We start from the raw sequence: 57,533 nt of genomic DNA on the forward strand, positions 1-57,533 counted from the left end.
TAAACGAACTTCGCAAATTCAGTTTAATGAATGCCGGTGTCCCCCGTTAATGATGAAGAGCCATCTTTCAGCATCACCAAACGTCACAAAACACCTTGAAAGCTCCGTACTCCGGGGCTTTTTTATTTTTGGGGCGTCGGGGCTCTACTGGCTATACCCACACACGGGTGGCGGGCATTCATCCGTATCCGATTGAAAATGCCAGCGAAACGCCGCATCGCCCACCCTCAGGTGGTCCGCACCCTCAACGGATAATTATTAAGGGTCATTTCTAGCAGTTCGCTGTAGACCGGCCGCGCACTTTCTGTTCAGTCCTAATTAACACCCCAATTGACCGTACAAGCTGTATGGCCAGTTGTTTGGTGGTCACGGCTTTGATTCCTGGTACCGCGACACTCACTGACTTCGTTCCTTGGGGGGTTATCGCGACTATGAACAGACTTTTCAGGCATAGAATGCCGACCATATGTTTCTTGATACTTGGCCTTTGCGCAGCGCAGGTAGCCAATGCCACTGCGGGTAGCAAGAAGATTCGCTACATCTACGAGGGCAATAATTTTGGCGGGGCAGACGGTGAGCTCAAAACCAGCGACCGGCTCAGCGGCAGATTCGCAGTAGATTGTCGCGTGGCTCACAGCGCGGGTGCTTGCGAAAATCTTGCCTATGACGACTACCTTGCCTCGGGCGCAGTCGACCCCCAATCGTCCAGCTTCTCGGCGGGGTCAATCAGCTGGCCACCATCAAATCCCGGAACCAGCGGCTATATCGGCTTCGGGACCGACTATCTTCACTATCCCGGTATCTGGAGTAAACGTGTTGTCCCCGAGTTAAATGCAGGAGGGGCAGGCTTGAGTTTTGGCCTTCTACTTGCCCTGGCCGCATTAATACGCGAGGGTCGATGCACAAAATGAAGCCTTACTCACGCAATCCTTGGTAGGGCCGCCCTGGTTCAATAGTGTTTCGCCCCGAAGGCGTGGCGTTGTTGACAGCGGTCTCGGGGAAATCTGTCACACTTTAACCTGGTGGGCGTTTCCGCGGAAACGTTACAGGTGTAAACGGACATGAACGTCTTCGTCTACTATGCGGCATTTCGACTATAGAACGCTGAGTGTCAACACCTCATCCCCGAGCGGGCGGTTGCTGCGACGTAGCTACTATCGGCCTGCAAAGCAACTCGTGATATCGACCCGGTGAGTTTGTCTGGTTGAACCTGATCTGGCGCGAAATCTCACCAAGGGCATGGTAGATGATTCGGAACTGGCGGCTACATCTTGCGTGATTGAGGTTAGTCCCGAAGGCCAATTCATAACCTATGGGATTGATGTCTCCCTCATGGCCATGCGGGATCCGCGCAAAGCACGGGGGCCTGCACCGGTTGTTCAATGAGCCCGCTTCGAGAGCGGAAGCGAACAGGACTGCTTTCGCCTTTTCCAGGACTATTGCGATATGATATGCAGAGCTTTCTTACGCGGTTTATACAAAACGGTGTACGCGTTAGAAGCGGGTGGCTTGTCGCTGAACGCTTATCTGGCGAGAAGTTCAATGACGAGGGAGCGTGACGCGTCAGCAGTAACAGCGAATTTTCCTCTTGCTCATTGCTCATTGCGCAATCACAGATGATTGGTCGCCTTCCATGACCTTCTTTCTTACAGCACCAACGATTCAGATGGATGATAAGTGTGAATATTCTTGCCGCAATTGATTTCTCAGACGCAACCAATAGATTGGTTCCAGCTATCACGCAGTTCTCAAAAGCACATGATGCAAAGGTATGGCTTATTCATGTAGCCGAGGAGGAACCACCGGGTGGATTTGAAGTGCATTCGACAACACTGAGAGATGCGGTGGCGGAGACATACCGTGATGAACATAAACGATTGCAAGAACTTGCCAAAGAACTACGTGATCAAAAAATTGATGCCACCGCTTTGCTCATACGGGGCCCTGCAGCAGAAACGATACTTCAGGAGGCGGAGCGACTTGATACAGGGGCAATAATTATTGGTTCACATGGACATGGCGCTTTACATGACGTCCTCATGGGCAGCACGGGTTCAAGTGTGTTGCGACAAAGCCATTGTCCGGTGGTCGTTGTTCCTATTCGAGGGTAGTTCCTTGTCCTCAACACTCTCATCTCGTGAAATGAACGGAACACGTACGCAGCGTTCTGCATGAGGCAGCCACTGACGCCCAGGACTACACTACAGAGAGTGGCGGACTCGCTTGTAGAAGTTCCTCTAAAGGCAGATCTTGCAACCTGCTACGCGCAATAGTCCAAACGCCTGAGCATTTGAGGCATGCTGTATCCATCCAGCAGCATGGCACCAAATCTGACGCGTCTGCCCAGAGCATTGCAGTCTTCCCAGAGCATCTGGAGTACTCATCCAAATGCGGTGACCTGCAAGCTCTGTGTCCGGTATAACCTGAGGTCCACGTGTCTGGTTGTTCAGTCCAGCGCGAGCGCAAGCTCAAGCAACTGCTTAATGATTACTGGAATAGAAGTGTTGGATGATTGCCCCTGAACCCGGCGGCGATATTGACGAAACAGTGATCGTACACGCGCCATTAACTGTTGGGTATTCGAATTCAACCTGATTGTCGTCACCGGAGAGAACGATGCGCAACCCTGATTCAGTTTCAATTGGCCGGTCGGCAAGAGGAGACGATTTATGCTTACAGGCCTGCACTATGTTTCCCCCCAGCGACGTTTGGGACCAACCGATACTGGTCGTGAACTGCTCCCAGGCAGCGTTCGACGAGACGATGATACCTTTTCCGTTAACCATTGCGGCGGCTGTTGGCAACTGATACAGGGCGCCTCGAAGCATTACTTCTGCATCCTGGTAGAGGTGGTAATATTTGGCCTCACTTTCCCGCACTAACTCTTCCGTAGTGTCTCGATCAATCGCAACCATTTGCAATCGATGGCGTTCATCCAGTATTGCCGACACTGTCTTGCTGAGTGCCTCCAGGGCCTCAATTTGATGTGCCAACAACTGCCTGGGTTTTTGATCAATCACGCATAACGTTCCAAGAGGATAACCATCCTCGGTGACGATAGGTTTACCGGCATAAAATCGAATCCTGGGATCTTCCAGAACCAATGGATTACCCCGAAATCGCTCGTCCGAGGCTGCGTCTTCGACAACCATCAGCGTGTCCGGTTGCTGTATCGCATGGGCGCAGAAGGCAATGTCCCGTGGGGTTTGCGTTGCGCGCAAACCGAAGGCAGATTTAAACCACTGTCGATCAGTATCTACCAGGCTGACAAGTGCGATTGGAACTTCGCATATGTTGGCTATGGCAACGGTGATTCCATCGAAGATTGCTTCTGGCGGAGAATCCAACAGCCCATATCTTCGCAGCGCGATGAGGCGCTTTTCTTCCAGTTCATCCATTTCCATGCGTTCCACACCATGCTCGATCAGTTGGCCGAGTATAGGTTAGTTATACGAGCAACGCTATGAACAGTAGCAATTGCTAACCTTTTTTTCGCGGAATTTGTAGCAGCGAACCAGGAGTCCGCTTCTCAATGTGTGGGTCCGGGTTTTCGCCAGGTACATGGTCCCGGTATTCTCCACCAGGAGAGACAGTACAGGTTTTGAGTCGGTGCCGTTCTGATCACCTGATAGTCAGTTCCCGCAGCAATCGGGTTTGCTTGTTACTGCCGCGACTGAGGCTCGAAATTCAGGGAAGAAACTCAGCCCTCACGCACCCTCAGCAGAGAGTTTATCCACTCGTCGACAATCTCCTCCAGAATGGCAATTGCCACTGAGCCATTCCCCACCACCACATCATGGAAACTGCGCAGGTCAAAGTCGCTGCCCAGTGCCTGCTCGGCGCGGGCGCGCATAGCCTTGATGCGCAGTTCGCCAATCTTGTATGCGGTTGCCTGCCCCGGCCAGGTGATATAGCGATCAACTTCCGCGGTGACTTCCGCTTCGGTGAGCGCAGTATTCTGCATGAGGTAGTCAATGGCGCGCTGCCGTGACCAGCCGAAGGCATGCAGTCCCGTGTCCACGACCAATCGGTTGGCGCGCCACATTTCATAGGTCAGTCGACCAAAGTCACTGTAGGGGTCTGTGTAAAAGCCTGCTTCCTTGCCCAGACTCTCAGCGTACAGCCCCCAGCCCTCACCATAGGCGGCATGGTAAAGCGTGCGGCGAAACGCTGGCAGGTCCAGTTCAAGCGCGAGCGTGGCCTGGTGATGGTGGCCGGGCACTGCCTCGTGGAGGGTGAGAGCTTCCAGGTTGTAGAGTGGCTGTTTCCCGGGGTCGCTGGTGTTGATGAAGTAAATGCCTGCGGAGGAGCCGTCGGCCGGGCCACTGACGTAGTAGGCGCCGCGGCCCTCTGCAGGTCTGATTTCATAGGTGTTTCTCGGCAGCGTACGGAAGAACCTGGGCATCTGGCCATCCATTCGCTTGGCAATCAAGGCGGTCTTTTCCAAAAGGTCTTCGGCGTCGCTGGCATAGAATTGTTGATCTGTTCTCAGATAATCAAGGAATTGCCGGAAGCCTCCACCAAAGCCGGTCTGCTCAATGATGGCCTGCATTTCGGCACGGATGCGGTGGGTTTCCTGCAGGCCCAGTTGGTGAGTCTCCTGCGGCGTCATATCTGTGGTGGTGAAATAGCGTAACAGGTAGGTGTAGTACTCAGCCCCTCCGGGTAGGCTGCCGATACCGGGTTGTTTACGACAGGCGGGTAGGTAGCTCTCCCTGAACAGTTGGTTGAGTTCCTGGTAGGCCGGCAATACCGCGTCGGCAATTAACTCATGGGCGCGGGCGCGCAGGTGCTTGGCGTCAGCGGCGGGGACTGTCTGGTGAATGTTCTCGAAGGGTGCATAGAGACTACTTTGCCGCGCATCCTGCACGATGAGTTCGGTAATCGTCTGCCCATAGTCGCTGATAGACTCACAGTAGTGGGTATAGCCTTTTTCTATCGCTTCTCGCAGCGACTGCATATATTCGGCGTTGTAGCGCGGGAAATCCGCGAGACTTATCAGCAAGCGCTCATAATCCTCGAGGGTAGAGAACGCCATGTTAGCGGGCGCTGCTGCGAAGTAGGTGTGATAACCAAAGAGGCTGGTGAAAGGAAATAGATGGTCCTGGCTGTCATAGCTTGCGCGCTCCGTTTCTCGTTCGTAGCGAAACAGTTGGTAGCTGATCCTGTCCTGTCCGGTCAGCGTTGACGCATCTATTGCAGCAAGTCTCCCGAGCATCTCCTCGTTGAACTGTCGCCGTCGCTCCCGGCCCCTGGCGCTGACTTCAGCCAGCGCTCCGTGGGGGCGGTAGGTGTCGGGGTCGGTGCGGAAAAATACCTGTTCCTGGTTTGCCCTGGCCCAGTGCTCATCCAGGAGTTGGTGAAGTTTCAGGGCGGCATCGGCCCTGGTGCCGCTGGAAAACAGGCACAGGGAGATCAGTATCAGTAGGGCTGGTGATTTCATCGTGCTGCATCGGGTCCGTTGAATGCTTGAGTGTACCGACATGTTTGGTAGTTTCCACAGTATTGTCTCCTGTGCGCAGCGAACCTCACGCCGAGTTCGATTGCAGCGAGGCCTCAACTCCCCTAAGCTCCCCTGACTCACGACAATAAGGAAAAAATAATGCCTGAAGTGATTTTGCACCATTACGAGCTTTCCCCATTCGGTACGGCTATGCGCCTGGCACTGGGTCTCAAGGGTATCTCATGGAAGTCGGTGGACGCGCCGCTGGTATCACCCAAGCCCGACCTCAGTGCGCTGACGGGCGGCTATGAGAGAATCCCCGTCCTGCAAGTGGGTGCCGATGTTTACTGCGATACCGATTGCATTACCACTGCCCTGGAGTTGCATACGCCGGAGCCCAGTCTCTACCCCCAGCCACTGGGGAGGGCAGGCAAGCTGATTGCGCAGTGGGCCGGCAACTCCTGGTTTATGCCTGCAGCCGGGACAGCACTGGGTGCCAATCCGGACAGCCTGCCGGACGCGTTCTGGGAGGACCGCAAAAAACGTTTCGGCATGGATCGTAAAACGTTTCTTCCCGCCATACCGCATCTGCAATCCCAGTTTGCCGCCGGCGCCAGTTACCTTGCAGGCGCACTGGATGACGGGCGCGCCTTCATCGCCGGGGACGCCCCGGGGCATGCTGACCTGACGCTGTATATGATCATGCGGTTTGTGCAATTGGCGGCTATTGCGCCTGCGGACTACGGCAACAAGGTTGCGGCCTGGTACGAGCGCGTGGAGGCTATAGGTAACGGCGACTTTGAACAGTGGACGCCTGAGCAGGCCATTCATCATGCGCGGGATAACACGCCGACAGCCCCCTGTGAGGTGTCTGCAGGGCAGGGCTGGAGCGCTGGTCAGCAGGTTTCTATCCGCACCGAGTCTCCTGACCCGGCGACGGTGGAAGGCACCCTGATAGGCCTCAATGATGAGCGTATCAGTATTGCTCGCGAGGATCCGCAGGCGGGTGCAGTGCATGTGCACTTCCCCAGAATGGGACAGATCCTGTCGCCAGTATAGGCAAACTCGCCACTTGCGTTTTCCGGCGAGATTGGCGTAACGCAATCCACAGTGGTTGCATTCAACAGTGGAGAGAATCGTGAGCAATAAGATCCCACGTGACAATGGCAATGACTACAGCGAAGAAATCATTGCGCAGCGTCAGCGCTTTCTGGAAGAAAAGTCCGGCGCCAGGCTGAATCACACCGCGAACTATTCGTTTGACCCGGCAAGCATGGACGGTAACTGTGAGCACCTCTTTGGTGTGGCGCAAGTGCCAATCGGTGTGGCCGGGCCGTTGCTGGTGAACGGTGAGCATGCCCAGGGCGAGTTCTATGTACCGATGGCGACCATCGAGGGCACGCTCATTGCCAGCTACAACCGCGGCATGCGTGTGATTCGTGAGAGCGGCGGAGTTACCACTACGGTATGTGGCGAAGCGATGCAACGAGCCCCGTGTTTTGTGTTCCGCAACAGCCGCGAGGCACGTGACTTCTCTCTGTGGTTGGCCGAGCACTTTGAGCAAATCAAGGCCCAGGCAGAATCCACAACCTCGGTGGGCAGATTGCTGGAGATAGAGCAGTACGTGTTCCACAATTTTGTGAATGCACGCTTTAATTACTCCACCGGCGACGCTGCAGGGCAGAACATGACTGGCAGGGCGACGTATGTCGCCTGTGAATGGATTAGCGCACAGTATCCGGCGCTGCGCCATTACCTGTTGTCCAGTAACTTTGACACCGAGAAAAAGACCTCGTATGTGAACTCTCTGGGAACGAGGGGCCGGCGAGTAACCGCCGAACTCACCATTCCACGTGAGGTGCTCACCGATCTGTTGCGGATTACGCCTGAGCAGATGGCTTACGGTTATGGCATCAGCATGCTCAGTTCCTATATCGCCGGCTCTTCCAGCAATGCGGCGCACCCGGTGAACGGGCTTGCTGCGTTGTATATCGCCACGGGCCAGGATGCCGCCTGTATCGGCGAAGCAGCGCAGAGTACGGTATACCAGTATGTTACGCGCAAGGGAGACCTGCACTTTTCCATCACCTTGCCCGGACTGGTGATGGCGACCTACGGCGGCGGCACTGGCCTGGCGACACAGCGGGAGTGTCTGGAACTGATGGACTGTTACGGGCAGGGCAAGGCGTACAAATTACTGGAAATTGCCGCTGGTATGGTGGTGGCGGGGGAGTTGTCGCTGAGTGCCGCTACCCGGCGTGACAAGGAGTCCGGCCGCAATGAATGGGTAGATGCCCACGAGAATCTCGGCCGGAATCGCTGATCCGGCCTGCCTTGAGGCCCGCTCCAGGGCGGTTAGAACGCCGCTGAGCTACCGCACTCAATCAGCAACTGGCCTTCCAGGCCGGCGGCGCGATGCTGTTGTGCCGCCTGGTAGGTCTCATCCCTGAGCATATCCAGCATCACCTGGGTAGAAGGGTACTGGATCAGTGCCACTTCGTCCCATAGGTCGTCACCCGCCCCGATCAGCAGGCCTCTCACGTCGCCGCCATAGATAATGGAGACCCCCCTGGGTTCCATGATTTCGCGGAACGCCTGTGCATAGAGCTTGTAGGCGTCCCTGCCGCTGAGATCGGTAATCCTGCCGTCTTCATACTGCGCCCTGTCCTTGAACTTGAGGAGGTTCAGCATGGCAATAGGCTGACCCGTTGCACGGTCTCTTAATGCGCGAACCTGATCGCCGGTAGGTTGCAGTACGTTCATCATATGCCTGGTTCTCCCTGATTGTTGATTGTCTGGCTTAGGCGGACAGTTGCCCTGGAAGCTGAGTCAGGGAGCTATCTTGTCAGGGCCCGGGCCTGCGCGCAATTGTAGCCGTAGCCTTGAGGGGAGATCGCCCGCGTAAGCCGCCCATGCGCTTTTCGCCACGCGAATTTCCAGTATGTCGTCAGGAAGTGCAGGAAAAATAAAGCAGTAAAAACAGCAGCTTAGGGTTGTTTGTCAGCAAGCGGGAATCTTTTTCATATTTTTTTACGATTTAGGGGAATAAACCTTCGCCCCAATCCGTTAATTAATCAAAGTGGAGTGAAACACCACAAGAGGTAACGGGTGGCAAGCCACTTGGGTATGCATCATAGAGCCATAAGGCCATCGATGCCTGGCCCCGCCGCAGACCTCACCTTTTCAGCCACGAGATACGGACGTTGAAGACGTCCGTGTCTTGTGGCGACGCCTCCCAGAGCGGGGACCGCTAGCCCTCCGCACTGAACCTCAGGGCCTGTCGTCTACATGGGGCGACAGGCCCTGCTTCTCCTCTCTTCACTCTTTATTCCCTTCACTATCTCTGAAAACCCTTGAAACACAGTGTCAGGCATTGCCATGACTTTTGCGCGCCTGTTATTCGGGTGAGCGCGCAAGCGTTACAGGCAAAAAAAACCCGGACACCTTGCAGTGGCCGGGCCAGGGGACCTTTCTTTTCCTGGGACGCTAGTGCTGCCAGTCAGCCGCAATGACGGCCTTCTCTTCCGCAGCACTCAAGGCGATATCATCAGCCTGGTCCGCCAGGAAGTCCGCAACGAGGTCGGTATCGCCTGCACCGGCTGGCCTGAACTCGGATGCGCCGCCGGGAATCTGTGCTGACGCGGTAACTTGTACTTGCCACTGACCACCCTGGCGGCAGGCTACGCCGCGCTCTCCAGTGTCCTCCATGGCGACCAGGTATTCGCGACACCAGTCACCATCGACTGAACGGAAACTCAATACCGGTCGAATCTGGCGGCCGTCAGCAGCGTGCGTCCAGTCAGATGCGGAAGACGGGGTGGACTCCAGTATTGCCGCAAGGGTGGGAGCGCCGGCTGTGGGGTCCTGCCATTGAGGTGCCAGTAATAGTCCTGCTGCTGCGATCAGTGAGGCGGCGACGGCATAATGCCAGGCAGGGCGTGAGCGGCGCTGCGTAAAGGGGACTACATTGCCGGTCATCGGTTGCACCATGGCTTTAACCCGCTCTGGAACGGTGTCTGCGTCACTGAATGACTGCTGTAGCCTGTGGTTAAGTGCCTTGAGCTGGTTGAGGGTTTCGCGCAATTCGGGCTCCTCAGCCAGTCTCTTCTCCAGGCGTTGCGCTGACCGTTCATCCAGCTCGCCATCGGCATAGCTCGAAAGTAGTTGGTAGTCCTGTTCATTCATGTTTCTGGTCCCATCAGCCCTCTGCGGTTCCGGGGCTGTAATGCTGCAATAAGTTCTTTCTGGCCCTGGCGATGCGGCTCATAATCGTGCCGACCGGTACCTCCAGTATTTCCGCTGCCTCGGCGTATGTCTTGCCCTCTATGGCGACTAAACTGAGCGCCAGGCGCTGCTCCGCCGGTAATTGCTCCAGAGCTGCCGATACGGCGGCGAGTTCCCGCTCTCCTTCGGCGACCGCTTCAGTGCTGTGAGCAACGTCCTCGTCAACAACGGTAGCGGGGTAGCGCTGTCTCACCTCGCGGGACCTCAATTCGTCAATCCAGACGTTCTTGCAGACCCGGTAGCTCCATTTCGCGGCATGTGCATCCTCTGGCATGCCCTTTCGCAGCAACTTTTCCACCGTTGCTTGCAGCAGGTCGTCCGCATCAGCGGCGTTGCCGGTCAGCGAGTAACAAAAGCGACGTAATCCACCGAGTTCGGCCATAAGGGCCTCACGCTGCGAATCGCTGAGCGCAGACATACAAATCCTGTTAAAATTAGTGACGTTTCAATGCGTGATTTTATTCCCTTGGTCGGAATTATTGTTCACGCGAAACGTCATCTATATAGAGAATGACGGGTAATTTTCACGGTAAATACTATCATGCTTTTCCGCAACTCATTGAAAGAATTGAAGATATTTGATCCGAGTGGCTGTGCATCCACCGCGGCGGGCGCTGCTTTGCTCCTTTTGGTGTGCCTGCCATTGTCAGATAAGGCCGTTGGCCAGGTGCCGGGTAGCCTCGACGGTTCAAACATCATTGAAGACCAGGTTGAAGAGGAAGTCGAGGATTCGGTTGAAGACGCGGTTGATGACACGATTACCGACGCGGCCGAGGAGGGAGTGGAAGAAGCCGTTGAGGATCAGCTTGATGAGCTGTTACTTGGCCCGGGAGACCGCTTTGTCGAGGACAAGGTTGAGGAGCAGGTTGAAGACGCCGTTCAGGAAGAAATAGAGGACGTCGTCGAAGAGGTCGCAGAAGAAGAGGTTCAGGATACGCTGGAAGACGCTGTTGAAGAGCAGATTACCGATACCGTGACCGAAGAGGTTGAGGACGATGTTGAGCAGGAAGTGGAGGAAGAGGTCGAGCAGACTGTAGCCGATAACGTCGAGGATACCGTGGAAGACCAGATAGAAGAGTCGGTACAGCAGGAGGTCGCCCAGAACGTAGAAGAGAACCTCGAAAGCGGTGTTGAAGAGAGTGTAGAACAGACTGTAGAACAAAGCGTTGAAACGGAAGTGGAAACCACAGTGGAGAGCGCTGTTGAGGTGGCAGTCGAAGAAAACGTGGAGCAAGTCGTAGAGGCTTCAGCCGAGATTCAGGTCGCAGACGCCGTTGAAGAACGGCTGGAAAACGAGATCGACGACATACTCGATGACCTGGAGAGTGACCTGGAAGTGGACGAAGAACGCATCCACCGGGAACAATGGTTGGTTATGGCTGAACCAGAGGTGTTTGAGGAGCTGGCCGAGAAAGGCTATTTGTTCGACACGGTTACAGACCTCCCCGGATTGGGTATGCGATTGGCTGAGGTCGCAGGACCGTCCAGTTTCGATATCACAGAGGTTCGCCGTGGCGTGCTTGATGTGGTGGGCAAAGACCGGGCCGAGGTCGACCTGAACCATATTTATACGGCTGGTTCTGAAGTTGCCGTACTCGAGGAGGGCATTGCACCGCGGGCCGCTATCGGCATGACGTCTGAGGTTTCGGATGTTGCGCCTCGCATTGGCATGATCGACAGTAGAGTGGATACCACACACCCAGCGCTGGCCAGCGCCAGCATTGAGAGTCGTTCTTTCGTATCGCCTGGCGCGCAGTTGCCCGACTTTCACGGTACCGCAATCGCTTCGATCATTGCTGCCAACGATGGCCAGTACCAGGGCCTGATGCCCGCTGCGCAAGTTTATGCGGCGGCGGTGTTTGAACAGGATGAGGAGCGCGGCGAAATAGCCTCAACCGTAAGCTTGCTGCGCGCACTGGACTGGCTGATTTCAACGCATGTCGATGTGGTGAATATCAGTCTGGCGGGGCCGCCAAATCGCCTGCTTGAAACTGCGTTGCAACGGGCCGCGCAGCAGAATGTCCTGGTGATGGCGGCGGCGGGCAACGGAGGGCCTGTCGCTAAACCGATGTATCCCGCTGCTTACGATACAGTCGTGGCGGTTACCGCCGTCGACGGCGGTCACAAGGTGTTCCGGCTTGCCAACCGTGGTGAGTACCTGGACATTGCGGCACCCGGGGTAGGATTGTTGCATGCTCGCGCGGGCGGAGGTTATGCGGCCTCCTCGGGGACTTCCTTCGCCGTACCGTTCGCGGCTGCGGCAGCGGCCAATTTGCGCAAACTGCATCCCGGTGCCGATGTCATGGCACTGCTCTATCAGTCTGCCGAAGACCTGGGCCCACCCGGTCGCGACGAAATTTACGGATACGGTTTACTGCGCTTCGGTGAGTCCTGAGCGCAGCGGTTCAACAATGGGCCAGGCTTTGCCGCTTCAGTGCGGCGGGCGTAACTACCGTAACTACCACCGGTATGACAGGCGAGTGCCGATCACGTACTGGTCATAGTCTGAGCGTGGGAAATTTGAGTCGTAGTCAGCATAGCCCGTGTATACCTGAATCGCGCCCCTGTCGAGCACAGGGTATTCAAGATCGAGTTTCCACCGATGGCGTTTGTCTTCCCGTTCCTCGTCGATGCTTGGCGTGACAGAACTATAGTCGCGATGCTCATAGCGCCACGAAACTTCAGTTTTTAAAACCTCCCCGAACACTTCAAAACGGTGTATGTAGCGCAGTTTTATATTATTTGCGCTGTAATCAAACCGGTCCTCAACCGCATTCTCGTCCTTGTACTTGTAACCGAGGTTGAAGTAACTGCGCAGACCGCGTCGGAAGAAGTACAGGTCACCCTCCGCGGCGTGGCTATCTGCGTCCCTCCCGGGGTTCTGTTCAATGCTCTTGTCCGAGAAGACGTAGGCCCCACGTGCAAACCACTTTTTGGAAAGAAAACCAGAGACATAAGGGGATGCCCTGTAGTATTCCAGAAAAGCGTCGCCGTCCAGCCTGGCGTGAATATAGTAGAGCGAGAGTCCCGAATTGACTGCGCCCAGGTCCGCGCCGAAGTCCACGCCCAGCAAGTGTGTTTGCCGGTCCAGGTCACTGAACTGGTCATAGTTACTCTGGCTGAAATCGTAGGTCACCGCCATGTCGAGCGCGTCGTTGAATTGGTGGTCGACCTGCAACTCCGCATCGACGATCATGGCGTAGTCGCTCTCGCTGCTTGATGCATCGAGTTCATCCACAGAGACATTGCTGTCATATTCACCGCCTATGCCAACCTCCGCGGAGAACTCGGTGGAGGAATCACCGGTCGCGGAACTGGCGGGCACTGGCAGACACGCCAGGGCGAGGGCGCAAGACAAGCTAACCGTGTATGCCGGCCATTTCATCTGATCGTATCCGGGAGTCTTCTGATTGTGGTGTTCAAATGCTGAACTGCGAAACAGCGCCATCATAGCAAATGCTCTGCATTGGCACACCGTTCAGTTGCCCTCGCCGGGCGTAAACAACGGGGCGGTCATCGACACTAATGTGACTTTTTCGCCGTCGCCGGGGCAGGGCAGTTGTTTCACTCGGCAGGGCCTACTCGAAGATGCTAGAATTTCGCGTTTTTATCTGTCCCGATTGTGAGGAGCATAGCAATGTCCAAGTCTGACGCTGAATTACACCACGAGTGCGTAAATCGCTTTATCGAACTCTCTAATGCGATGAAAGAGGAGGGGGTAGGCACCCATGTCGTGTCCGCCGCACTGATGTCGGCATCGGCCGTGTACGCTACGTATGTTGCCGTGGGTAATGCGGGTGGACTTACCCCGTCGGGCATGGACAAGATCGTCGATGCCTACCGCCACCAGATGGAGCAGGTGCAGGCGTCGAGGCAGGCGCAAACTGATAGCGGCGACACTGCCTGACATAGTGTCTACTCCTGTAAACAAGGCTGAGGGGCTGAACGACCCCTCGCTGTTGGAGCCAGCCGATTGGGAAGAGTTTCGCGCAGAGGCTCATCGCGCCTTGGATGTTGCCCTGAACTTCGTACGTGACCGTCCGCAGGAGGCCGCCTGGGAGGAAACGCCCCCTGGGCTCAAGGTCACCGACAAGGAACTGCCGGTCCATGGCCAGCCCCTGGGTGAGGTGGTGAATGCAGTGCAGCGTGATGTATTGCCTTACACGCTCGGCAACACGCACCCGCGCTTCTGGGGTTGGGTAAATGGCTCCGGCACGCCCAGTGGAGTGATCTCCCAGGCATTTGTCGGCGCGATCAACGCCAACATGGGCGGACGCGACCATTCACCAATGTATATCGAGCGTCAGTTGCTTGCCTGGATGCGGCAACTGTTCAGCTACCCGGAGGACGCCAGTGGGCTGATTTGTACCGGCACCTCCTACGCCACACTATTGGCCCTGGCTGTTGCCCGGCAGCATGCGCTGGGCGAGTCGGTCAGGGAACAGGGTAACGGGGGCGCAGCACTGGTTGCCTATTGTTCAGAGCAGGCCCACGTTTCTGTATCCAAGGCCATGGAGATATTGGGGCTGGGCTCGCGCGCATTGCGCAGTGTTCCCGTGCGCCCGGACTTTACCCTCGATCACGCGGCGTTGGATGCAATGATACGAAGTGATGTGGCGCTGGGAATGAAGCCTTTTGCTGTTATCTCATGTGTGGGCGCAGTGAATACTGGCGCCATCGACGAGCTTGAAATTATAGGACAAATCTGCAGGGAAAACGGTCTGTGGCATCACGTAGATGGCGCTTTTGGTGCGTTGATCGTGCTCTCGCCTGAGCTCCGGCACAGACTCGCTGGTATCGAGCACGCAGATTCGATTGCTTTTGATTTCCACAAGTGGATGCATGTCACTTACGCGGCAGCATGTGTGCTGATCAGGGATGGCGAACTGCACCGGCGCAGCTTTGCGACTTCACATGCCTATCTACAGGGGGAGAGTCGCGGCGTCGCAGCGGGTGCGCCCTGGCCCTGCGATTACGGTATTGATCTCTCTCGCGGTTTCGCCGCTCTCGGGATCTGGATGTTGCTGAATGAAATGGGCACCAAGCGTCTGGGAGAGGCGATTTATCGCAATTGCCGGCAGGCCGCGTGGCTGGGGCAGCAGGTCGATAGTATGAAGCAACTGCAACGGCTTGCCCCCGTTTCGCTGAATATAGTGTGTTTTCGTTTCGCGCCCGCCGGGCTGAGCCGGCAGCAGCTGAACAGGATCAACCGACACATTGTAGTGACACTGCACTGCGACGGAATAGCTGTTCCATCTTTCACCGAGTTGGCGGGCGAAACCGCGATCCGGGTTTGTATCGCCAATCACCGTACCCGCCTGGACGACTTGCAAGCGCTGCTTGACGCGGTCATAGAGATTGGGGCCCGGCTGATGACGGCGGGGCTGGAGGGCGAGGAGTTTGATGTTTCAACTCATTAGCGGCACAAGGGGTTGGTTGTTCGCCGCAGATGGCGTGGTCTCCAGCGTCGATTACGGTAGTTTACTTTGCAGGATAAAAACCTATGTTTGAAACGGTAGCGATAGTAGGGCTGGGCTATGTGGGATTGCCGCTGGCCATCGCCTTCGGCCGCCAGCAGCGCACTATTGGCTTCGACCTGGATGAGAAACGGCTGGCGCGATACCGTAAGGGTGATGACCCCAATGCCGGTATCAGCACAGCTGAGTTCGGCGAGGCGAAGCAACTGACGTTCTCCTCTGACCCGACCTCCCTGGCCGATGCAGACGTAATACTGGTTGCGGTGCCGACCCCCATAGACGACGCCCATCGCCCGGACCTGAGTCCGCTGCAGCACGCGTGCCGCACCGTGGGCGCGCATCTCCGGCCGGGTGCCACGGTAATCTTTGAGTCCACCGTTTATCCTGGTTGTACTGAGGAGGTTTGCGTGCCCCTGCTGGAAGAAGCATCGGGAATGCCCTGGCTGGGCGCCACGGATCAGGGTGCAGGCGACGGGTTTTATGTTGGCTACTCGCCTGAGCGTATCAACCCCGGTGATAAAAAGAACACGCTGGAAACAGTGGTAAAAGTGGTTGCCGGCGATACGCCTGAGACACTGGAAAAAATAGCGACGTTTTACGAGTCTGTGGTTACCGCCGGCGTGCATCGTTCGGCCAGTATCAAGGTGGGCGAAGCAGCAAAAGTGATCGAGAATACGCAACGCGACCTCAACATCGCCCTGATGAACGAGCTCGCGTTGATATTCAACCGCCTGGGTATAGACACCCTGGATGTGCTGGAGGCCGCTGGTACCAAGTGGAACTTCCTGCCTTTCCGTCCAGGGCTGGTGGGCGGGCACTGTATTGGCGTCGACCCCTATTACCTGACCTATAAGGCCGAGGCTGAGGGGCATCATCCGCAGGTAATTCTTGCCGGTCGCCAGACGAACGACAGTATGGGCAAGTTCGTTGCTGAACAAACAGTGAAGAAGCTATTGCAATCGGGCAGGCCAGTGGACTCTGCGCGAGTGGTCATACTTGGGCTGGCCTTCAAGGAGGACTGCCCGGATATCCGCAACTCCAAGGTTGCGGACATTATCTCTGAGCTCGAAGAGTATCGTTGCGATGTGCTCGTCCACGACCCGCTTGCTGATCCGGACGAAGCCCAGGCTGAGTATGGTGTGAGCCTCAGCAACTGGGGCGAACTGGCCCCGGCAGACGCGCTGGTGCTGGCGGTGCCGCATGCCCACTATCTGGACATGACGTTGCCAGCCCTCACTGGCATGCTCGCACCCAAGGGCATTGTTATCGACGTCAAGTCCCGCTTGTCACGTGAGGCGCTGGAAGAGGCGGGCGTGCCGTACTGGCGGCTGTAGAGGCTAGTCCCGCGGGGGAAGTCCGTGAACCATGGTGATGAACTTCAGTTCGGTGCCGGCGCGGCGGAATTCGGACAGGGCCTGGTAATCAGGGTCGTTGTACCAGTTTTTTGCCGCGTCCTCGCTGGGAAACTTGAAGATTACCATTCTCCCTTTACGTGGGTCGGCACCTTCGAAAGTCAGAGGGTTGTCATCATAGGTAAAAAACTCGCCGTCGTGGCGCTTGAGAATAGGGAAGAAACCTTTCTCATACTTGCGGTACTCATCTTTGTCATGAACGATAAAATTGGCGATTACGTAGGCAGGTGCGTTCGACATCCTGGCGGTCCTTTTGCGTCTTCAGGAGGGTTTTACAGCCGTTAACCGGCGCATAGACAAGTACTCTAGCAGTTCTTACCAAGGTACGGGAGTTCGGGGGATATTTTCTTCGCGGTGAGTGAGATATTCGTACCCCGCGCGGCAAAAAGGGTCAGGGCAAGGAGACTTCGCCCTTGCTGACCTTGTCTTCTTCTTCTTGCAGGCGTTGCAGGTGCTGTTGCAGCTCCTGCTGCTGGCGCTTACGCGTTACTTCCAGCTGTTTCAGTCGCTGTTGGGCCCTGCGTTGGTTCTCTTCCTCGTCTGTCCACAGTTCCGTGAGCTGCTCTTCGCGGTACCTTTCATGCTTCATCTGCTGCTGGCTGATCTCTTCTAACTCAGACTCGAAACGGCTGGCGTGCGCCTCCCGTTCCAGCTCGATCTTCTCGATCGCGTTCTGATAGGCGTTTTGCAGAGACTGGGTCTGGTCGTTAAAGCTGGTTGCCATGTTGTCCATGTTGGCCTGATTCTCCAGCAACAGCTGGTCGGCCTCGGCAATTCGCTCCGCACACTGCTCGCGCAGGGCTGTAATCCGGGCCTCAAGTGCGGCCACTTCCGCCTCGGTTGCTGTGCGATAGCTTTCCCGGTCATCTTCCAGTTGCTGGCGTGAGACGCTATTTGCGGTCTGCTGCTCGTGATGTCGACGTTCCAGTGCTTTGAGTTCCACCTGCAGACTGTGTGACTGCTTTTCCTCTTCCTCGGTCAGCGCACTCACGTCACCGTTGTATTGCTCCCGCGACTTCGCTTCCAGCTGCTGCAACCTGGCGAGTTCATCCTGGCTGTCCATCAGTATCTGGTCACGGCGTTGTTTTATCTGCTCCAGAGCCGCGGATGTCTCCTGCTTCACCTCCGACTGGAGTTGTTGCAGCTGCTCCACTTTCGCCTGGTGCGCTACTTCCGCATCACGTTTGAGACTTTGCAGGCGCTGCAAAATCTCACTGGCGGATGGCGTATGAGCCTGGGTTACTGCTTCTGCCTCCTGGTGGTACTCCTGGTTGGTCTCTGGATTGGCGACGATGTCTAGATCGTCTTCACCTGGCGAACTGCCCGGTACCTCATATTCGATGCTGTGCCGCGATGCTGCTTTCGAAGCAGGATTGTGGGCAAAAACCGCGCTGGAAACCTCCAGCTCTCTGGCGTGCTGTTTAGGTTCCTCACTGGGGACCAGTTCCGCTCTGCCACCGACCTGGGATACCTTGCGAAAGTAATCCGCCGCCGCCTTGCGATCAAGGTTGCTGCGCAGGACGAACGAGTCACCTGAAAACAGTTCGTCGATGACCAGCGTATCGTTGATGCTAAACAGTTCGGCAAAGCCCGCGCGAACGCTGTCGGGTTCAAAGTCGGGGAGGATGTCCCCCTTGAAAGTGAGATCGAATCGTTTCATCGATTATCCAGTCCGTCTGGCAAGTCGGTTTTTCTTCGTTGATACCCTCAGAATCTAGAGTTCCAGCACCGATATTTCCACTAAAAAGGGTTGAAATCTGCGCTTTTTCGCTGATAGTGACTAACTATGTGCAAACTTCAGAAAATCCGCTTGCAATGCCTGGTTCTGTTGGTTCTTGGCGTTTGCCTTGCAGGACTTTGTCGAGCCGAATGGTTGAGTGAAACGCGCTCGATGATGGGTACAGAAGTCAGCGTAGAGCTGTGGGCTACGGACCCGGAACGGGGCAGGGCGGCCCAGCGCGCGGTGTTGGCTGAATTTCACCGGCTGGATGAAATGATGAACCCCTGGAATGCGCAAAGCTTGTTGGCAAAGATCAACCGGCGGGCATTCGACGATGCGGTGCCCGTGACGCCGGAACTCATTGAGGTAATACAGCGCTCTCTCTACTACTCCCGGCTCAGCGGCGGTGCTTTTGATATCAGTTTTGCGGCAGCCGGCCGATATTATGATTTCAGGGAGGGCAGAGTACCGTTGGCCAGTGAACTGGCGGTAGCCGGTCCCGCGATTGACTACAGGCAGATAAGCGTGGACTCAACGGCGCAAAGTATACGTCTTGGTCACCGCGAAATGTCGCTGGATCTGGGTGGTATTGCCAAAGGCTATGCGGTTGACCGTGGCATCAGGATTCTGACCGATGCGGGTATTGAGTCCGCGGTTGTCAGCGCCGGCGGCGACAGCCGGATTCTCGGTAATCTCGGTGATCGCCCGCGTATGATCGGCATTCGCCATCCGCGCAAAGAAGATCAGTACGTTGTGGTGATCCCTCTGGAGGATACAGCGATCTCTACCTCGGGAGACTATGAACGTTTTTTCGAGCGTGATGGTGTGCGTTTTCATCACATCCTCGATCCGGAGACCGGCGATTCCGCGAGAAAAGTTCGCAGTGCGAGCGTTATAGCACCGCTGGCGATCGACACCGACGCGCTGTCCACGACAGTGTTCGTACTAGGTGTGGAGAAGGGCCTGGCACTGGTCAACAGTCTTCCGGGTGTGGATGCCATTATTGTCGATGGTGAAGGAAAGCTGCACTATTCTCAGGAACTCCTGCTCAGTACCACAGAGTGAACAACACTTTGACTACATCCGCATCGAACTCGTACAGGGGTTCGCTGCCGGGAAGTGCTGATTCGGCGGTGAGGTCAGTGAAGTTGTCGTACTCGAAACTGATTCGGTCATATTGGAAAGTGATGCCGGCCTTGTAAGCGTGACGCCAGCTGAGCGGGCGCTCGTAGCTGAGGTAGAACGATAGAGTCTGGTTGCTGAACTCGCTCATTTCCTTGTCCCGGGCGCGATAATCCTTCTCGTCCTGCGAGGGAAACAGGAACAGGTCCTGGTAAAAATCGGCCTGGTCCTGGCTGTACCATCGGTACAGCAGGTCAAAGGTCCAGTGCTCATACAGCGAGTGTGTGTAGCTTATTTGTGCTGTGTGCGCATCGATTCCCCAGTCGTCAGTAAAGAAGCGATAAAGCCCCCCTAGCGCTGCCGACCACGGTAGGCGGTAGCGCATCTGCATTGATGCCGCATCCGAGGTTCGCGTGTTCGGGTAAACCTCCTGGGCAAACTGGTAGCCTGCGGAAGGGTCGAGTGGATCACTCAGGTAGCGGTAGCTGCGATATGGGTTGTTCAGGTAGCCTTCGTCGGTAATGAGCTCGTAGTTGGCGTTGAGCACGAGTTTTGGTGTGAGGACCTGGTTCAGGCCAATCCGGAAACTGTGGCGGTCAAGATCCTCTTCGAACTCGGCGTTACCGTTCTGTGAGACCTCGTCCTGCCCCAGAGAGTAGCCGAAGCTGATAGTGGTCAGGTCGCCAAAAAAATCCTGGCTAACCCCCAGGGAGTAGGTGCTGGCCTGGTAGTCGCTCTCGTCGCTGTAGGTTATGCCGGCGCTAAGCAGGTTCTTACCGTAAAGGTAGTCGCCTGCCAGCGAGTACTCGGTGCGCTCTTCGCTGTATTCGCTGGCCCCGGAGGTGATGACGTCTATAGAGGCACTGCTGATATTGTCCACATAGTAGTTACCGCTTACCAATACGGTTTCCTTGAAGTTTTTGCGCACCAGTAGTGAAGGGCCGTCGACGGTAACGCCCCCGCCGTCGTAGCGATGATACATTGCATCGGCGCGTTCCTCAGGCAGGGTGACACCATACGCTCCTGACGAGGCCAGCAGTGCCGCCGCAAGGGCGACCGCCAGCAGGCGTGAAAGTGAATCAGTTACAGCCACAACCAACTCCTGCGCCACCTTCGGCACCGCGCGCGCTCTCACGGGCCTGGTAAACGTGCTTGGTATATGCCCCCGCAACAGGATCCCGGTCGAAGCGCATGATCGGCTCGGCCAGGTGTTGCCTTTCATAGGGTTTCACCCAGGGTTGAATGCCACAGCCCGTGATCAGCACCAGTAGTGCCAGCAAGCCTGCCGTGCCCAGTGGTCTCATTGCTTACTCCTTTACCAGTTCACGTATCTGTTGTTCGTACATGGCCTCGTAGCCAGGCTTGTAACCCTTGTGGGCAAAACGCACTTCGCCGTTGCGATCGACCAGCACTGTCACTGGCATTGCGTCCACGTCGTACAGCTCACTGACTTGATTGTCGTCATCGAAGAGCACCGGGAAACTCAATCCAAGATCACGCAAAATACGTTCGGCGCTGCTGCGGTCCTGCTCTACGTTGATGCCAAAGACAGTAAAGCCCAGGTCGCGATAGCGCTGGTGCAGGGCCTCCAGCTCAGGCATTTCCTGGCGACAGGGGCCACACCAGGACGCCCAGAAATTTATCAGTACGACTTCGCCGCGGTATTCGCTCAGCCTGATGTTCTCGCCGGTGGTGCTTTTCAGGGTGAAGTTGGCGGCGCTGCCCTGGTCGGTTACCGCACTCGCCAGTGGGGCACAGAAAACGAGTAGCGCAAGGAGTATCAGTTTCATGGCAAAAATCTCCAGCCAGTGTGTCAGAAGAAAAAGGTCACGCCGGTGGACCATTCGATGTTCTGGGTGGTCTCGTCTTCACCGAAGGTGTCCCGGTCGAAAATGTGATCGCGTACGTCCATACGCAGGGCTATCCAGTCATTGATCAGTAGCCGGTAACCTATGCCCACGGTGGCTGTGAACCAGGTGTCCCCAAGGAAATCGGTGCCGCCGACGCCGCCAATAAGGTAGAGGTCAGACTTGAACGCACGAGTCTCGGAAAAATAGATTTCACCAGGTAACAGGTTCCAACCCACGCTCAGATTGTAAAACTGGTAGTCGCGTTCACTGTCCTCAAACAGTGGTGCGCCGCCGCTAAGTTTTTCGTAACTGGTCAGGTCAGCTTCGGCCATCCCCAGGTTTGCTTCAAAAAAGAAGTCCTCGGACAGGTGCCAGGCCGCTCTCAGACCGTAGACAGGCTCGCTGGCGAAGTCGTCGATGCTGATCATCCCCACGAACAGGCCAACCTCGAAGTTCTCGCTATCAATCGCAGGGGGTTCAAACTCCCGGCGATCCAGTTCCGGTTCGATCACCTGTATCGGCTCCTGGGCCAGTGCCGGCAGCACACCCAGGGTCAGACACAGTCCTAGTAAAACGCGCTTATACCCAGTTTCCATTCCCCAGCCTCCTCGTCGTCATCGCGGTCGGTCATGACGACATAGTGTTTGTATTGCAGGCGCAGCATCAGCCGTCCTGTGAGATAAATACGTATTCCTGCGCCCACACTGGCCACGCCGTCGCTGCGGTCCTCAGTGTCGACCAGAGTTGACCTGGGATTGGTCTCACGGGTGCCGCCACCGATGGTAAAGAAGGGCGAATAGCGCCACTGTGGAAACATCTGGTGGACGATGCTGCCGGTAAACATTTTGCCGTCAGAGAAGTCCCCGTAGTTTTCGGTGTAGGCGGCTTCGACGGAGAGGTTGCGCGTGAAGTGATAGGCGCCATAGCCGGTGATGGCATCAGAGCCGTCCAGGTCGCCCAGCATAATGCCCAGTTCCCAGTCGCGAGTATTGAAGTCGTCCTGGTCAGGCGTCGTAAAGCCGAGTACCTCACCGCGGTCATCGACGGTGCGGCCTATCGCGTCGACATGCACCCAGCCTTCTATACCCCTGACGTTGCGGACTTTGATCCAGTCGGTGCGGCGTTTCAGTAATTCGATGCTCTCGCCGCGCTCCGCGACGTAGAACACGGGATAGTTGCGGCCGGGGTGCGTATGCAGTTCGATATAGGCTTCCACGACGTGGCTTTCGCGTAAAGACTCAGCATCCGCCAGCGCTGCCTGTGGTATCAGCAATAGTGCGATCAGGGTGAATAGTTGCAACACCGGGTGCATGATTCAGTCCTGCAGCCGGCTGTCGAAGGGGTTGTTGAAGTACTGGGCGCCGATATCCAGCCACTCGGAAATCAGGTGCAGTTCAGCCTCACTCAGCATACCCACATGATTGATGGTGTTCCGAGTAGCGGGTACCGGTTCGCCTTCATCCTCCACACAGTTTGTGGGTAGCGCCGGGGCATCAGCCGGGCCACAGCTACCGCCCTCGAAACACTGAAAGAAGGCGCTACTGGCGTTGGCAGAACCGGCACGCAGAGTCGCTGCCACCGAAACTGACTGCACCGTGGTGAAGGTTTCGCCCTCGTTGTTGGTTTCGGTACAGGTGCGCACACGGTCTGCAAGGGCACCGCCCGTGTCTATCCACTGCTCATCGTCGCCGCTGAGCAATTCGCGGTATGAGCGATAGTGCTCCGGGTCCAGGTCGGATGGTGACGAGGTCAGGTCCAGTTGGCCGGCCGGTACCAGTGCGTCGTCTGTGCTTATATGGCAGCTGGTGCAGTGTGCATGTTCGGTGCCCATGGCATCCGTGACCGGCGTTCGCAGTCGTTCCCATATCGGCTGTATATGGTCGATGTAGTTGATTACGCTGCGTGGGGGCTGGGTTGCGTCGAAGCCGCGGGTGAGAATAGCTCGCTCCGGCGGTATGTCAGTCCAGTCGGCGGCGTATTCACGATCCATTATGGGGGGGTCAGCATTGACCTGGGGGCCGCTCCACAGATCCTCATAAGTCGGTGCGGTATCCAGCGCGCGCGCCGCCGCAGCCGGGTTGTCCGCGGGCATGTGAAAATCCCAGGTTTCAGCCATGGTGGCGCCGCTGTCCTGGGCAAACAGGCTGTCGCTGTCAGTGCCGGGGTAACCGGTAACGCCACCCGCGATGCCCCTGGCTCCCGGGTTTGCCGATGTTGGCTGTGATCCCACCAGACCATGCGGTTGCGCGCTGCCATGATCGTGACACCCGGCGCACTCCAGCACCTCACCGGGGGCAAGCTGCAACCAGTAGTTGTGGCGCGGCCCGATACTGCGGCCACGCAGGTCGAGTATTTCAAAACTGAATGGCCTGCCCGCGGGTATGTTGGCGCTAACAGAACCGTCGGGCTCTATCGGAACGTAGCCAAGAATCTCGCGAAAGCCAAAGGCCGTGCTCACACCAGCCGCATAGCGGGGTATTTCGAATATATCCGGGTCGGGCAGGGGAACGGGTGTGATCACGCGCAAGAAGCGGGCGGGTCGCTCACGAAAAGCAGGTGTTCCGGGGCGAGCATGATTAGGGATACCCTGAGGTGAACTGTCTACGCCGTCGAAGTCGTACACGCTGGCGATGCGCAGCTGGCCCTGGTCTGCCGCGGCCAGTTCCGCGTCGAAGCGCTCGCCGGGGGGCAGCAGATCGGGAAAATCACGATTCTCTGCAGCTATTATCTCACTTATCCAGAACCCCTCTTCAGCAATCACCACCGGTCGCTGGGTGTCGGCAGCGGGGTCATAAATCCAGGCGCCGTAAAGGGGTGGAGCAGAATCGGTGTTCTCCGGTTGCAGGGTACAAGGTGCAAGGTCACCGGCGCTGGCCACCTCGCCTTCGAGCAGTGTGGCGTCTGCATCGATTACGCGACATTCACTCCAGGTCACCAGCAGCCGGCCGGTACCATCGCGCAGTGGATAAACACTGCCATATTGGCCGCCCCTGGATATCAGGTCGTCGCTGCGCACCTCGGTATCGGTGAGCGACTCCTGGCCGCTGCCGCCAGTGTTGCGATTGTTCCATAGTCCCTGGTCCGCGTCGGCAAAGTTCGCCGCGTCGATCAGTACTATCTCGCCGCCCAGACTCTCCGGGCTGAAGCCGTGTACCACGCTCGCCAGGCGTCCATCATCCAGTTGCCTGGCCTGGGTGAAGGCAATGCGCGCCCCATCTGTGCCGGCGTTCTGGCTATGAAAGCCATAAACCGGGGCCAGCCCCGCACCGGACGGTTCGACCCGGTACAGGCTGATGTGGTCGGTTGCCGTATTGTTCCAGCGACTGAACAGTATCTCCCCGCTGGCCAATACGGTGGGGTCCAGGTCATGGCTGAGGTTGAAAGAAATCTGCTGGAATTCTTCTGCGCGCAGCAGGGGATCGTAAATGTGCAGCACAGCAGCTGGACTGCGACGGTCCTCATCCAATGCCGAGAAGATTTGAGCGCGCCCCTCGTTCAGCTGCCTGGCCTGGCTGGCTATCTGACGGGTCGAGCTGAATACGATGCGGTCGTCCGCAAGGAAATGGGGCGCTATATCTTGCGCGCCGCCGCTTTCAAGTCCCTCGTTGCGTTTGATGCGTGAGGGGATAAGGTAACTCACCTGTTCACTTTGCACGTCCAGTTGCCATAGATTCCAGGTGGTGGTCTCAAGGTTGGCGGCCACAGGCTCTGGTACGACTCTAGCCGCAAATACAATGGTTTCACCGTCAAAGGAGCTCTCCAGTCCCTTGATGTCCACAACCAGGTTCTCCGCTTCCGTAGCCAGTTCCTCGGCAACGATGGCCGTTATCTGTGCGGTGATGTCGATGTCCTTCGCGGTGGTTGCTGCCCGTTCCCTGAGCAGCAGTTGCGCTCCCGGATTGAACGCGAGCGGGTCGCGGAGGTCGCTGAACTGTTCAGGCACTGGCCTGCGCACATACGCGATGGGAATCTCCACGACAACCGGGTCCTCGTCCTGGTCACCGGAAACCAGCGATACGCCACCGCCACCGCCCCCTCCGCCACAGGCGGTGAGGCAGGATAGGGCCAGCGCCAGCACTGCTGCACTGTGCGCACGCTTGCTCAGAACGGGTCCCTGCATGATGAAAGTTCGACTCCAGAGGTGTGATTTTTCTGCCGCCAGCTTTGCAAACGGGGTGTAAATGTCGCAAGCGAAAACCGTTGAAAACTCGAGGTTTTGTAATTCTCCACTTTTCTCGGGATTTTCCTTGTCTGCAGCCTGGGTGTCTGCAAAGTTGATGCAAAGCAGGAAAGCCCAAATTCTACCTATGGCTAGACTTATTAAACACTTCACTTCCGTATACATCGCCTTTGTCGTACTGGTTACTGCACTGGCTGCAACCGCGGATGAGCGCGACCAGGCCCGGCGCATACACGATCGCCTGACGGGTGTGCCTCCGACTGACGCGATGCTCAACGCAATGGCAGGCGCTGTAGGCAGCGGCGACGCCGTAACAGCTGCCCTGTATGCTATTGATGGCGCACCCGGCGTGGCGGCCACCGGGCAGTTCTACACTACTGTGTTGAAAAACTGGTCCACACCCTGGACTAATGAGGCGCAGGACGCCTTTGCCCCGCTGAATGATTATTCCGCCACAGTGATCGGAGCGGTGCGCGATGAACTGGACTTTCGCGAGATACTGAGTGCGGATCTCATCTATGTGGGCGCGCGTGGCAACTTGCCCGCGTACAGTGACAGCAACAACGACCACTACGAGGCTCTGGAAAACGCGGGCAGTAACCTGGGTGACCCGCAGGAATTGTCCCGCCGCACGCAGAGTAATGTCACCGGGCTCGCGCCGGAGGCCGTTGCGGGTGTGCTCACCAGCCGGGCAGCGGCGAGGGCGTTTTTTGTTGATGGCACCAATCGGGCCATGTTCCGCTTCACCTTACTTAACCACCTCTGCCTGGACCTGGAACAAGTCAAGGATGGCACGCGCCCCGCAGACCGTATTCGCCAGGATATCTCACGCAGCCCGGGTGGTGACAGCCGCCTGTTTCTCAATTCCTGTGTGGACTGCCATGCAGGCATGGATCCGCTGGCACAGGCATTTGCCTATTACGATTTCCCTTATCCCGATGAGGAGGAGCAGCCTGGCCTGGAACTGGAGCTGCGCAAGGACCTGGGACGTCTCGTGTATACAGAAGGCGTGGTGCAGGGCAAGTACCTGATTAATAGTGCGAGCTTCCCTACAGGCTATGTCACGCCCGACGATCACTGGACCAATTACTGGCGTCTCGGGGATAACAGTGCGCGCATAGGCTGGAGACTACCGGCAGACAACACGGGTTCCAGCGACCTGGCTCGCAACCCGGCCTATGCCGAAGGCGACGGCGCTGCTTCACTCGGATGGGAGCTTGCCAATACCGAGGCCTTCGCCCAGTGCCAGGTCAAAAAAGCGTTTCGCAGTATATGTGTACGTGAACCCGGTCCCGGTGATGCGGCATCAGTTTCTGGCTTCGTTTCCGTTTTCCACGGCGGAGGCAATATGAAGCAAGTGTTTGCAAGAGTGGCGGCGTACTGCGCCGCCGACCTGTAGGGAGACGGTGCAATGAAAGTTTCCCCTCTTATTTTTCTGGTCGCCGTGCTCTCCCTTGCAGCCTGCAGTGGCGGCAGCGGCGGTGGTGGCAGTGAGCGCGAGGTGCTGCCGGACTCCAATCCCGCCTCCGGAGACTTCGTCTATAGCGGGCCACCACCTGCCAGCGATGAGATCCAGCAGTTCAAGATCAACTTTTACGACCCACTGGCAGGTAATGACCGCTGCGGCGAATGCCACACGCCTGGTGGGCAGGGCAAAACAGCGTTCGTGGACCAGGGTAATGTAAACAATGCCTGGCAGGCGGCGCGAACAGTGGTAAACCTGAATGATCCTGAAGCGTCCGCCGTCGTTACCCGCGTGGCAGACGGACATAATTGCTGGTTGGCCCCAGGGCAGGAACAGACCTGTGCTACGACGATTACTGGCTATATAGAACGCTGGGCGGCTGACGCCGTACAAACTGCGGCTACCGTGCAACTGGCGCCGCGCCGTATCCTGAGGCCGGGTGAAACCCGTCGCGCGCCGGATACTCTGGTGGACGCACAGTCTCTCGGTATAGGCTTGACTGAGAACGGTGAGTTGATGGGGCTGCTCAAACAACACTGTGCGGACTGCCATTCTGACACGGCGCCGGTGGCGCAGGTGCCTTATTTCGCCAGTGATGACGAAAGCCTGGCCTATGATGCCTTACGAGGCCGCATCAACCTGACCAGCCCTGCCGAGTCCCGTGTTGTACTGCGCCTGGATCCTGAATCTCACAATTGCTGGAACGATTGCCCCAGCGACGCGCGTGCCATGCGCGATGCAGTGCAGCGCTTCGCTGACGTGGTCGAGGAGACCGGCGTTGACCCTGAGTTGCTGATCAGCCTGGCCCAGGTGCTGGAGACTGACGGTATCGTCGCCACGGCGGGCGGCCGCTACGAATCTGACCTGGTTGCCAAGTGGGAATTCCGTGAGGGCTCGGGCGCTACCGTTGCTGACACCAGCGGTGTGCGGCCGGAAATCCCCCTCACCCTGTCAGGCGAGTTCAGCTGGATGTCCAGTTGGGGTGTGCGACTGGTAGATGGCAAGGCCCAGGGTGGCGTCAATGGGTCCAGCAAGCTGTTCAGCCAATTAGCGGGTACCGGTGAGTACACCCTGGAAGCCTGGGTCGCGCCCGCCAATGTCAGCCAGGAAGAGGCGTGGATACTGGGTTACTCCGGTGGCCCCGACAGCAGTAACCTGCTGTTGCGCCAGAGCCTTTACAACTACGAGGCCTTCAACCGCAGTTCGGTGACTGAGCAGAGTAATGCCGGCGAGCCGGCGCTCACAACTGACGATGACGCTGAGCTCGCACAGGCCACATTGCAGCATGTTGTGGTGACCTATGACCCGGTTGAAGGACGCCGCATATACGTGAATGGCGTGTTCAGTGGCGATATGGATCCTGCCGGTGGTGGTTTGCTCAATAACTGGAACGAATCGTTTACCGTTGTGCTGGGTAACAGCACGGCCGGCAGCAATCCCTGGGCGGGTGCGTTACGCATGGCGGCGGTACACAATCGTGCACTAACGCCAGGGCAGGTTGTGCAGAATTTCGAAGTTGGTGTGGGGCAGAAGTACTACCTGCTGTTCAGTGTGGCTGAGTTGGTCGAAAGTGAGCAAAGCTGCCATGAACAATCCGAGGGTGAGCGCGTTAACTACTGTTATGTGGCGTTTGAAGTCAGTCAGTTTGACGACAGCAGCTACCTGTTTAACCAGCCATTCTTCGTCAATCTCAATCCTGAGGGCGGTGACTTCGACTTCGACCTGCGGGGCATACGCATTGGTATCAATGGCCGTATCGCGCCCGTTGGTCAGGCTTTTGTCAATGTCGATGAGCGTATCAACAGCGGCAGTCTGGGTGAGCTGGGGCTATCGCTGTCATCTGTTGGCACCGTCCTGCCCCTGGAAAACGGTGCGGAAAATGACGTGTTCTTCCTCGCTTTCGAGGACGTTGATGGACAGCGTGGTTTAATCGATGACGGCGTAGTGCAGGTGTTCCAGCCGACCTTTACCGGGGGTGAAGCCCCTGATATCGCCATGCGCACTTTCGATGAAGTCAATGCAACGCTGTCTACACTCACCGGCGTTCCATTAGGTAGCGATTCAGTGAGCCAGGTCACCGGCAAAACCGTAACCGAGACCTTTAATGCAGTTCGCCGTGCTTTGCCCGGCGTGGCCGAGTTCAATGCCTTCATGTCTTCTCACCAGATGGCGGCGACCCAGCTCACTGCCGCCTACTGCGATGCGCTGGTGCAAGATGCAACGCTGCGGCGTCAGTTGTTTCCGGGAAGCTTCAATTTCGATGCGAATGTTGCCAGCCCTGGCATCGACTGGCGGGGTGAAGTTATCGCGCCGCTGGTGGACCGGGCGACCAACACCGGCCTGCTTGCCGCGGCAGATCGTCAGCGCATTATCGATGAAGTGGAACTGTTGATTACCGACGATCGTGACCTGAAGCCCTATGTGCTCCTCAATGGACGCTGGGTTTCTGACCCGAACCCCGCTGCGCACAACAAGCGTGATGGATTGATTTACTGCGAAAACGACCAGCCTTGTCCGCCCTCGCGCACCGCAGACGTAGTCAAAGCGGCCTGCACCGCGGTTTATGGCAGTGCACTGGTTCTGATCAAGTAGGGGATATAAACATGGCCAGGCGCCACCGATTCTTCAAGCCCGATGAGGCGCTTAGACACCCGGACCACCACAGGCCGATCAGCCGGCGGGAATTATTGTCCCAGGGATTCCGCGCCGGCGGGGCGACACTGCTTGGCACCTCGCTTTACGCGCTGCTTGGTCAGCGTGCGCATGCCATTTCCCCCGATCTCCTTGATCCGGCGCGTACCCCCTATACCAGCTGTGATCTCGGGGCCGCATCCGGGCGCAAGATTCCCTTTATCTGCTTTGACCTGGCCGGCGGCGCCAACATCGCCGGTTCCAATGTTATTGTCGGTGGTCCTGGCGGACAGCGCGACGCGCTGAGTACCGCCGGTTACGCCCGTCTGGGCCTGCCGCCGGATATTCTGCCGTTTGCAAATAACCCCAACACTGCCTCAGGCATGTTCACTGATGACAGTCTGGGGCTGCTGTTTCACTCTGAAAGCGCAATGCTGCGGGGCATTCTGGACAAGGCCACGGGCATGCCGGGTTTCGTCAATGGCGCGGTTATTCCCGGACGTTCAGAAAACGATACGGGCAACAATCCGCACAACCCGATGTACGGCATCTATCGCGCCGGCCTGCGGGGCCAGATACTGCAACTGATAGGCTCCGAGAACAGTGAGTCTGGCGGTAACTCCATGGCGCCTTCAATGCTTATCGATCCGGAGATCAGGCCCACCAAGGTGGACAGGCCCTCTGACGCCAGCGGTCTGGTCGATGTGGGCGACCTCAACCTGTTGCTGGATAATCCGGATGACATTGTCTCTGTGATGGAGTCAATGAAACGCATTACAGACTTCAAGCTTGATCTGGTTAACACCCGGGTGAATAACCCGACAGGTGAAGACAAGCGACTCAAGGATCGCCTCAGCTGTGAGTACCTGCGCAGCGCGGATACCCTGGAAAAATTTTCCAGCCCCGATGCCCTGGATCCCCGTATCGACGCCAATATCGTCGGCGCGGCGGGTATTTTCGACAGCGCCGAATTCGAGGGGGATCGCGAGTTCCAGAAGGCGGCGTCGGTAATGAAACTGGTTGTCGACGGTATCGCCGGTGCCGGAACCATAGAAATGGGCGGCTACGACTATCACACGGGAGATCGCCGCACGGGCGAGGCGCGGGATTTCCGCGCGGGACAGTGTATCGGCGCTTGCCTGGACTACGCACGGCGCACCTCCACGCCACTGATGATCTACGTGTTCTCCGACGGCTCGGTATCCAGTGATGGCACCATTGAAGTTGTCAACGGCGTCGAGAAAGGGGTGTGGAGTGGTGACAATTCCTCCACAGCGGCGTCCTTCTTCCTAGTTTACGATCCCGCGGGTGCACCGCAGCTGATGGACAGTAGTGGCGACCCGTTCCAGCATCAGCAGTTGGGCTGGATGCGCACGGACGCGTCGGTTGAGACTACCTCTACGCCGGCGGCCAATAACGTCAACCTCAACGTGGAAACGATTATTCTCAATTATATGGCGCTGCACGGCGAACAAAACCTGTTTGCTGATTCTGGCTTCTTCCCCGGTCAGGGCCTGGGGAATGCCGCGACTCGTGACCGCATGGTCGCCTTCCAGCCGCTGGCCAGTATCAGTGGAGGCGTGCTGCTATGAGACGCCCGGGACGCTGGTTGGCGCGATCGTTGTTTCTCATACTGCTTGCTCCGTCGCTGGTGTTTGCGGCAGACGAGGTCTCTCTGGGCGAACAGATAGAAGACATCAAGCAGCAGACACTGCAACTCAATCGTGACCTGTTTATTTTGGAAGAGGAGTTGCTTTTCCCAAGCAATACCCAGATGGCGGTTTACCTGTCTATGGATGTGGGTACTTTTTTTGCTCTCGATGCAGTCAAACTCACGATCGACGGAACCGTGGTCGCCAACTATTTGTATACAGAGCGACAGGTGGACGCGTTGCAGCGTGGAGGTATTCACCGCCTCTACATGGGTAACGTGAAGAACGGCGACCATGAGATTGTCGCTGTGTTTACCGGTCGCGGCCCGAAAGGGCGGGATTATCGCCGGGCTACGCAATTGCAGGTAGCGAAAACAGCAGGAGCGAAAAACCTGGAGTTGCTTATTTCTGATTCCGAGTCGCTGCAGCAGCCGGAGTTTTCGGTTCGGGAATGGTGAGACCCATGCATCGTCGCTTCTTACAGCCGGGTTCGAGTGCAGCGCAGGCGCTACTCTGCGCCTGTGCGTTACTGACGCTGCTAAGTCAACCGGTCACTGCCGAGAATGAATCCGTGAAAGATCTGCGCTACGGCGTGACTTTGTATCACTTCTTTCAACAAAACTACTTCGATGCTTTAACCGAACTCAGCGCTGCTCAGCAGATGAAGAAGTTGCCTCATCACAGCGAAGAGGCCGAGTTACTGCGTGGCGGTATGAGTTTGTCCTATGGCATGGACAGGCAGGCGCGACGCATATTCGACGCTCTGCTGACCCAACCCCGTGAGCAGGTGGATGCCGATCGAGCCTGGTTCTACCTGGGCAAACTTGCCTGGCGTCGTGGTGATAACCAGGCAAGCAATGACGCCCTGGCTAAGATGGATCCTCAGTATGCCGGTCCGCTTGCCGATGAGGGGCACTATCTTCGGGCCATGCAGGCGCTAGTACTGGGCCAGCAGCAAGTGGCCAGCGCAGCCTTGCAATCCATGCAGGCCGCATGCCCGTTTAAACCCTATTACTATTACAACCTTGGTACCGTCCGCGTGCAGGATAAAGACTGGGCCGGCGCCGCGCAGGCTTTTCGTCAGGTTGCACACCTGGGCTGTAAAGACGAGGAGGGCGCCGCCCTGCGCGACAAGGCCTCTACAGCTGCTGGTTTCGCCAGCCTGGCAACGGGCAACTCCGGTCAGGCAGCCGAGGATTTCCTTGCCGTGCGCCTTCACGGCCCCGAGGCAGACAGGGCGTTGCTTGGATATGGCTGGAGCCACGCCAACGAGGGCGATTTCGATAAAGCGCTGGTGCCATGGCAGGCGCTGAGTGCGCGCAGTTTGGTCAGTGCCAGCGCACGAGAGAGCCTGCTAGCCGTCCCCTACGCCTACGAGCAACTGCAGCGTCCGTCTACGGCTCTGGCACTTTACCAGAGTGCTGCCGAGCATTATGCCGGGGCACGCTCTGAAGTGAATGCCGCGCTAACGCAAGTTCGGGATGGTGACCTGTTGGCGTTGTTTGGGCTGGATGCGGTCGTCGATCCACAGTGGTTGGGTGGCGAAGATCCACAACCTGAGGGCGAATACGCCAAATACCTTGCTCATCTGCTCAGCACGGACGGGGTGCAGCTGGCCTTGCGTGAGCTATACGACCTCCGTGATATCCAGCGCAAACTGGCTTTAGCGCAGGAACGACTGACGGTGTTGCGCGAGGTGGAAAGCGAACAGCGACAGAACTGGAGCAGGACGGTGGAGGGTGGTGGTGCCGAGGAGCTCGCGGGCCGGCGTGCGTTTCTGTTGCAGCGCAGCACAGTACTACGCCAGCAATTAGACAGCGCTATAGCCAGCGGCGACGGCAGACTGCTGGCCACACCCGAGCAGGCCGCACGCTGGCGACGTATCGACATCGCCTCCGAGCGTGCGCAACGACTACAGCACGAAGGCGCACAGCAGCAAATCAGGCTTATGCGCGGTCTGATGCAGTGGCAGGACAGCGAGGCATTCCCGGCACGACGTTGGCGCCTGCAGGACGATATGCGTCAGTTGGAGGCGCTGGCGGCCGAGTCCGCTCAGGCTTACGCCGCGATGGATGCCGCCATGGCGGGAAGTGCGCGACCGGTTTTCGAACAGCGTATCGATGACCTGGTGGAACGTACCGCCTCCCAGCGTGTCATGGTTGCCGGCGCACTCAGTACTGCCCAGTCACAGCTACGCGCGGTGGCGGTGGCTGAACTGGAGCAGCAAAGAGAGCACCTGCGCCACAGTGAAGGCCAGGCGCTATTGGCGGTTGCCCGGCTTTATGACCTCGCCAGCCCCGAGGTGCCCCGGTGATGAAACTGGTGCCGCTGTCAGTACTATTCACACTTGCGCTGGGCGGGTGCAGCTACCTGCCGGAGCTGCCGCTCTTGGGTGAAGCCAGCGCGCCACCGGAACCCACCCTTGCTGACCTGCAGCCGCTTCCTGTTGAGGTGGCGGAAGCGCCGGTTCCCCAGCGTTCGCTGCGCGAATTGGAAACAGCCTACCGCGACGTGCTGGCCGCCACGCGGGACCCCGCAGTGCAGCTCAAAGTGCGGCGGCGCCTGGCCGACCTCGACATGATGGCCACTGAAAGCGAAAGCCTGGACGAGTCCACAGACACTGCTGACTACGGTGACGTTATCGCCTCCTACCAGGCTTTATTGCATGAGTATCCCGAGGTTGCAGGTAGTGACCAACTGCTTTACCAGATGGCCCGTGCCCACGATCTGGGCGGACGTGGTGATGAGGCGGTTGCGTTGATGACACAGCTCAGTCAGCAGCATCCCGACTCTGAGCACCGCGCGGAGGCTGAATTCCGCAAGGGCGAGGCCTATTTTTCTGCAGCCCGATATGCTGCTGCTGCCGACTCCTACCAGCGTGTGGTCCGCAGCGAATCTGGCGGTGAGTACTATACCAACAGCCTGTACATGCTGGGTTGGTCTTACTTCAAGCAAGAGCGCAATGAGCAGGCGATTGAAGTGTTTACCACCACTCTGGACACACTGATGCCGGCCGACAATCGGCTGGAAGCTCTCGCCCGGGGAGATCGTGAAATTGCGTCAGACTGTCTTCGTGTGTTGGCAGTAATGTTCGACTATCGCGGAGGCAGCGACGCGATCGCTGCAACATACGCAGCGTTGGGCGAACGTGGGTACCAGCCACTGATCTATGCGGCGCTTGGTGAGTTGTACCTGCAGCAGGAGCGCTACCAGGATAGTGCCCGGACGTATGCCGGGTTCATAGCGGCAAACCCGACTTCGCCGATGGCCCACAATTTTCAGGGTAAAGTGATTGCCGTTTACCAGGCCGCAGGGTTTCCGCAGCAGGTGATTGAGGCAAAGCGCGATTATGTGACGGCCTACAGCGTTGCAGGGCCTTACTGGATGGCTGCCGAGGAAAGTGCCCGGGACAATATAAGACCTCTGCTGGCGCAGTATATAGACGAACTGGCACGGCATTATCATTCTCTGGCGCAGTCGGGCGAGGGCGGTGAGTCGCGACAACAATACCTGCTTGCGGCGGATTACTATGGACTTTACGTTAGCAGCTTTCCAGACGATGCCCGTGTCCCCGATATGCTGTTTTTGCTCGCCGAGTCTCGTGAGGCGGCGGGTGAGTACCGTCTGGCGATCAGCGCCTACCAGGAAATGGCCTATCTTTACGCTGAACACCCGCAGGCTCCGGAAGCAGCCTATGCAGCCATAATCGCCCATGGCAACCTGGCCTCTACGCTGCCGGACGACCAGCTGGCAATGATTGACAGTCAGCTCAGCTTTGCCCGGGTTTTTCCCCGGGACCCGCGCGCGCCGAAGGTGCTGGGTAGCGCAGCGACAGCGCTACTGGACTCTGCGTTGAACGAAAGGGCAGCGCTTGCGGCTGCGGAGCTGGTTGCCTGGCAACCTGCGCCGGCGGCCGACGTGCTGCTGCCCGCCTGGTTAGTATTGGGGCACGCTGAGTTCGCGCGCAGTCACTACTTGAGCGCGGAAAACGCGTATCAGGGTGCGCTGGCCCTGCTGCCCGAGCACGATGCCCGGCGTGAGGAAACCCTGGAGAACCTGGCCGCCAGCATTTACCGGCAGGGCGAGATGGCGGCGGCCGCCGGCGAGCACGAGCAGGCGGCAATACACTTCGCCAGAGTGATGGATGCCGCGCCGACATCAGGTATACGGCTCAATGCGCAGTACGATGCCGCCAGTAACTACCTGCTGGCCGGAGAGTATGTAAAGGGTAACGCACTGCTTGTGGACTTTCGTCGTCGTTACCCCGAGCACGCACTGACCGCAGGCATTGGCGCACGCCTGGTAGAGAACTATGAGTTGACCGGACAGTGGCGAAATGCGGCAGAGGAACTGGACGGCATCACTGCGACCAGCGATGACGCTGCTGTACAGCGCGAGGCGCTTTATCTCGCTGCGGATTACTACCAGCGCGCAGGAAATGAAGATCTGGCGATAGAGCGCTATCGACATTACGCGCACACCTGGAAAACACCGCTGGCGCCGCGTATGGAGGCTATGCTGATTCTCGCCGACCTCTATGCCCAGCGAGCAGAACCAAGAAAGCGCGACTACTGGCTGAACGCGCTCGCAGATGCCCACGATACTGGTGGAGAAGAACAGGACGAACGCAGCCTTTATCTCGCCGCCAGCTCGTCTTCTGAACTGGCAGATGGGTATTACACGCAGTATCTTGATATTCAACTGACTGACCCGCTGCCGCAGAGCCTGCGTCGCAAGCGCCAGGCGTTGGACCTGACCGTCAACGCATACGAACGGGTCAACGCCTATGGAGTGCAGGCCTTCGGCACGCGTGCTACCTATCGACTGGGTGATGTCTACCAAAAATTATCCGAGGAGCTTCTGGCATCGCCGCGCCCCGTGGGTCTTGATGCGCTGGCGTTGGAACAGTACGAAATACTGCTGGAAGAGCAGGCCTGGCCGTTTGAAGAAAAGGCTGTAGCGATACACGAGGCGAACGCGCGTCGGGCGTGGGATGGTTTGTTTGACCCCTGGATAGATCAAAGCTTCACCGCTCTTGCTGAACTGATGCCCGCTCGCTGGGGTAAACGCGAGCAGGCGCTCACCATGAGTGGGGAGATACGCTGATGACAGGCGCGATGCTTCGAATTGCGTTGCTTGCGGTACCGCTTCTGTTGACGGGTTGCGGACTGATGCCCGCTGGCGCTGAGTTTGAGGGTGCCGGCGACCATGCGGCGACCGACAACATTGCTGCCGCACCTGCGAAGGTGCAGACGCGTTTTGAACGTGGACTACAGGACATGGAGCAGCAGCTGTGGGATGAGGCCTTGGCGGCAATGGAGACACTATGGCGGGACTATCCCGAGTATTCCGGGCCTGCGCTCAATGCCGCACTGATCTACCAACGTAAGGCCATGCCGGAGCAGTCTGAGCAGTGGTTCCGCCGCGCGCTGGAATCCAATCCATCCAATCTTGATGCGCGCAACGCCTTTGCCGTTTTTCTTCGTGAGCAGGGGCGCTATGTCGAAGCGGAGGAACAGTATCAGGCAGCACTGGTTACCGCTGCAGAGCATGCGGCCACTCACTACAACCTTGCCATTCTCTATGACCTGTACCTGGGCGAGAAAGCCTCGGCGCTTGATCACTTTTCACGGTACCAGGAGCTCACCGCAGGCGAGAGTCGGCAGGTCACTGGCTGGATTGCCGATCTGCAGCGCCAGCTGGCGCAACGTCCCTCCAATGATGGGGGTGCCTCGTGAAACGGCTCGTCTTCAAGGTGTTGGCGCTGGTGCTTCTAAGCGCTCCACTCACGGTGATTGCACAGTCCCCCAGCGTGCGCCTCGAATCGCGTGTCACCGGTAATCGTGAGCTGCCCAAGGTCACTTACATTCTGCCCTGGCGCCAGCCAGCAGAAATGGATTTCAGCTGGGAGCCAGAAGCAGGTATTGCCGGGGACCTGTTTCGACCGCTGCGCCGCGATGAGTACCTAAGGCAACTGCGCTATCAGCACACCCTCGTGGAGAACGCCAACGGTGCGCTTTCGCCCGCGACAGATAATCTAGAGGAAAGAGGTAATTAATATGAACAGCTACGACATTGTGATTCGTTTCTTTCAGAGCGGGGGGCCGTTTATGTATCCGATTGCGCTCGTTCTGGTAATAGGCCTGGCGATTGCCGTGGAGCGTTGGCTGGTGCTGAGCACTGCGCGAAGCCGGAATCGCAAGGCATTCGATCAGGCCATGGGCCAGCTGAGAAAGAAGGACTACAAGGCGGTCGTCGACGCCGGCGCCAGTTCCAGCGTGCCCATCACGCGGATTGTCTCCGCCGGTATCGCGCGTTATGCGGGCAGCCGTCGTCGGGAAGATATTGAATCGGCAATGGAAGAGGGCGTGATGGAGGCGCTGCCGCGCCTGGAAAAACGCACACAATACCTGGCCACTCTCGCTAATGTGGCGACGCTTCTGGGCTTACTCGGCACCATTATCGGCCTCATCGCGGCATTCACCGCAGTAGCCAACGCCGAGGCCACGGAGAAAGCGAGCATGCTTTCCAGCTCTATATCCGTAGCAATGAATACCACGGCCTTTGGCCTGATCTCGGCCATACCGTTGCTGCTACTGCATGCAGTGCTGCAAACCAAGACCACCGAAATCGTCGACAGTTTCGAAATGGCCAGTGTAAAAGTGGTGAACACGCTCGCTGATGCTGGTGCGTTGCCGGCGCGGACCCGCGCAGTGGACGACTGAGCCCAGTGCTGGTGTATTGTCATGCGTAAATTCAGGCGTTCCAGACCCGAGGAAGCAGAGCTGGACATCACCGCGTTCATGAACCTGATGATCGTGCTGGTGCCTATCCTCCTGCTGGGCATGGTCTTCTCCCGTATCACGGTGGTCGACGTGGTGTTACCGGAAGCGGCAGGCGGCGAGCCGGACCAGCCGCCAAAACAGCTGGAACTGGTCATCCGTGCCGAAGGCATGCGCGTTGATTATCCGGCCGGCATTCTGTTGAAAGCGATTCCCCTGAACGAGGACGGCGACCAGGATTTCGCCCTGCTTTCGCTGGTGCTGCAAGAAGTGAAGCGCCAGCTTGTTGAACAGGGCATAGAGAAGCGTGATATCACCCTGCTGCCTGAACCGCAGGTCGATTACCAGACCATCGTCAGCGCGATGGATACGGTACGTTCATTCAAGGCGCTGGTCGCTGCATCAATGGTGGATGCAGCGCTGTTTCCGGATATTTCTTTCGGTCAGGCACCGGAAGCGGAGCAGGAGGTGGTGCAATGAGTTCACTGCGGGCACGGCGCATGGCGCGCAATCATCGCCGCATGCAGCGTCCGGCGAGACTCAACCTTGTTGCGTTGATGGATATCTTTACCATCCTCGTATTGTTCCTTATGGTCAATAATGGCGACGTCGAGGTGTTGCAGGCGGATCGCAACATCACCCTGCCTGAGTCCATATCCGAGCAGCGACCGGAAGAGTCCCTGACCATCAAGGTGAGCCCGGACGTCATTCTGGTGCAGGGTCAGGCTATCGGTACCGTTGCTGATGCCATGAGCGCAGAGGAGGTGTTGCTCAGCGCTCTACAGGCCGAATTACAGCACCATGCATCCCGAGCCGGTCCACTGGCTGAGGAAGAGGCTTCGCGTGGCCGCAGCGTGATCATCATGGGCGACCAGACCATGCCCTATGCGTTACTGCAACGCATCATGTCCACCTGTGCCGCCGAGGACTATCGGGATATATCGCTGGCGGTAAGCAGCGTTGCCGAGCCGGCGCTGGCCGCTGATTCTACTGCCGTGGCGGAGACCTGAGTATGGGCGCAGCACTTGCCACACCCTCACTTCTACTGCCCTGGGAATCCAGTCAGCAAGAGGACGCGCTGTATCGACGCATACAGCGACTTATGCTGTTGCTGTTCATGGTCGTCGCTGTTGCCATTCCTGTTTTGCCGGTGGCGGAACTGACCCCCGAGGAGGCTGAGGAAGTTCCCGCGCATCTCGCCCGGATATTGCTGGAGAAAAAAGAACTGCCCAAACCTGAACCCGTGAAGCCTAAAGTGGAGAAAAAACCGCCGCCAAAGCCCAGGGAGGTGCCTCCGGTGAAGACGGTGCAGGAACCGGTCAAGTCGGTGAACAAGGTGGAGCAAGCCAGGGAGCAGGCAAAGGCGGCGGGGGTACTCGCGTTTCAGGACGAGCTGATGGATATGCGAGATAGCCTCGATGTGGCAGACCTGGACCAGACCCAGACCAGCCGCGGCGAAACATCCTCTGCCCGCGTTGAGCGTTCGTTGATTACCGCCAACAATACCGGCAGCGGCGGTATTCAAACTTCTGCCATCAGTCGCAACGCGGGTGGCCCAGCGCTGTCCGCGCGGGAGGCCACAAGAGTGGAGAGTAACATCACCGCCGGTACCGGCACCCGCGAGTCGAAAAATGCCTCTGAGCACCAGGGCGGCCGCAGTGACGAATCCATCCGCCGGGTAATGGACCGTAGCAAGGGCGCTATCTTTTCTGTTTATAATCGCGCGTTACGCAAGGACCCCCTGCTGGAGGGTAAGGTCGTATTTGAGATGGTGATAGAGCCCTCTGGCGAGGTTTCGGACCTGCGATTGATCTCATCGGAGTTGCAAGATGAGGAACTGACCCGCAAGATTCTCGCCCGCATCCGCATGATACGTTTTGATGCCGCCAGCGTACTGACCACCCGGGTGAACTACTCTTTCGATTTTCTTCCCTACGGCTAGCGACCCGTTACTTTTCCATCGGGGCGGCCGTTCCTGCACCGCATTTGGCAACAACGGTCAGGTGGGTCGCTGTTTTCTTCACTTATACAGGTTATGCCGCTATCGATCAGGTAGCAGAGTCCATTTTAACGTTTTGCTAGCCACCTGCCCGGACGAACAGGTTGTGAAAGGTGGTACCGGTGGGCGGACTCGAACCGCCACGCCTTACGGCAAGTGATTTTGAATCACTCATGTCTACCAATTCCATCACACCGGCAATGAAGGTAGCGGAACACCAGGTGTCCGTTTGAGGAGCGCGCGATTATATCAACCGGCCTTCAAACTGCAATAATTTTCCTTAACCCCGCCGCGATTTGCCTGTAGACTTCGCGCCATTATCGGAGCTTCTGATTAACACCCGAACCGCCTTCAGTGCGGATGATCTGAGTACCTAGGAGGAGAAAAGAACATGGCCATGAAACTGGTTAAGAAAACAGCCGAATACAGTATTTACCAGCGCAGTGATGATCGCTATGCCGTAAAGGGCGCTGACAAGAAGCCGGTTAACGGTGAAGAGAAGGTGAAGATTCTGGCGGCAGAGGACCTGATCAAGGTCTCGGTGCCAGCCGAGCCAGTTGCAGAAGCGCCCGCAGAGACTGATGCCGCAGAAGAGGCTTCTGAGGAAGCCCCTGCGGAAGAAGAGTCCGCCAAGGAAGAGTAGCTCCCGGCCACCGAAAGTGAGAAGCCGGCCCAGCGCCGGCTTTTTTGTAGATGAAGCGCACTGATTTCTCATTCGAATTACCGCAGGACCTGATCGCCCAGTACCCGCTGGCGCAACGCAGTGCCAGTCGATTATTGTGCCTGGACGGTGTCAGTGGTCAGGTAGTGCACCGTCGTTTCACTGACCTGATCGAGCAGCTTTCCCCGCAGGATCTACTGGTGTTCAATAATACCCGGGTGATACCAGCACGCCTGTGGGGCCAGAAGGAGACCGGCGGCAAGTTGGAGATCCTGATAGAGCGAGTCACGGGATCGCACACCGCACTGGCTCACGTTCGCTGCAGCAAGTCTCCCAGGCCCGGAACGCGAATCCTGCTTGCCGACGCGGAGGGTGCCCAGCCCGGGGAATACAGTTTCAAGGTGACGGGACGGGAGGGTGCATTGTTTGCGCTGTCCAGCGAGGGTGGGCCTGAGCTTGCGAAAATCCTTAAGCAAATCGGCCATATGCCCCTGCCTCCCTATATCAAAAGGCAGGACGAGCAATCCGACCAGGATCGGTACCAGACAGTTTACGCTGATCGCGAGGGCGCGGTCGCTGCGCCAACGGCCGGCCTGCACTTCACCGACGAGCTGCTCATGCGTCTGGACGAAAAGGGCGTGCACCGTGCGACCGTTACGCTGCATGTCGGTGCCGGCACTTTTCAGCCGGTGCGTGCGGACGAAATCGAAGATCACGTTATGCACGCCGAATTTGTTGAGGTTGATGCCTCGGTTTGCGCAGCCGTTCGTCAGGCACGTGAGCGAGGAGGGCGGGTTGTGGCTGTGGGCACCACTGCGGTGCGCTCATTGGAATCTGCCAGTGCCAGCGGCGAAATTGCCCCCTTCACCGGTGATACCGACATCTTTATGTATCCCGGCTATCGCTTTCGCTCTGTTGACGCAATGATTACCAACTTCCACCTGCCAGAGTCCACGCTGTTGATGCTGGTAAGCGCCTTTGCCGGCCGTGAGGCTATAATGCGGGCTTACCGCGAAGCGGTGGCACAGCGCTACCGCTTTTTCAGCTACGGAGATGCCATGTTTATCACTGCCGCAATGGAAGCCCGGTGAGCCGTCAATGTCATATGCAGTTTGAGCGCCTGGGTGAAGACGGCGACGCACGCCGGGGCCGCCTGCGTTTTCCGCGCGGTACCGTCGAGACGCCCGCGTTCATGCCGGTGGGCACCTACGGCACGGTAAAGGGCATGCTGCCGCGTGATATTCGCGGAGTAGGCGCCGAGATTATTCTCGGCAACACGTTCCACCTCTGGCTACGGCCAGGAACAGATGTCATCGAACAGCACGGTGACCTTCATGATTTCATGGGATGGGACGGCCCGATACTCACTGATTCTGGCGGCTTCCAGGTGTTCAGTCTGGGTGATATGCGAAAAATCAGCGAGGAGGGCGTCAAGTTCCAGTCCCCGGTTGACGGCTCAAAGGTATTCCTGGATCCAGAAACCTCTATGGCGATCCAGCGCAGTCTGGGCGCCGACATTGTCATGATCTTTGACGAGTGTACGCCCTATCCTGCAACGGAGCAGGAGGCGCGCGACTCCATGGAGTTGTCACTGCGTTGGGCGTTACGTAGCAAAACGGCTCACGGCGACAGTCCCTCGGCGCTTTTCGGTATAGTCCAGGGCGGTATGTACCCCCATCTGCGTGCCGATTCCCTGGCCGGCCTTGATGACATCGGTTTTGATGGTTATGCCATTGGCGGTCTGTCGGTGGGTGAACCCAAAGACGAAATGATGGCCGTGCTGGATGTCATGCAGCCGCTGTTGCCGGCAGATAAGCCCCGCTACCTGATGGGAGTGGGCACCCCTGCGGACTTGCTCGAAGGCGTGCGTAGGGGCGTGGACATGTTCGATTGCGTGATGCCCACGCGCAACGCGCGCAATGGCAATATCTTCACCTCCCGTGGCGTGCTCAAACTACGGAATGCGCGACACAAGACCAGCACGCTGCCCCTGGACGAGGAATGCAGTTGTTATACCTGCGAGCATTTCAGTCGCGCCTATCTACACCACCTGGACAAGTGCAACGAAATCCTCGGCTCGCAGCTCAATACCATTCACAACCTGCATTACTATCAACATCATATGGCAGGGATTCGCGCGGCGATAGCAAACGGCTCGTTAGCGGAGTTTGCCCAGCATTTCTATACTGAACAGGCGCGCGGTGTATAAGCTCGGCTTTTATGTGCCGGAAACACACCTTGAGGCGGTGAAGCGCAGTTGTTTCGATGCCGGGGCAGGGCGTATTGGCAATTATGAGCACTGCTGCTGGCAAGTTCCGGGTCAGGGGCAGTTTCGCCCCATGCAAGGGAGTGAACCCTATGTGGGCGTGCTCGGTGAACTCGAACAGTTGCCCGAGTATCGTGTGGAAATGGTGTGTGATGCGTCGGTGGTGCGTGCTGTGGTTGCTGCCATGAAAGCGGCGCACCCCTACGAAACGCCCGCCTGGGACCTGGTAAACCTCGTTGTGGAGCTGCCCTGATGCGATCGATGCCCGGCGTCCTGCAGAAGCTGGATACTACCCTGGCGCTGAATAGGCTGGCATGGGTAAGTGGTGAACTGCCACAGGCTGCTGTGTTGGTAGCGCTCTCTGCAGAGGCGCAGCCCACAGTGCTTCTCGGGCGCCGGGCGGCACACCTTACGCACCATCCCCGTGAGATAGCTTTCCCCGGGGGCAAGCGTGAGTTGGTCGATAGCACGCCCTGGTGCACTGCCAGGCGAGAAGCCAACGAAGAGGCAGGTATAGAAGATAGTCTGGTGTATCCACTGGGAGAGCTGTCGCCCCTGGTAACGCGCACCGGTTTTGAAGTGCATCCCTGTGTCGCCATGGTGCCGGCTGAGCTGGCACTGACGGTGGATGAGCAGGAGTTTGATACCCTGTTCAGGCAGCCGTTACTGCGTTTTGCGGACCCGGCAGTGTTTCGCCTGGAGACCATGACGGTAAACGGTACTGCGCGCAAGGTGCCGCACTATCAAATAGAGAACGATAATATCTGGGGTGTTACCGCTGCTGTGCTGGCGATGCTCGCCAACATCGCCTACGATGCGGGCCTCGACTTGCAACGAAACTGGAATACGAAACCATGAAGTACTCGCTAGGTGAAAAACAGGTACAACTTCGTGGAGAGGGCCAATTTATCGCCCCTAACGCTGCTGTGATCGGTGATGTGACCCTTCACGAAAACGCCAGCGTATGGTTCAGCTGTGTACTGCGCGGTGATGCCGACAGTATCGAGGTTGGCGCCGGAAGTAACATACAGGACGGTACCGTGGTTCATGCTGACCCCGGTTTTCCCGCGGTGATTGGGAAAAACGTCACGGTGGGGCACAACGCCATGATTCATGGCTGTCATATTGGTGACGGCACGCTGGTGGGCATCAATGCGGTAGTGCTTAACGGTGCCAGGATAGGGCGAGGGTGTCTCATTGGTGCCAATGCCCTGGTCACCGAGGGCATGGAGGTTCCGGACGGCTCCATGGTTCTGGGTTCGCCGGCAAAGGTGGTCAAGCAGTTGAGTGAAGAGGTCCAGCTTCTACTGCAACACAACGCGGATCATTACATTGGCAACGCGCAGCGTTTCAGTAAAGAATTGAGTGAGCAAACATGAGTGATAGTGAGCCCCAGTCTCCCTGCATATCCGTTTGCGTGCTTGACGACCAGGATATTTGCCAGGGCTGCTTTCGCAGCGCTGAGGAAGTGACGGATTGGTTCATGTCCAGCGCAGAGCGTAAACGAGAGATTCTGGTACTGGCCGAAGAACGTCGCCAGGCCGCATCACCTTTTCGCCTGCGTTAGGCAGTCCTGGCTGGCATAGGCCTAGGCGTCTGACTCTTCGTTAACTTCCGCGCGTATCGCCTGCACCACGTTGCCCTGCAACTCCAGTATCTCCAGGCGATATCCCTCGATTGAGAGACCCGCATTGGCGTCGGGGAACCCCTCCAGGTGCTCCAGAATGAGCCCGCTCAATGTCTTCGGGCCGTCAGTGGGCAATTCCCAGTGCAGTGCTTTGTTGATCTCGCGAATATTCGCGGCGCCGGAAATGATGAAGCTGCCGTCGCGTTGCGGGAAGATGTTGTCCTCGCTGTCTGCCAGACTGGATGTGAACTCGCCAACAATCTCTTCGAGAATGTCCTCCAGAGCGACCAGGCCCAGGATGTCACCGTACTCGTCCACTACCACGCCAAGTCGGTGCTTTTTTTGTTGGAAGTTTAGTAGCTGAGTATGCAGTGGCGTGCTTTCGGGGATGAAATAGGGCTTTTCCATTTCCCTCTCCAATGCGGCCCGGTCCAGGCCCTGGCTGTCGATCACCCGGCTTATATTACGCATGTGCAGCATGCCGACCACGTTGTTAATGTCTTCTTTCCAGACCGGCAGGCGCGTATGGGAGCTGGTCTGGATGGCGCGCAGTATTTCGTCGTCACTGTCGTCCAGGTCGATACCGTAAACTTCGCTGCGCGGTACCATGATGTCGTCCACGCTGACCTCTTCCAGGTCGAGTATATTCAGCAGCATGCCCCGGTGACGCGCAGGAATCAGTTTGCCCGCGTCAGTTACGATGGTGCGCAGCTCGGCAGATGAGACATGCTCGTCGTTCTGCTTTTTGGCATCCACACCCAACAGATGCAAGAGACCGTTGGTAACCCAGTTTACGATAGCCACCAGCGGGTAACAGATTTTCAGTAGTGGCCAGAGAATCAGGCTTGCCGGGAAGGCGACTTTCTCCGGGTACAGGGCGGCCAGTGTTTTGGGTGTGATCTCGGAAAAAATCAGTATGACCAGCGTCAGTGCAGCGGTGGCGATGAAGATCCCCGCATCGCCCCACAAACGGATGGCTATTACCGTGGCGATGGCCGAGGCAAAGATATTGACCAGGTTGTTACCGATCAGAATCAGGCCGATCAACCGGTCTGGCCTGTCCAGCAGTTTGCCGGCCCGGATTGCGCCGCGGTGGTTGCTGTTCTGCAGGTGCTTCAACCTATAGCGATTGAGTGACATCATGCCAGTCTCAGAGCTGGAGAAGAAGCCGGAGAGGAAGATGAGTGCAGCCAGAATCGAAAAGAGGAGACCCAGCGGAGCGTCGTTCAAGGGGGGGTGAACCTGTGATAGTTTCTGAAACGGTATCTTGAAGAAAAAGCGGGGCAGGGGCAAGTCCCGACAACAGGAACTCAGCCGCGGTGTAAAACCAGCTCAAGCACCAGTTTGGAACCGAAGAAAGCAAGCATCAGGGCTGCGAAGCCGGCCAGCGTAAGCCGTACTGCGGTCTGGCTGCGCCAGCCAAGCTTGTAGTGTCCCCACAGTAAAACGGTGAACAACGCCCACGCCAGCAGGGTCAGGGTGGTTTTGTGCACCAGGGACTGGGCAAAGATATCGTCGAGGAAAATGAAGCCTGAGATGATTGCCACGGTCAGCATAAGCACCCCGGCCGCCAGCAATTCGAAGAGCATTTTCTCCATCAATTGTAGTGGCGGCAGAATTTGTACGATGCCGCGGGTGTGCCGGTGGCGTAACTGGTAGTCCTGGGCGGCTACCAGTGCCGACTGGGCCGCGGCAAGTGTCAACAGCGCGTAGGCAAGAATAGAACTGCCTATATGTAGCAGCAGGCCGCCGGGCAGGTCGGTAGTGATTGCGGCTGTTTCCGGGGCGAAAGTCGAGATCAGTACGGACATGGCCGAAAGTGGAAACAGGATGATCAACAGGTTTTGCAGCGGGCGGCGTACCATCAACAGCACGCAGAGCAGGTTGATGGCCAGGAACATCAGTGCGGAAATGGTGTAGAAGCCCAGGCTGAGCCCGCCCTGGCCGCCCACACTTTGAACAGCTACCGCGCAGTGGCAGAGCAGGGCCAGCCCTCCCAGTATGGCTACGCCACGGGTGACCCGCTGGCGCCGCTGGAATACGTGGATCAGGTGCAAGCCTGTGGCCCCCAGGTAAAGTAGCGCGGCAAGCATGGCGAACACGGTAGTTGACATCTGTTTGGGGGTTGGACCGAGGTGGCGTATACTTCGCACCTTTGTACAGAAGTGGCCCCGCAGAATCAATAGCGGCCTGGCCTTATCCCCAGTTCCGAGAGAAACAAGATGTTCCAGAGTCTTAGCGACCGCCTTTCAAGTAGCCTGCGTTCCATCACCGGCAAAGCCACCCTGACCGACGAAAATATCCAGGAAACCCTGCGCGAAGTGCGTATGGCGCTGCTGGAGGCCGATGTGGCGCTACCCGTGGTCAAGGAGTTCGTGGAGGCGGTCCGGCAGCGTGCGGTGGGGCAAGAGGTGATGAAGAGCCTCAGCCCGGGGCAGGCCTTCCTCAAGATAGTCCAGGCCGAGTTGGAAGCGGTGATGGGTACCGCCAATGAGGGCCTGAACCTCGCTACCCAACCCCCCGCCGTTATCCTCATGGCCGGCTTGCAGGGTGCTGGTAAGACTACCTCCGTGGCCAAGCTGGCGAAACTGCTCAGGGAGCGGGATAAAAAGAAGGTCACTGTGGTATCTGCAGACGTCTACCGGCCTGCGGCAATAAAGCAGTTGGAGACACTGGCCGCCGAAGTGGGCGCGGATTTCTTCCCCTCAGATGCCTCGCAAAAACCAGTGGCTATTGCCGAGGCAGCGGTCGTCCATGCGCGTAAGCAGTTTGCTGATGTATTGATTGTGGACACCGCTGGCCGGCTGGCCGTCGATGCGGAAATGATGGCGGAGATTGCCGCAGTACACAGAGCCGTTAACCCCATCGAGACGCTTTTTGTTGTTGATGCCATGACCGGCCAGGACGCGGCAAATACGGCGCGGGCGTTTGGTGAAACGCTACCGCTGACCGGTGTGATTCTGACCAAGGTAGATGCCGACACCCGCGGTGGTGCGGCGCTGTCAGTGCGCTCTGTGACGGGCAAGCCGATCAAGTTCCTCGGTGTGGGCGAAAAGACTGCCGCGCTGGATCCCTTCCACCCCGACAGGCTGGCCTCACGTATCCTCGGCATGGGGGATGTGCTCTCGTTGATCGAGGAGGCGGAGCAGAAGGTCGACAAGGTAAAGGCCGAGAAACTTGCCCGCAAGGTGAAAAAGGGACAGCGTTTTGACCTGGAGGACTTTCGTGACCAGTTGCAGCAAATGAACAATATGGGCGGTATCACCGGTATGCTGGACAAACTGCCCGGCATGGGGAACGTCGCGCAGATGGCCCAGCAGAATATGGATACCAAAATGTTCTCGCGCATGGAGGCGATGATCAATTCCATGACCCCGGAAGAGCGCCGTCGCCCGGAACTGATTCAGGGCGCGCGCAAGCGCCGCATCACCCGTGGCTCAGGCACACAGGTTCAGGACCTCAACCGCCTGCTCAAGCAGCATAAGCAGATGCAGAAGATGATGAAGAAAATGAAAGGCGGCGGTATGCAGAAGATGATGCGCGGTCTGGGCGGCATGATGCCGCCGGGTGCAGGCGGTCCAGGCGGGATGCCTCCCGGTGGCATGCCTCCCTTCAAGTGAGGCTGGCGCCGCATGCTTCGAGCGCCGGGGTAGCGGCGCAAGGAAAGTCGCTAAGCTGCGGAATTACCTGAAAAAATCCTGCGCACGGGGTTTTAATCCAGCAGTGATTTCCGTATGATACGCCACCTTTCCGGCCAGTGTGCCGGTTTTTGTCGTGGGTGGCTGAGCAAGATCGTGTCAGATACCCCTAATATTTCAGGAATTTAGAGCAAATGGTAACAATTCGTCTTGCACGCGGCGGCTCCAAGAAGCGCCCCTTTTACCACCTGACCGTGACCGACCATCGTAATGCACGTAATGGCCGTTTCATTGAGCGCGTGGGTTTCTTTAACCCGGTTGCGCGTGGCCAGGAAGAGCGCCTGCGCGTTGATGCTGACCGCATCGATTACTGGCAGGGCCAGGGCGCACAGCTGTCCGAGCGTGTATCCAAGCTGGTGAAAGAAGCTGCCGCAGCGGCTTGATAACCCGCTAGCGCACCCTATGGGTGAGCCTGGATACAAGCTGGTAACCGCTGGCAAAGTCACCGGCTGCTATGGTGTAAAGGGTTGGGTGAAGGTCCACTCTTACACTGACCCGGTGGCGAATATTGCCGGGTTGGGTCAGTGGCGGGTAAAGCGTCACGGCGCACTGGAAGCCTTTGAGGTTGACCAGTGGAAGCGGCATGGCAAGGGGATGGTTGCGCATATCTCCGGAGTGGATGACCGCAACTTGGCAGAGTCTTTCAAGGGACTGGAGATTCTGGTTCCGGCGGACAGCCTGCCCAGTCTGGAGGAGGGCGAGTACTACTGGCGCGACCTGCAAGGTTTGCAGGTTTGGGGCAGGGAACCCGGGTCGGGCGAGCAGCGAGTATTACTGGGTGAGGTGGATTACCTGATCGAAACCGGCGCCAACGATGTGCTGGTGGTCAAGGCTACAGGCCAGAGCATAGATGATAGTGAACGCCTGATACCCTACCTTCCCGGTGACGTGGTGACACGGGTTAGTCCGGAAGAGGGGGTTATCGAGGTCGATTGGTACCTTGACGAATAAGGAACTGCAGCAGCAACACGCAGCAGCGACAGGAACAGGGTAAACACAGCATGCATTTTGCACTGGTAAGCCTGTTTCCAGAGATGTTTGGCGCAGTTACTGATCATGGTGTGACCGGCCGGGCGGTGAAGCAGGGGCTGGTTGAGATCAGCCACAGTAACCCACGCGATTACACCACCGACAAACATCGAACGGTGGATGATCGGCCCTACGGCGGTGGCCCGGGCATGTTGATGAAGATTGACCCTCTGCAGCAGGCTATCGCTGCAGCCAGGGAAAGCGCAGGGAGTGACGCACGCGTCATTTACCTGTCGCCACAGGGGCAACGCCTGGACCACGACAAGGCCGTGGCACTTTCTCGAGAGAAGGCGTTGATTCTGGTGGCGGGCCGCTACGAGGGCGTGGACGAGCGCTTGATCGAAGCGGAAGTGGACGAGGAACTGTCTATAGGGGACTACGTCCTGAGCGGCGGTGAGTTGGCCGCGATGGTGGTTATCGATGCGGTGACGCGGCAGATGCCAGGTGTGCTGGGCCATGAATTGTCCGCGCAAGAGGACTCATACGCGGACGGTTTATTGGACTGCCCGCACTACACCCGGCCTGAGGTGTACCAGGGAGCACGGGTACCGGATGTATTACTCAGCGGCAATCATGAAGAGATTCGCCGCTGGCGCCTGAAGCAGGCACTGGGCAGAACGCAGCAGCGTCGCCCGGACATGCTGGCAGGCAGGGCCATGTCGGCCGAGGAAAAAACGTTGTTGGCGGAATATCTTCGCGAACAGGAATGAACACTTTTTAATACGGCTAGCTGTGAAGCTACATTTGGATATCAACAGGAGCGCACCATGAGCACCAACAAGATCATTTCTCAGCTTGAAGCTGAACAGATGCAAAAAGAACTGCCTGAATTCGGCCCGGGTGACACCGTAGTCGTTCAGGTAAAGGTAAAGGAAGGCGAGCGTGAACGTCTGCAGGCGTTCGAAGGTGTTGTCATTGGCAAGCGCAATCGCGCCCTGAACTCTGCCTTCACTGTGCGCAAAATCTCCCACGGCGTTGGCGTTGAGCGTACCTTCCAGACATACAGCCCTTTGGTTGAGAGCATTACTGTCAAGCGTCGCGGCGATGTACGCCAGGCCAAGCTGTACTATCTGCGTGAGCTGTCAGGCAAGGCTGCGCGCATCAAGGAGAAGCTGTCCTAGGGCAGTTTCTATCCTGCAGATTCCAAAGCGGCCCCAGTGGCCGCTTTTTTGTATCATCCCCCTGGTGAAACTGGCCGAGTCTTTTCGGGTAGGGTGGCGATGTGACCCGGTAACCTCACTTTTTTGCCTCAAGTGCCGGTATACCGGTTTTAAACTCGACTGGCAGATGGAATTTTAAGAGGACCAGCGCCGGCCGCCGCAAACGGTAAAAAAACTGAAATCCATGCTACCGTACAACCATGCCTAAGCCATTGTCCGAGCACCCTGAAATCGAACGCTACATCGATGCCATGTGGATGGAAAAGGGGCTCAGCGATAACAGCTTGAGCTCCTACCGGCGGGACCTGCGCCAGTTCAACGACTGGCTCATGCGTAACAGGCAGAGCTCCGTCATACGTGCTGACCGGTCTCAACTGCAGGCCTATCTCGGCGCCCGCCTGGAGCAGGGGCAGTCACCGCGCTCCACCGCCAGGTTTATGTCCTGCGCCAGGGGCTTCTATAAGTACCTGCTCAGGGAAGGGCGGCTGACTGTGGACCCTACTCTGGATGTGGACAGCCCTAAACTGGGGCGCCCGCTACCCAAGTCTCTCTCCGAGGCCGATGTGGATAAACTGCTGGAGGCGCCCGACCTGGATGTCGCACTGGAGTTCCGGGATCGCACCATGCTTGAGTTGCTTTACGCCTGCGGGCTCAGGGTGACCGAACTGACCAGTTTGCAGGTAAACCAGGTGAGCCTGAACCAGGGCGTGGTGAGAGTGTTTGGTAAAGGCAGCAAGGAACGCCTGGTGCCAATGGGCGAGGAGGCGCTGTCGTGGTTGCAGCGTTACCTGGCCGGTCCGCGCAGCGAACTGTTGAAGGGTGTGCCGTCTGATGTCATATTTCCCAGTAACCGGGGGCGACAGATGACTCGCCAGACCTTCTGGTATCGTATTAAAATCTATGCCCAGCGCGCAGGTATCCGTCAGGCACTGTCACCGCACACCCTGCGCCACGCCTTTGCCACCCATTTGCTGAACCATGGCGCCGATCTGCGTGTGGTGCAGATGTTGTTGGGGCACAGTGACCTGACCACGACACAGATCTATACCCACGTGGCCAAGCAGCGTATGCAGGAACTGCATGCACAGCATCATCCCCGTGGATAAGGAACTACCGGGACAAAGTCTGCTCAAAGAGGCGACTACTAACGTTATTGGCAGTATAAAAAGCTGCCGCAATTGAGGAAACACTATGCTCAACCTGACCTGTAAAGCCCTTTCTGCGCTGGTTTTGTCCGCGTTATCTGCCTTTTCGCTGGCGGGCGAACCGGCAGACAAGGCGATTGTCGACAAGCTCAGCGCTGCGCTCGCCAGTCCGGCTATGGGGCTAACAGTGGATACCGTGGAAACCAGTGAAATGCCCGGGATCTACGAAGTACAGTTTGAATCTGGTCCCATGGTCTATGCCACCGGTGACGGGCGGTTTTTCCTGCTGGGTGACCTGTTCCAGGTTAATGACGGACAATTCGTGAACCTTGCCGAACAGCGCCGCGATGCCGAGCGTGTGGCCGTGCTGGGTGCCGTGGACACTGCCGACATGATTGTATTTCCTGCGGAAGGAGAGACTCGAGCGCATATCAGCGTATTTACCGATATCACCTGCTTCTACTGTCAGAAGCTGCATAAAGAGGTACCGGAGTTGAACAAGCGCGGCGTGGAGGTCCGTTATCTGGCCTATCCCCGTGCTGGTGTCGACTCCCCCGGATACCGTCAGCTGGTAGGCGCCTGGTGTTCCGAGAACCCGCAGGAAACCCTGACAAAAATGAAGAACAAGGAGTCCGTGCCGTCCAAACAGTGTGACGATAACCCGGTAGCGGAGCAGTATCAGCTTGGCCAGGAAATGGGTGTGCGCGGTACCCCGGCCATGGTAACGGGAACCGGCCAGATGATTCCCGGTTACCAGAGCGCAGATCAATTGATGGTCACCCTGGGGCTCAACTGACGCAGCGGCTGTCGTTTCTCCGCGCGGGTCTCGCGTCGGCAGCGTAATCGGTTGCCCGACCAGCACTGCGCGGTGAATTACCACTCTCCGCGTTGACATCCCCCCCCTGAAACCTTACTGTTTCCACCGTTTTTTGGCTATCACCCCTGGCCTTCGGGCCCCGGATCAGAGTTTCTACCGTGGACGAGCAATTTCGGCGAATTTCGCGCCTTCCCCCCTATGTTTTCAATATCATTGGTGATTTGAAGCAGCAGGCGCGTGCGGCGGGTGAGGATATTATTGATTTCGGGATGGGTAATCCTGACCAGGCCACACCGGCACACATTGTCGACAAGCTGGTTGAGACCGCGCAGCGCGGGGACACTCACCGGTATTCACAGTCCAAGGGTATACCGCGATTGCGCAAAGCCATATGTGACTGGTACCTGAAACGTTACGACGTGACGCTGTGCCCCGAAACCGAGGCGATCGTCACCCTGGGTTCCAAGGAAGGCCTCGCGCATCTCGCTCTGGCCTGTACCGGCCCTGGCGACGCTGTGCTGGTGCCCAACCCTTCTTATCCTATTCATCCCTATGGCTTTGTGATTTCAGGTGCCGATATCCGCCATGTGCCCATGGGCGAGAATGAAAACGTATTTTTCGAAGAACTGGAGAAGGCGATTCACAACAGCTGGCCCAGGCCCAAGATGCTGGTGCTGAACTTTCCCTCCAACCCCACCGCGCACTGCGTCGAGCTGGAGTTCTATGAGAGAGTCGTTGCTATCGCCAGGGAGCACAAAATCTGGGTGGTACAGGACCTGGCCTACGCCGACCTGTGCTACGACGGGTATGTCGCCCCTTCCATCCTGCAGGTGAAAGGCGCAATGGATGTGGCCGTGGAGTTTTTCAGTATGTCCAAGAGTTACAACATGCCCGGATGGCGTGTTGGCTTCTGCTGCGGTAACAAGGCGCTGGTAGGTGCCCTGGCGCGCATCAAGTCGTATCTTGATTACGGTATGTTCACGCCGATACAGGTCGCTGCGATCAAGGCTTTGGAGGGTGACCAGAGCTGCGTGAGCGAGATCAATTCCATGTACTGCTCCCGCCGGGATGTCTTGTGCAATGGTCTTAACGAGGCTGGCTGGCCGGTAACGCCGCCCAAGGCCACCATGTTTGTATGGGCAAAAATCCCTGCGTATTACGCAGAAATGGGTTCGCTGGAGTTCAGTAAAAAACTGCTCAAGGAAGCCCGGGTTGCTGTGTCACCCGGTGTAGGGTTCGGCGAATACGGTGAGGGCTACGTGCGCTTCGGTCTTATTGAGAACGAACATCGCACCCGGCAGGCACTGCGCAGTATAAAGAAAATGATCAAACAGGATGGTTTCGCCTGAGGCGTTGCCAGCACATCGGAGTAAGCAACAGAGAATGACCTCGCAAGCAGTAAAAATAGGAATATGCGGACTGGGCACTGTCGGTAGTGGAACCTTTAACGTATTGGGCCGAAACGCCGAAGCCATTGCTGCCCGCGCGCAGAGCAGCATAGAGGTCGTTCACGTCGGTGCGCGTCGCGACAACCCGGACTGTGACCTGGGTGCGACGCGGGTCAGCCGCGATGTTTTCGAGGTTGCACGGGACCCGGATGTTCAGATCCTGGTTGAGCTGATCGGCGGCACAACAGTAGCGAAAGATCTCGTGGAAGAAGCGCTGCGCAATGGCAAACACGTGGTGACAGCCAACAAGGCACTGATCGCAGAATTTGGCAATGAGCTGTTTGCGCTGGCGAAGGATCACCAGGCGGTGATTTGCTATGAGGCTGCTGTTGCTGGCGGTATTCCCATCATCAAGGCACTGCGTGAGGGGCTGGCCGGTAATCGTATCGAGTGGCTGGCGGGTATCATAAACGGTACCGGTAACTTTATTCTCAGCGAAATGCGCGACAAGGGCCGCGATTTTGCCGATGTTCTGGCAGAAGCGCAGGCGCTGGGGTATGCAGAGGCTGATCCTACTTTTGACGTGGAAGGTATCGACGCCGCGCACAAACTGGTTATTCTTGCATCACTCGCCTTCGGTATGCCCCTGAGGTTCAGCTCTGTTTACACTGAGGGTATTACCCGGCTGACACCGCAGGATGTTGAATATGCGGAGGAATTGGGTTATCGCATCAAGCACCTTGGGGTAGCGAAGCAGAGTAAGGCGGGCATCGAACTGCGCGTGCACCCGACCCTGATTCCTGAGGCCCGCCTGCTGGCCAACGTAAACGGAGTCAAGAATGCGGTGCTCGTTGAGGGCGATGCGGTTGGCCCGACGCTTTATTACGGAGCCGGTGCAGGCGCTGAGCCAACGGCGTCGGCAGTGGTCGCGGATATTGTCGACCTTGCGCGGGAGCTATCAGCTGGTCAGTCATTCCGCGTGCCGTCGCTGGGTTTCGCCGACGAATGCCTGAACGACCTTCCGGTTGTCCCCATGGCTGAAGTGGTCACACCATGGTATCTGCGCATGGTCGCCGAGGATAAGCCCGGCGTGCTTTCGGCCATCGCCACCATTTTCAGTAACGAAGGCATCAGCATCGAAGCGCTGATTCAGAAGGCTCCAGCCGAGGGCGAGACCCGGGTGCCGCTGATCGTGCTCACCAATCGCGCAATGCAGGGCAGTGTGGACAAGGCGGTCAGTGCGATCGAGGCGCTGGATTCTATAAGTGGAGAAGTCGCCCGTATCCGGGTGGAAGTACTGGACGGTTAAGGTAGATACAGTGAAGTACATCAGCACGCGGGGCCAGGCCCCGACACTTAATTTCGAAGAAGTTCTACTGACAGGCCTGGCTTCAGACGGGGGCCTCTATGTACCGGAAACGCTACCGCAGTTCAGTCCTGCGGATATCGCCGAAATGGCCGGTATGAACTACGCGCAGCTGGCGCAAAAGATCATCACCCCCTTTGTAGAGGACTGCATTCCCGGGCCCGACCTGCAGGCCATTCTTGAAGAGACTTACGCCGAGTTCAGGCATGCTGCGGTTGCGCCCATGGTGCAAATTGCTAGCAACCAGTGGGTGCTGGAACTATTTCACGGGCCGACTCTGGCCTTCAAGGACTTTGCCCTGCAGTTGTTGGGGCGGCTACTGGACTACGTGCTGGAACGCAAGCACCAGAAAGTGGTGATCATGGGCGCCACCTCTGGCGATACCGGATCGGCTGCCATTGAAGGCTGCAAACGCTGCAATAACATTGATATTTTCATTCTGCACCCGCATGGCCGTGTCTCTGACGTACAGCGTAAACAGATGACTACGGTGGTGGGTGACAATATTCACAACCTGGCGGTGCAGGGTAATTTCGATGACTGTCAGGCAATGGTTAAGGCCAGTTTTAACGACCGCAGTTTCCTGCCCGCTGATCGCAGCCTGGTGGCGGTCAACTCGATAAACTGGGCGCGCATCATGGCGCAGATTGTCTACTATTTTTATGCTGCCGTTGCCCTGGGCGCTCCCGCCCGGAAGATCGCTTTCTCTGTCCCTACCGGTAATTTCGGCGATATATTCGCTGGCTACCTCGCCAGGCAGATGGGGTTGCCCGTGGAGCGATTGATTATCGCCACCAACAGCAACGATGTACTGCACCGTGTGTTGACCACAGGAACCTACGCCAGGCAAACCCTGGAACATACGCTCTCACCGAGCATGGATATTTCTGTTTCCTCAAATTTTGAGCGCCTGTTGTTTGATCTTTATGGTCGGGATGGCGCAGCCATTAATGACCTGATGGCACGTTTCGCCGACGGTGATATCAGCTTCAACGACCAGGCCATGTCGGAAGTCAAGGAGCTGTTCTCCAGCTACCGGGTAGACGATGCACAGACCTGCGCACAGATGGCCGCGACCTGGGACAGCTGTGAATATATGCTTGATCCCCACAGCGCAATCGGCGTCAAGGCGGCCTTGAACTGCGACCTGCCGGCGTCGGTACCCGTGGTGACCCTGGCCACAGCGCATCCGGCGAAATTTCCCGCGGCTGTCAAAACAGCGGGCCTGGATGATGAGCCGGTGTTGCCGCACCACCTGCGTGATCTTTTCGATCGCCCCGAGCGCTCTGAGGTGCTGCCCAACGAGCTGGCTGCGGTGCAGGCGTTTATGGCGGAGAACATCAACGCTTGAGCGGGGCCACCCGGTGCAAAAATTGATTCGTCGTCGCGAGGCCAATCCGGGTGTGGACTGGGCCGAAGGCGGATTGCATCCGTTGCTGGCACGGGTCTACACGGGTCGAGGGGTGGCGGCCCCAGATGAACTGGAACTGGGTCTTGGGCATCTTGTTCTTCCCGACAAGCTGTTGCATGCGGACCGAGCCGCGATTCTTCTTGCCGATGCGCTGGCGGCAGACAAGCACATTCTGATTGTGGGCGACTACGATGCTGACGGCGCGACCAGCACGGCGCTGGCCGTGTCTGTGCTGCGTGATTTCGGTTGCCGGCATGTGTCATATCTGGTCCCCAATCGCTTTGAGTACGGCTACGGGCTCACCCCGGAAATTGTCGAGCTCGCCATCACCAATGGTTCTCCCGATATCATCGTCACCGTGGACAACGGTATATCCAGTATTGAGGGAGTGGCCGCAGCGCGGGACGCAGGCATACGCACTCTTATCACTGACCATCACCTGGCAGGCACGACGCTCCCCGACGCCGAGGTTATCGTCAATCCCAACCAGCCCGGCTGCGAGTTTCCCAGTAAGAATCTTGCGGGTGTTGGCGTAATCTTCTATATCATGCTGGCGCTGCGTGCTGAGTTGCGCCGCAGGGACTGGTTTGCAGGCAGGAAGGAACCCAACCTGTCGCAATACGCTGACCTTGTCGCGTTGGGGACGGTGGCTGATGTGGTGCCGCTGGATCGCAACAACCGCATTCTGGTGGCCGCCGGTTTGCAGCGTATTCGCAAGAGTCAGGCTCGCCCGGGCATCATGGCCCTGCTGGAGGTGGCATCGCGCTCACCGCATAACGTGGTTGCGTCTGACCTGGGGTTTGCGGTGGGGCCAAGGATAAACGCCGCGGGTCGTCTGGATGACATCTCGGTGGGTATCGAGTGTTTGCTGCAGCATGACCATGCTGCCGCGCGGGCTCTGGCCGCAGAACTACACCAGAAGAACCAGGACCGGCGACTGATTGAGGC

55 protein-coding genes and 1 tRNA gene (1 of these 56 running past the window's edge) are annotated in these 57,533 nt (G+C 57.6%); 39 read left to right on the plus strand and 17 right to left on the minus strand.

All coding sequences use genetic code 11. The features are described 5' to 3' along the window. Positions 1-455 precede the first annotated feature (455 nt). Both C0039_RS13800 and C0039_RS13805 read left to right on the plus strand, forming a co-directional pair. Positions 456-911: a hypothetical protein gene (locus C0039_RS13800; RefSeq protein ID WP_101518390.1), complete on the plus strand. Its 456-nt coding sequence runs from the start codon at positions 456-458 to the stop codon at positions 909-911. Between the two features lie 768 nt (positions 912-1,679). Then, on the plus strand, positions 1,680-2,111 hold the full coding sequence (locus tag C0039_RS13805) for a universal stress protein (protein WP_076002457.1): 432 nt from the start codon (positions 1,680-1,682) through the stop codon (positions 2,109-2,111). Between the two features lie 369 nt (positions 2,112-2,480). Here C0039_RS13805 and C0039_RS13810 read toward each other — a convergent pair whose 3' ends face one another. Continuing rightward, positions 2,481-3,398, minus strand: a complete 918-nt coding sequence (locus tag C0039_RS13810) for a GAF domain-containing protein (RefSeq protein WP_207796454.1) — start codon at positions 3,396-3,398, stop codon at positions 2,481-2,483. Between the two features lie 302 nt (positions 3,399-3,700). After that, complete coding sequence (locus C0039_RS13815; RefSeq protein ID WP_207796455.1) at positions 3,701-5,443, minus strand: DUF885 domain-containing protein; 1,743 nt, start codon at positions 5,441-5,443, stop codon at positions 3,701-3,703. Positions 5,444-5,602: 159 nt separating this feature from the next. On the opposite strand from C0039_RS13815, the gene C0039_RS13820 reads away from it, so the two are divergent. Together C0039_RS13820 and C0039_RS13825 are read left to right on the plus strand one after the other, a co-directional pair. Next, on the plus strand, positions 5,603-6,502 hold the full coding sequence (locus tag C0039_RS13820; protein ID WP_076001642.1) for a glutathione S-transferase family protein: 900 nt from the start codon (positions 5,603-5,605) through the stop codon (positions 6,500-6,502). A 79-nt stretch (positions 6,503-6,581) separates the two neighbouring features. Continuing rightward, positions 6,582-7,766, plus strand: coding sequence for a hydroxymethylglutaryl-CoA reductase (locus C0039_RS13825; protein ID WP_076001641.1), 1,185 nt, complete (start codon positions 6,582-6,584; stop codon positions 7,764-7,766). Between the two features lie 32 nt (positions 7,767-7,798). Here the strand turns inward: C0039_RS13825 and C0039_RS13830 are convergent, their stop codons facing one another. From C0039_RS13830 to C0039_RS13840, 3 genes are all read right to left on the minus strand, one after another. After that, the gene (locus C0039_RS13830) at positions 7,799-8,209 is read right to left on the minus strand and encodes a DUF1330 domain-containing protein (RefSeq protein WP_076001640.1); all 411 of its coding nucleotides are present in this window, start codon (positions 8,207-8,209) and stop codon (positions 7,799-7,801) included. Between the two features lie 720 nt (positions 8,210-8,929). Continuing rightward, positions 8,930-9,628 (minus strand): anti-sigma factor family protein, encoded by a 699-nt coding sequence (locus tag C0039_RS13835; RefSeq protein WP_101518393.1) that lies wholly within the window; start codon positions 9,626-9,628, stop codon positions 8,930-8,932. 13 nt (positions 9,629-9,641) lie between these two features. Further along, positions 9,642-10,145, minus strand: a complete 504-nt coding sequence (locus C0039_RS13840; protein ID WP_076001638.1) for an RNA polymerase sigma factor — start codon at positions 10,143-10,145, stop codon at positions 9,642-9,644. Positions 10,146-10,370: 225 nt separating this feature from the next. Between C0039_RS13840 and C0039_RS13845 the strand changes: the two genes are divergently transcribed. Beyond that, the gene (locus C0039_RS13845; protein WP_232334819.1) at positions 10,371-12,122 is read left to right on the plus strand and encodes a S8 family serine peptidase; all 1,752 of its coding nucleotides are present in this window, start codon (positions 10,371-10,373) and stop codon (positions 12,120-12,122) included. Between the two features lie 63 nt (positions 12,123-12,185). Here the strand turns inward: C0039_RS13845 and C0039_RS13850 are convergent, their stop codons facing one another. Next, a complete protein-coding gene (locus C0039_RS13850; RefSeq protein WP_084180048.1) occupies positions 12,186-13,112 on the minus strand; it encodes a surface lipoprotein assembly modifier in 927 nt (308 codons plus the stop codon). Between the two features lie 252 nt (positions 13,113-13,364). On the opposite strand from C0039_RS13850, the gene C0039_RS13855 reads away from it, so the two are divergent. The 3 genes from C0039_RS13855 (at position 13,365) to C0039_RS13865 (ending at position 16,538) form a co-directional block, all read left to right on the plus strand. Continuing rightward, the gene (locus C0039_RS13855) at positions 13,365-13,634 is read left to right on the plus strand and encodes a DUF3144 domain-containing protein (RefSeq protein ID WP_076001637.1); all 270 of its coding nucleotides are present in this window, start codon (positions 13,365-13,367) and stop codon (positions 13,632-13,634) included. 4 nt (positions 13,635-13,638) lie between these two features. Then, positions 13,639-15,147 carry a pyridoxal phosphate-dependent decarboxylase family protein gene (locus C0039_RS13860; RefSeq protein WP_207796456.1) on the plus strand — a complete coding sequence of 503 codons (1,509 nt, stop codon included), beginning with the start codon at positions 13,639-13,641 and terminating at the stop codon, positions 15,145-15,147. An 83-nt stretch (positions 15,148-15,230) separates the two neighbouring features. Further along, positions 15,231-16,538, plus strand: a complete 1,308-nt coding sequence (locus tag C0039_RS13865) for a nucleotide sugar dehydrogenase (RefSeq protein WP_101518395.1) — start codon at positions 15,231-15,233, stop codon at positions 16,536-16,538. 3 nt (positions 16,539-16,541) lie between these two features. Here C0039_RS13865 and C0039_RS13870 read toward each other — a convergent pair whose 3' ends face one another. Continuing rightward, positions 16,542-16,856 carry a DUF1330 domain-containing protein gene (locus C0039_RS13870; RefSeq protein WP_076001634.1) on the minus strand — a complete coding sequence of 105 codons (315 nt, stop codon included), beginning with the start codon at positions 16,854-16,856 and terminating at the stop codon, positions 16,542-16,544. 151 nt (positions 16,857-17,007) lie between these two features. After that, positions 17,008-18,276, minus strand: coding sequence for a coiled-coil domain-containing protein (locus C0039_RS13875; RefSeq protein ID WP_076001633.1), 1,269 nt, complete (start codon positions 18,274-18,276; stop codon positions 17,008-17,010). Positions 18,277-18,489: 213 nt separating this feature from the next. Between C0039_RS13875 and C0039_RS13880 the strand changes: the two genes are divergently transcribed. Next, positions 18,490-19,401, plus strand: a complete 912-nt coding sequence (locus tag C0039_RS13880) for an FAD:protein FMN transferase (protein WP_243391622.1) — start codon at positions 18,490-18,492, stop codon at positions 19,399-19,401. On the opposite strand, the gene C0039_RS13885 is transcribed toward C0039_RS13880, so the two are convergent. The 6 genes from C0039_RS13885 to C0039_RS13910 are packed head-to-tail and all read right to left on the minus strand — an operon-like array spanning position 19,385 to position 25,428. After that, positions 19,385-20,551, minus strand: coding sequence for a DUF3570 domain-containing protein (locus C0039_RS13885; protein ID WP_243391623.1), 1,167 nt, complete (start codon positions 20,549-20,551; stop codon positions 19,385-19,387). The genes C0039_RS13880 and C0039_RS13885 overlap by 17 nt on opposite strands. Then, positions 20,538-20,762, minus strand: a complete 225-nt coding sequence (locus tag C0039_RS13890) for a DUF4266 domain-containing protein (protein ID WP_101518397.1) — start codon at positions 20,760-20,762, stop codon at positions 20,538-20,540. The genes C0039_RS13885 and C0039_RS13890 overlap by 14 nt, the downstream gene beginning before the upstream one ends. 3 nt (positions 20,763-20,765) lie before the next feature. Continuing rightward, positions 20,766-21,248, minus strand: a complete 483-nt coding sequence (locus tag C0039_RS13895) for a TlpA family protein disulfide reductase (RefSeq protein ID WP_076002454.1) — start codon at positions 21,246-21,248, stop codon at positions 20,766-20,768. A 23-nt stretch (positions 21,249-21,271) separates the two neighbouring features. Beyond that, positions 21,272-21,904, minus strand: coding sequence for an outer membrane beta-barrel domain-containing protein (locus tag C0039_RS13900; protein WP_076001629.1), 633 nt, complete (start codon positions 21,902-21,904; stop codon positions 21,272-21,274). Then, on the minus strand, positions 21,874-22,620 hold the full coding sequence (locus tag C0039_RS13905) for an SH3 domain-containing protein (RefSeq protein ID WP_101518398.1): 747 nt from the start codon (positions 22,618-22,620) through the stop codon (positions 21,874-21,876). The genes C0039_RS13900 and C0039_RS13905 overlap by 31 nt, the downstream gene beginning before the upstream one ends. 3 nt (positions 22,621-22,623) lie before the next feature. Continuing rightward, entirely contained in the window at positions 22,624-25,428 is a 2,805-nt protein-coding gene (locus C0039_RS13910) for an HzsA-related protein (protein ID WP_101518399.1), read from the minus strand. Between the two features lie 187 nt (positions 25,429-25,615). Here C0039_RS13910 and C0039_RS13915 point away from each other — a divergent pair, with 187 nt between their 5' ends. Genes C0039_RS13915 through C0039_RS13970 form a run of 12 tightly spaced genes read left to right on the plus strand, consistent with a single transcriptional unit; the run spans position 25,616 to position 39,960 of the window. Next, complete coding sequence (locus C0039_RS13915) at positions 25,616-26,887, plus strand: hypothetical protein (protein WP_076001626.1); 1,272 nt, start codon at positions 25,616-25,618, stop codon at positions 26,885-26,887. A 12-nt stretch (positions 26,888-26,899) separates the two neighbouring features. Next, entirely contained in the window at positions 26,900-29,545 is a 2,646-nt protein-coding gene (locus tag C0039_RS13920; RefSeq protein ID WP_076001625.1) for a LamG domain-containing protein, read from the plus strand. An 11-nt stretch (positions 29,546-29,556) separates the two neighbouring features. Next, the gene (locus C0039_RS13925; RefSeq protein WP_076001624.1) at positions 29,557-31,176 is read left to right on the plus strand and encodes a general secretion pathway protein GspF; all 1,620 of its coding nucleotides are present in this window, start codon (positions 29,557-29,559) and stop codon (positions 31,174-31,176) included. Beyond that, the gene (locus tag C0039_RS13930) at positions 31,173-31,694 is read left to right on the plus strand and encodes an AraC family transcriptional regulator (RefSeq protein WP_076001623.1); all 522 of its coding nucleotides are present in this window, start codon (positions 31,173-31,175) and stop codon (positions 31,692-31,694) included. The genes C0039_RS13925 and C0039_RS13930 overlap by 4 nt, the downstream gene beginning before the upstream one ends. A gap of 5 nt (positions 31,695-31,699) precedes the next feature. Further along, positions 31,700-33,550 carry a tetratricopeptide repeat protein gene (locus C0039_RS13935; RefSeq protein WP_101518400.1) on the plus strand — a complete coding sequence of 617 codons (1,851 nt, stop codon included), beginning with the start codon at positions 31,700-31,702 and terminating at the stop codon, positions 33,548-33,550. After that, positions 33,550-36,342 carry a tetratricopeptide repeat protein gene (locus C0039_RS13940; RefSeq protein WP_101518401.1) on the plus strand — a complete coding sequence of 931 codons (2,793 nt, stop codon included), beginning with the start codon at positions 33,550-33,552 and terminating at the stop codon, positions 36,340-36,342. The genes C0039_RS13935 and C0039_RS13940 overlap by 1 nt, the downstream gene beginning before the upstream one ends. After that, entirely contained in the window at positions 36,342-36,974 is a 633-nt protein-coding gene (locus C0039_RS13945) for a tetratricopeptide repeat protein (protein WP_101518402.1), read from the plus strand. The genes C0039_RS13940 and C0039_RS13945 overlap by 1 nt, the downstream gene beginning before the upstream one ends. Continuing rightward, positions 36,971-37,294, plus strand: a complete 324-nt coding sequence (locus C0039_RS13950) for a hypothetical protein (protein WP_101518403.1) — start codon at positions 36,971-36,973, stop codon at positions 37,292-37,294. The genes C0039_RS13945 and C0039_RS13950 overlap by 4 nt, the downstream gene beginning before the upstream one ends. A gap of 1 nt (position 37,295) precedes the next feature. Then, a complete protein-coding gene (locus C0039_RS13955; RefSeq protein WP_101518404.1) occupies positions 37,296-37,961 on the plus strand; it encodes a MotA/TolQ/ExbB proton channel family protein in 666 nt (221 codons plus the stop codon). Positions 37,962-37,982: 21 nt separating this feature from the next. Beyond that, positions 37,983-38,498, plus strand: coding sequence for an ExbD/TolR family protein (locus C0039_RS13960; RefSeq protein WP_076001618.1), 516 nt, complete (start codon positions 37,983-37,985; stop codon positions 38,496-38,498). Beyond that, the gene (locus C0039_RS13965) at positions 38,495-39,028 is read left to right on the plus strand and encodes an ExbD/TolR family protein (protein ID WP_232334817.1); all 534 of its coding nucleotides are present in this window, start codon (positions 38,495-38,497) and stop codon (positions 39,026-39,028) included. The genes C0039_RS13960 and C0039_RS13965 overlap by 4 nt, the downstream gene beginning before the upstream one ends. A 2-nt stretch (positions 39,029-39,030) precedes the next feature. Then, positions 39,031-39,960: an AgmX/PglI C-terminal domain-containing protein gene (locus C0039_RS13970; RefSeq protein WP_076001617.1), complete on the plus strand. Its 930-nt coding sequence runs from the start codon at positions 39,031-39,033 to the stop codon at positions 39,958-39,960. A 171-nt stretch (positions 39,961-40,131) separates the two neighbouring features. Here the strand turns inward: C0039_RS13970 and C0039_RS13975 are convergent. After that, a tRNA-Leu gene (locus C0039_RS13975) sits at positions 40,132-40,216 on the minus strand. Positions 40,217-40,408: 192 nt separating this feature from the next. On the opposite strand from C0039_RS13975, the gene C0039_RS13980 reads away from it, so the two are divergent. Genes C0039_RS13980 through C0039_RS14010 form a run of 7 tightly spaced genes read left to right on the plus strand, consistent with a single transcriptional unit; the run spans position 40,409 to position 44,511 of the window. Further along, positions 40,409-40,660, plus strand: coding sequence for a hypothetical protein (locus tag C0039_RS13980; protein ID WP_341476653.1), 252 nt, complete (start codon positions 40,409-40,411; stop codon positions 40,658-40,660). A gap of 50 nt (positions 40,661-40,710) precedes the next feature. Continuing rightward, the gene (gene queA / locus C0039_RS13985; protein ID WP_076001616.1) at positions 40,711-41,769 is read left to right on the plus strand and encodes a tRNA preQ1(34) S-adenosylmethionine ribosyltransferase-isomerase QueA; all 1,059 of its coding nucleotides are present in this window, start codon (positions 40,711-40,713) and stop codon (positions 41,767-41,769) included. Positions 41,770-41,783: 14 nt separating this feature from the next. After that, complete coding sequence (gene tgt / locus C0039_RS13990) at positions 41,784-42,887, plus strand: tRNA guanosine(34) transglycosylase Tgt (protein WP_076001615.1); 1,104 nt, start codon at positions 41,784-41,786, stop codon at positions 42,885-42,887. After that, positions 42,880-43,197, plus strand: a complete 318-nt coding sequence (locus tag C0039_RS13995; protein ID WP_101518405.1) for a YqfO family protein — start codon at positions 42,880-42,882, stop codon at positions 43,195-43,197. Before tgt ends, C0039_RS13995 begins: the two co-directional genes overlap by 8 nt. After that, on the plus strand, positions 43,197-43,802 hold the full coding sequence (locus C0039_RS14000) for an NUDIX hydrolase (protein ID WP_101518406.1): 606 nt from the start codon (positions 43,197-43,199) through the stop codon (positions 43,800-43,802). Before C0039_RS13995 ends, C0039_RS14000 begins: the two co-directional genes overlap by 1 nt. Then, positions 43,799-44,323, plus strand: coding sequence for a gamma carbonic anhydrase family protein (locus C0039_RS14005; RefSeq protein ID WP_076001612.1), 525 nt, complete (start codon positions 43,799-43,801; stop codon positions 44,321-44,323). Before C0039_RS14000 ends, C0039_RS14005 begins: the two co-directional genes overlap by 4 nt. After that, positions 44,320-44,511: a DUF1289 domain-containing protein gene (locus C0039_RS14010; protein ID WP_076001611.1), complete on the plus strand. Its 192-nt coding sequence runs from the start codon at positions 44,320-44,322 to the stop codon at positions 44,509-44,511. The genes C0039_RS14005 and C0039_RS14010 overlap by 4 nt, the downstream gene beginning before the upstream one ends. Positions 44,512-44,532: 21 nt before the next feature. On the opposite strand, the gene C0039_RS14015 is transcribed toward C0039_RS14010, so the two are convergent. Both C0039_RS14015 and C0039_RS14020 read right to left on the minus strand, forming a co-directional pair. Next, the gene (locus tag C0039_RS14015) at positions 44,533-45,801 is read right to left on the minus strand and encodes an HlyC/CorC family transporter (RefSeq protein ID WP_076001610.1); all 1,269 of its coding nucleotides are present in this window, start codon (positions 45,799-45,801) and stop codon (positions 44,533-44,535) included. A gap of 80 nt (positions 45,802-45,881) precedes the next feature. Continuing rightward, positions 45,882-46,685 (minus strand): cytochrome C assembly family protein, encoded by an 804-nt coding sequence (locus C0039_RS14020; RefSeq protein WP_076002450.1) that lies wholly within the window; start codon positions 46,683-46,685, stop codon positions 45,882-45,884. Between the two features lie 108 nt (positions 46,686-46,793). Between C0039_RS14020 and ffh the strand changes: the two genes are divergently transcribed. The 11 genes from ffh to recJ form a co-directional block, all read left to right on the plus strand. Continuing rightward, the gene (gene ffh, locus C0039_RS14025; protein ID WP_101518407.1) at positions 46,794-48,191 is read left to right on the plus strand and encodes a signal recognition particle protein; all 1,398 of its coding nucleotides are present in this window, start codon (positions 46,794-46,796) and stop codon (positions 48,189-48,191) included. 212 nt (positions 48,192-48,403) lie between these two features. Further along, on the plus strand, positions 48,404-48,652 hold the full coding sequence (gene rpsP, locus C0039_RS14030) for a 30S ribosomal protein S16 (RefSeq protein ID WP_076001608.1): 249 nt from the start codon (positions 48,404-48,406) through the stop codon (positions 48,650-48,652). 19 nt (positions 48,653-48,671) lie between these two features. Further along, complete coding sequence (gene rimM, locus C0039_RS14035; protein WP_101518408.1) at positions 48,672-49,220, plus strand: ribosome maturation factor RimM; 549 nt, start codon at positions 48,672-48,674, stop codon at positions 49,218-49,220. A 50-nt stretch (positions 49,221-49,270) separates the two neighbouring features. Continuing rightward, positions 49,271-50,008 (plus strand): tRNA (guanosine(37)-N1)-methyltransferase TrmD, encoded by a 738-nt coding sequence (trmD, locus tag C0039_RS14040; RefSeq protein ID WP_076001606.1) that lies wholly within the window; start codon positions 49,271-49,273, stop codon positions 50,006-50,008. A gap of 57 nt (positions 50,009-50,065) precedes the next feature. After that, on the plus strand, positions 50,066-50,419 hold the full coding sequence (rplS, locus tag C0039_RS14045) for a 50S ribosomal protein L19 (protein ID WP_076001605.1): 354 nt from the start codon (positions 50,066-50,068) through the stop codon (positions 50,417-50,419). A gap of 239 nt (positions 50,420-50,658) precedes the next feature. Next, the gene (gene xerD, locus C0039_RS14050) at positions 50,659-51,564 is read left to right on the plus strand and encodes a site-specific tyrosine recombinase XerD (protein WP_076001604.1); all 906 of its coding nucleotides are present in this window, start codon (positions 50,659-50,661) and stop codon (positions 51,562-51,564) included. Between the two features lie 85 nt (positions 51,565-51,649). After that, complete coding sequence (locus C0039_RS14055; RefSeq protein ID WP_101518409.1) at positions 51,650-52,399, plus strand: DsbC family protein; 750 nt, start codon at positions 51,650-51,652, stop codon at positions 52,397-52,399. 179 nt (positions 52,400-52,578) lie between these two features. Further along, a complete protein-coding gene (alaC, locus tag C0039_RS14060; protein ID WP_101518410.1) occupies positions 52,579-53,769 on the plus strand; it encodes an alanine transaminase in 1,191 nt (396 codons plus the stop codon). 34 nt (positions 53,770-53,803) lie between these two features. Further along, entirely contained in the window at positions 53,804-55,117 is a 1,314-nt protein-coding gene (locus C0039_RS14065) for a homoserine dehydrogenase (RefSeq protein ID WP_101518411.1), read from the plus strand. 10 nt (positions 55,118-55,127) lie between these two features. Beyond that, a complete protein-coding gene (gene thrC / locus C0039_RS14070) occupies positions 55,128-56,525 on the plus strand; it encodes a threonine synthase (protein ID WP_101518412.1) in 1,398 nt (465 codons plus the stop codon). Between the two features lie 13 nt (positions 56,526-56,538). Beyond that, positions 56,539-57,533: the 5' portion of a single-stranded-DNA-specific exonuclease RecJ gene (gene recJ / locus C0039_RS14075; RefSeq protein ID WP_084179906.1), read on the plus strand. The gene runs 736 nt beyond the window's last position; 995 of the gene's 1,731 nt are visible here — the first part of the coding sequence; it begins with the start codon at positions 56,539-56,541; the stop codon falls past the right edge of the window.

Source organism: Pseudohalioglobus lutimaris, assembly GCF_002866825.1.
Lineage (GTDB): Bacteria > Pseudomonadota > Gammaproteobacteria > Pseudomonadales > Halieaceae > Halioglobus > Halioglobus lutimaris.

Coding starts and splice junctions, on each gene's coding strand:
- C0039_RS13800 (WP_101518390.1), top strand. CDS start 456: ATGCCGACCATATGTTTCTTGATACTTGGCCTTTGCGCAGCGCAGGTA.
- C0039_RS13810 (WP_207796454.1), bottom strand. CDS start 3,398: ATGGATGAACTGGAAGAAAAGCGCCTCATCGCGCTGCGAAGATATGGG.
- C0039_RS13815 (WP_207796455.1), bottom strand. CDS start 5,443: ATGAAATCACCAGCCCTACTGATACTGATCTCCCTGTGCCTGTTTTCC.
- C0039_RS13820 (WP_076001642.1), top strand. CDS start 5,603: ATGCCTGAAGTGATTTTGCACCATTACGAGCTTTCCCCATTCGGTACG.
- C0039_RS13830 (WP_076001640.1), bottom strand. CDS start 8,209: ATGATGAACGTACTGCAACCTACCGGCGATCAGGTTCGCGCATTAAGA.
- C0039_RS13835 (WP_101518393.1), bottom strand. CDS start 9,628: ATGAATGAACAGGACTACCAACTACTTTCGAGCTATGCCGATGGCGAG.
- C0039_RS13840 (WP_076001638.1), bottom strand. CDS start 10,145: ATGTCTGCGCTCAGCGATTCGCAGCGTGAGGCCCTTATGGCCGAACTC.
- C0039_RS13850 (WP_084180048.1), bottom strand. CDS start 13,112: ATGAAATGGCCGGCATACACGGTTAGCTTGTCTTGCGCCCTCGCCCTG.
- C0039_RS13855 (WP_076001637.1), top strand. CDS start 13,365: ATGTCCAAGTCTGACGCTGAATTACACCACGAGTGCGTAAATCGCTTT.
- C0039_RS13865 (WP_101518395.1), top strand. CDS start 15,231: ATGTTTGAAACGGTAGCGATAGTAGGGCTGGGCTATGTGGGATTGCCG.
- C0039_RS13870 (WP_076001634.1), bottom strand. CDS start 16,856: ATGTCGAACGCACCTGCCTACGTAATCGCCAATTTTATCGTTCATGAC.
- C0039_RS13875 (WP_076001633.1), bottom strand. CDS start 18,276: ATGAAACGATTCGATCTCACTTTCAAGGGGGACATCCTCCCCGACTTT.
- C0039_RS13890 (WP_101518397.1), bottom strand. CDS start 20,762: ATGAGACCACTGGGCACGGCAGGCTTGCTGGCACTACTGGTGCTGATC.
- C0039_RS13895 (WP_076002454.1), bottom strand. CDS start 21,248: ATGAAACTGATACTCCTTGCGCTACTCGTTTTCTGTGCCCCACTGGCG.
- C0039_RS13900 (WP_076001629.1), bottom strand. CDS start 21,904: ATGGAAACTGGGTATAAGCGCGTTTTACTAGGACTGTGTCTGACCCTG.
- C0039_RS13905 (WP_101518398.1), bottom strand. CDS start 22,620: ATGCACCCGGTGTTGCAACTATTCACCCTGATCGCACTATTGCTGATA.
- C0039_RS13910 (WP_101518399.1), bottom strand. CDS start 25,428: ATGCAGGGACCCGTTCTGAGCAAGCGTGCGCACAGTGCAGCAGTGCTG.
- C0039_RS13915 (WP_076001626.1), top strand. CDS start 25,616: ATGGCTAGACTTATTAAACACTTCACTTCCGTATACATCGCCTTTGTC.
- C0039_RS13920 (WP_076001625.1), top strand. CDS start 26,900: ATGAAAGTTTCCCCTCTTATTTTTCTGGTCGCCGTGCTCTCCCTTGCA.
- C0039_RS13925 (WP_076001624.1), top strand. CDS start 29,557: ATGGCCAGGCGCCACCGATTCTTCAAGCCCGATGAGGCGCTTAGACAC.
- C0039_RS13930 (WP_076001623.1), top strand. CDS start 31,173: ATGAGACGCCCGGGACGCTGGTTGGCGCGATCGTTGTTTCTCATACTG.
- C0039_RS13935 (WP_101518400.1), top strand. CDS start 31,700: ATGCATCGTCGCTTCTTACAGCCGGGTTCGAGTGCAGCGCAGGCGCTA.
- C0039_RS13940 (WP_101518401.1), top strand. CDS start 33,550: ATGAAACTGGTGCCGCTGTCAGTACTATTCACACTTGCGCTGGGCGGG.
- C0039_RS13945 (WP_101518402.1), top strand. CDS start 36,342: ATGACAGGCGCGATGCTTCGAATTGCGTTGCTTGCGGTACCGCTTCTG.
- C0039_RS13955 (WP_101518404.1), top strand. CDS start 37,296: ATGAACAGCTACGACATTGTGATTCGTTTCTTTCAGAGCGGGGGGCCG.
- C0039_RS13960 (WP_076001618.1), top strand. CDS start 37,983: ATGCGTAAATTCAGGCGTTCCAGACCCGAGGAAGCAGAGCTGGACATC.
- C0039_RS13965 (WP_232334817.1), top strand. CDS start 38,495: ATGAGTTCACTGCGGGCACGGCGCATGGCGCGCAATCATCGCCGCATG.
- C0039_RS13970 (WP_076001617.1), top strand. CDS start 39,031: ATGGGCGCAGCACTTGCCACACCCTCACTTCTACTGCCCTGGGAATCC.
- C0039_RS13980 (WP_341476653.1), top strand. CDS start 40,409: ATGGCCATGAAACTGGTTAAGAAAACAGCCGAATACAGTATTTACCAG.
- queA (WP_076001616.1), top strand. CDS start 40,711: ATGAAGCGCACTGATTTCTCATTCGAATTACCGCAGGACCTGATCGCC.
- tgt (WP_076001615.1), top strand. CDS start 41,784: ATGCAGTTTGAGCGCCTGGGTGAAGACGGCGACGCACGCCGGGGCCGC.
- C0039_RS14000 (WP_101518406.1), top strand. CDS start 43,197: ATGCGATCGATGCCCGGCGTCCTGCAGAAGCTGGATACTACCCTGGCG.
- C0039_RS14005 (WP_076001612.1), top strand. CDS start 43,799: ATGAAGTACTCGCTAGGTGAAAAACAGGTACAACTTCGTGGAGAGGGC.
- C0039_RS14010 (WP_076001611.1), top strand. CDS start 44,320: ATGAGTGATAGTGAGCCCCAGTCTCCCTGCATATCCGTTTGCGTGCTT.
- C0039_RS14020 (WP_076002450.1), bottom strand. CDS start 46,685: ATGTCAACTACCGTGTTCGCCATGCTTGCCGCGCTACTTTACCTGGGG.
- ffh (WP_101518407.1), top strand. CDS start 46,794: ATGTTCCAGAGTCTTAGCGACCGCCTTTCAAGTAGCCTGCGTTCCATC.
- rpsP (WP_076001608.1), top strand. CDS start 48,404: ATGGTAACAATTCGTCTTGCACGCGGCGGCTCCAAGAAGCGCCCCTTT.
- rimM (WP_101518408.1), top strand. CDS start 48,672: ATGGGTGAGCCTGGATACAAGCTGGTAACCGCTGGCAAAGTCACCGGC.
- trmD (WP_076001606.1), top strand. CDS start 49,271: ATGCATTTTGCACTGGTAAGCCTGTTTCCAGAGATGTTTGGCGCAGTT.
- rplS (WP_076001605.1), top strand. CDS start 50,066: ATGAGCACCAACAAGATCATTTCTCAGCTTGAAGCTGAACAGATGCAA.
- xerD (WP_076001604.1), top strand. CDS start 50,659: ATGCCTAAGCCATTGTCCGAGCACCCTGAAATCGAACGCTACATCGAT.
- C0039_RS14055 (WP_101518409.1), top strand. CDS start 51,650: ATGCTCAACCTGACCTGTAAAGCCCTTTCTGCGCTGGTTTTGTCCGCG.
- C0039_RS14065 (WP_101518411.1), top strand. CDS start 53,804: ATGACCTCGCAAGCAGTAAAAATAGGAATATGCGGACTGGGCACTGTC.